Here is a 57,671-nt window from a genome sequence, read left to right as displayed (position 1 = left end):
CTGAAATGGACCGTGGCTACAATATAAATATCGAAACTTTTGATGGTCTACAGAATATAAAAGGGATCAATGAGATAAAAGCGATTATTGGGGGTGCATTTGGCTACCTTATTATGATGTTCATTATTATTTATGGTGGCTTTGTAATGCGAAGTGTTATCGAAGAAAAAACTAGTAGAATTATTGAGGTTATTATATCATCTGTAAAACCGTTTCATTTAATGATGGGTAAGATTATTGGTACATCACTTGCTGGTATAACCCAATTTGCAATTTGGATTGTATCAGGAGCTATTTTGTTATTTATCGGTTTGGCTATTTTTGATATAGATCCTGCTAGTTTAACAAAAGGCGGTGGGGTTGCACCTGGTATGGCTAATGCTACAAATGTTGATGTAGATGCTCTTACCCAAAACATTCAATTATATGCGCAAGAAATTTTTGAGTTACCCATTTTTGCTATGTTGTTTTTTTTCATTGTTTATTTTATTTTGGGTTATTTAATTTATAGTTCTATCTATGCTGCTATTGGGGCAGCTGTAGATAATGAGACAGATACACAGCAGTTTATTTTTCCGGTGATTTTACCATTGATGTTGGCCATATATGTAGGGTTCTTTTCTGTGTTCAGCAATCCTAACGGACCAATAGCTGTTGCATTTTCCCTTTTTCCACTAACATCACCTATTGTAATGTTAATGCGTTTGCCTTGGGGTATTGGTGAAGGTGGCGTACCAGTATGGCAGTTGATAACATCAATTGTAATATTAATAGGTACTTTTATAGGTATAGTATGGGTAGCAGCGAAAATATATCGTGTAGGTATACTTATGTACGGTAAAAAACCAAGTTATAAAGAATTGTATAAGTGGCTTAAATACTCATGATGATTCAAGAAAGTGCAGAAACGATTAAAGAGATAATCGAGGATGATATTTGGGGGACTATTAAGAAATTTTTAGACCTAGGTTATCATTTTGGGGAAGGTGATAAATCTATTAACATTACCATAGGTTTGTTATTATTACTTACCATAGCATTTTTACTTACAAGTACTGTTCTACAAGCGATACGTAGATTTTTTACAAGAAAAATGGAAGCTGATGATAAGCTGAAGTTTATCAGCATATTTAAGTTCATTAAGTACTTGGTATATGTTATTGTGATTCTTTTTACCATGAGTGCCGCAGGTATAAATATTACTATTTTGATTACGGCATCTGCAGCTTTATTCGTCGGACTTGGATTAGCCTTACAAGAGATTTTTCAAGATATTATTGGTGGAATTTTTATCATTGTAGATAAATCGTTGAGAGTAGGCGATATCATTGAAATTGATAATAAGGTCGGTAAGGTTTTTGAAATTAAGTTACGTACTACTAGGGCGATTACAAGAGATGATAAAGTGATTATAATACCGAATCATAAATTCATTAGTGACATCGTTTATAACTACACGCAAAATCATAAGACCACGAGAGAATTAGTTCGTATTGGTGTGGCTTATGGCAGTGATATTGAATTGGTTACCGAAATACTTCTAGATATAGTTAAATCTCAAAGAAGTATTTTAAAGAGCCCAAAACCATTTGTAATATTTGAAGACTTTGGTGATTCTGCTCTCGTATTTACAATTAATTTTTATTTGACAGATAGTTTTACAGATCCACGTGTAAAAAGTGAAGTACGATATAAGATTGATGCTGAATTTAGAAAGCATAAAATATCTATTCCTTTCCCTCAAAGAGATGTTCATATATTTCAACAGGGTCCATTTCAACATAGCAATGTATCAAATACAGAGAATAATGAGAAAGCATAGCTGGGTTGTTCTTTCCGTGTGCTTATTGTTTTCTGCTATTAATTCGGTAATAGCGCAAACACCAGATGTCTTTAGGTTAGAATACATGTTGATGCCAGAAAATAGTGGCGACGTTGAAACATCGCGTATTAAGTTGGTGTTGAACGTGCCTATTGCGGTGCGAGATAAGAAAGATTTTTTGGTTCTTGGTGCGGAGTATAATCGATACAATTTTGAGGTTCCAGATGATTTATTTCCTAATTCTGGTGATTTAAGTAAGTTTCATGTATTAGATGTAAACTTAGCATACATGTATAAACTGACGGAGAGCTGGCGCTTAATTGGTGTGGTTACCCCAAGATGGTCTACTAATTTTGTTCAAGAATTACAGAACGAAGATTTTAATATGAACTATACCTTAGGTGCATATAAAAATGTGAAAAATGTAGATAAACCATACATGTTGGTTTTGGGTATTTCATACAACGGTACATCGCCAATAGACATACCATTACCATTTGTGTATTTCGAGAAACGATTTCATCCAAATTGGGCATATACATTGGGTGCGCCAAAATCGGGTATGAAGTATTTTACCAAAAAGGGTCATTTCTTTCAGACCGAAATATTTTTAGATGGGTATTATGTAAATATTCAAAACGATATTTTGTTGCCTGGTAATAATTTATCTACAGATGTTTCTTCTACGGCATTGTTATTGACAATAGGTTACCAGTATAAGATAACGAAGGATATGTCCGTTTACTTTATAGGCGGTCGATCTATTTATCAAAATAGTGCGTTACGTAACGAAGAAAGAGATGATATTTTCACTCTAAACGATGCCTCGGGTCTATATTTTAGAACAGGAATAAGAATAGGAATTTAAAAAGCAGTTATGTCAAAAATATTAGTAATAGAAGATGAAGCAGCAATTAGAAGGGTATTAGTCAAAATTTTATCCGAAGAAAATGATACATATTCTGTTGAAGAAGCCGAAGACGGATTAAAAGGTATTGAAACTATTAAGAACAATGACTATGACTTGGTGCTTTGCGACATAAAAATGCCAAAAATGGATGGCGTAGAGGTACTTGAGGCTGCTAGAAAAATTAAACCTGAAATTCCTTTTATAATGATATCTGGTCACGGTGATCTTGATACTGCTGTAAATACAATGAGATTAGGTGCTTTTGATTATATCTCAAAACCACCAGATTTAAATAGATTACTTACTACTGTTAGAAATGCCTTAGATAGAAAAGTATTGGTCGTAGAGAACAAAAACTTGAAGAAGAAGGTGAGTAAGAATTATGAAATGATTGGTGAGAGTAGCGAATTAGATACGATCAAAGACATGATCGAAAAAGTTGCGCCTACCGATGCCCGTGTTTTAATTACCGGGTCTAATGGTACAGGTAAAGAGCTTGTTGCACATTGGTTACATGAAAAAAGTGCTAGAAGTTCAGGTTCATTTATTGAAGTAAACTGTGCTGCTATACCTTCAGAATTAATTGAAAGTGAATTATTCGGTCACGTTAAAGGTGCTTTTACGTCAGCAGTGAAAGATAGAGCTGGTAAATTTGAGGCAGCCAATAAAGGAACCATATTCTTAGATGAAATTGGTGATATGAGCCTTTCTGCACAGGCGAAAGTGTTACGGGCGCTTCAAGAAAGTAAAATATCGCGTGTAGGTACAGATAAAGATATTAAGGTCGACGTGCGTGTAATTGCAGCTACGAACAAAGATTTAAAGAAAGAAATACAAGAAGGTAATTTTAGAGAAGATTTGTACCACAGGTTGGCGGTTATTCTTATTGAAGTACCTAGTTTAAATGACCGACGTGATGATATACCGTTATTAATTGAGCATTTTTCTAAGAAAATTGCTGCTGAGCAAGGTATGGCAGGTAAAACCTTTTCAGTTACGGCAATCAAAATGTTGAAAGCATATGATTGGACAGGAAATATTCGTGAATTAAGAAACGTTGTCGAACGTTTAATTATACTTGGTGGTCAAGAAGTGTCAGAAGATGACGTAAAATTGTTTGCCAGTAAATAATCAATAAAGCTTATTTAGCCGCAGCGCAATCTCCAATTTTGGTTAGGGCTTCTGCGGTAATTTCTTTAGTACGTAGATTGTAATATTTACTACCTTCAGAAATATTCGGATTCAGCAGTTGTGCTTCGCATTCATTAAAGATTTTACTAGCGAACGCAGTTGCGTCTTTGCAATTTACACTTTCAACAACCTTATCTAACGAAATACGATATTTTTCTAATGATGTATCGATGGTTTTGAATAAATCTTTCTTATTAATACTCTTTGTAACGGGTGTTTTGTTTACTGAGGAATTGGTGTTAATAGAAAGCTCGTCGTTACCGTATGCACTTTCGTGAGTGTCGTGAGATTCTAATACAAGAATTGTTTTATTTGTTAGTTCAATAGATGCATGTAAATAGTTGATTGTACCTTCTAAAGTCGTAGATTTTGTTGCAAGTGAAAGTACCTCCATATTTTCTAACATGCTTTCTTTTGCATATTTACACCCGCAAACATTTAATTGTTTTTTAGATTTTTCTAAAGCGCTTAACGCTTTATAGGCATAAAAGCGTGCCTGATTAATATCTTGAGTACCTAAAGCAGCGTTTATTTGAGATTTTGCATAACCCATATTAGAGTTAACATATTCGCACTCTACATTCGTGCGGAACGAGGATAACGATAGAAGTGCAATAGCACAGAAAAAAAGAATGTTTTTCTTCATAAGTAGGTAATTTATGTGCAAGATTTGGGATCTTACACGGATAAATTTAGATGCTTTACCTTGTTGAAAATATTATTTTCGATACAATACACTTCAATCACGATAAACGGAATTTGTGAGAATAGTATTACTTATCTTTTAGTGCCGAATTAGTATTCATTAATATTAAATTTTATATTTCAGAATGGATAAAATAAAAGTAGACAATTATAGTACCAATAAAAACTTTAAAATCTCTGATTATGAGACTTTTGAAGATTTTGGTAAGTCAGATAAAGAACTTAAAAAAGAATTATCAAAAATTAGAAGAGAGTTAGGCGAGTTTCAAGATACTATTTATGCCCATGGAAAATATAGTATACTAGTATGTCTACAAGGTATGGATACCGCTGGTAAGGATAGTTTAATACGCGAGGTGTTTAAAGATTTCAATGTTAGTGGTGTTGAGGTTCATAGTTTTAAAGTGCCTACAGAATTAGAGCTCAGCCATAATTACCTGTGGCGTCATTATTTAGTTCTACCGGCGAAAGGTAAATTCGGCGTTTTTAATAGAACCCATTATGAAAATGTATTGGTTACTAGAGTTCACCCAGAATATATATTGAACGAACATATACCTGGTATACATACGGTAGAAGATATCGACCAAAAATTTTGGGATAAAAGATTTGAGCAGATCAATGACTTTGAGCGTCACCTTGCTGAAAATGGGACTTTAATTTTTAAATTCTTCCTTAACCTTTCAAAAGAAGAACAACGTCAACGTCTGTTAAGAAGACTTGCGTTGAAAGAGAAACATTGGAAATTTTCACCAGGAGACTTAAAGGAGCGTAAACTGTGGGATGAGTATCAACATTGCTATGAAGAAGCTATCTCAAATACCACTCATGAGCATGCGCCATGGTATGCGGTACCTGCAGATAATAAAAAGGCAACGCGTATAATAATAGCATCTATTCTGTTAGAAGCGTTAAAAAAATACAAAGATATCAAAGAGCCTATGTTGAGCGATAAAATAATGGCTAATTTAGACAGCTATGAAGAACAACTACAAGGTGAATAGTAAACTTGTTTTATTTTTTGTAATTGCTTTCACATATGTGGGACTTTCGCAAAATTCGGACGAAGAACAAATAAAGAAACTTTATGATACAGCGCTGACCGAAGGTACAGGTTATGATTGGTTGAATTATTTGTCTAATCAAATAGGCGGGCGACTTTCTGGGTCAATTCAGGCGCAGCAAGCTGTAGATTATACCAAAGCTCAATTAGATTCTCTAGGTATAGATAAAGTTTGGTTACAACCTGTAATGGTGCCTAAATGGGTGAGGGGAGTACCAGAATTTGCTTATTTTGAAACAAGCCCTGGTACAACCACTAATGTTGCCATTTGCGCAATAGGTGGTTCAGTGCCAACTCCTTCCAGAGGTATAAAGGCAAATATCATAGAGGTTGAGGGTATTGAGCAGTTAGCAACCTTAGGTAAAGATAAAATTCAGGGAAAAATAGTGTTCTATAATAAACCGATGGATGCTACTCAGATAAATACCTTCACTGCCTATTCTAATTGTGTAGACCAACGTTATGCTGGTGCCTTAGAAGCTTCTGAATATGGTGCTGTGGGTGTTATTGTGCGTTCAATGAACCTTCGTTTAGATGATTATCCTCATACAGGGTCCATGAGTTATGGCGAACAGGCAGAATCTGAAAGAATTCCTGCTGCGGCAATTAGTACAAATGCAGCTGAATTATTAAGTACTTCTTTAAAATTGAATCCTGATATCAACTTTTATTTCAAACAGAGTTGTAAGCAGTTCAATGATGTTGAATCATATAATGTTATCGGAGAAATTAGAGGATCTACAAAACCAGAAGAAGTAATTGTTGTTGGCGGACACTTAGATTCTTGGGATTTAGGCGATGGTTCTCATGACGATGGCGCTGGTTGTGTTCAGAGTATGGAGGTTTTAAACCTTTTTAAGAAAACAGGTTATAAGCCAAAACGTACCGTAAGAGTAGTACTATTTATGAACGAAGAAAATGGTCTCAGAGGTGGTAATAAATATGCTGAAATTGCTAATGCCAAAAATGAAAAACACATATTCGCATTAGAAAGTGATTCTGGAGGATTTTCTCCTCGCGGATTTACTTTTGATAGTTCTGATAAAGATTTCGAAAAAGTACTAGAATGGAAACCTCTTTTTGAACCCTACTTTGTACACTATTTTGAAAAAGGATATAGTGGGGCAGATATTGGTCCGTTGAAAAAAGAAGGATTAGTAATGGCAGGTTTACGACCAGATTCTCAACGCTATTTTGACCATCACCATGCAGAGAACGATACATTTGAACATGTTAATAGACGCGAACTGCAATTAGGTGCCGCATCTATGGCTAGCTTAATATACTTAGTAGATAAATACGGATTTTAATCTCAGTCACTGCATCAACAATAGTAAAGCAATCAATTTCTGGTTTTGGAGGTAACGAAATGTTCAAATCGTTAAATTTCTTTACCTTTGTCAGATATAAAAAAAACAATAATGGAAGACGGAATTTACGCCAAGTTCAATACAAATAAAGGCGAAATACTAGTAAAATTAACTCACGATAAAACTCCTGGTACAGTAGGTAATTTTGTAGCCTTAGCTGAAGGAGATAAAGAAAATAGCGCTAAAGGTAAAGGTGAGCCGTATTATAATGGTTTGAAATTTCATAGGGTTATTCCAGATTTTATGATTCAAGGTGGCTGTCCTAAAGGTCAAGGTACTGGTGACGCTGGTTATAAATTTGATGATGAATTTCATCCAGAATTAAAGCATGATGCACCTGGTGTACTTTCAATGGCTAATTCTGGTCCTGGTACTAATGGTAGTCAGTTTTTTATTACGCACGTACCAACGCCTTGGTTAGATAATAAACACACTATTTTTGGTAAAGTTGAGTCAGGTCAAGATGTTGTAGATGCTATTGCACAAGACGATGTTATAGAATCTTTAGAAATTGTAAGAGTTGGTGATGCAGCTAAGAAATGGGATGCATTAAAAGCTTACAAAGATTTCAATTCTTCTGGTGAAGCAAGATTAGCTGATGAAAAAGCAAAGCAAGATGCTGAGCTTGATAAAATAGCAGCAGGATTTGATGCTACGCCATCAGGACTTCGTTATAAGATGATTCAGAAAGGTGATGGAGCTAAAGCTGTAAAAGGTGAAAAAGTTTCTGTACACTACGAAGGTTCTCTTTTAGATGGTCAAGTTTTTGACTCATCTTACAAGCGTAATTCTCCTATAGATTTTCAATTAGGTATCGGTCAGGTTATACCAGGTTGGGATGAAGGTATTGCTTTACTTCAAGTAGGTGATAAAGCACGTTTTGTAATTCCTTCTGATCTAGCATATGGATCTGCAGGAGCAGGCGGAGTAATACCACCAAATGCTACACTGATCTTTGATGTAGAATTAATGAAGGTAGGTTAAGCAACCTAGATACTTTAAAATACCAATGAAACACCTATATCATTTGATATGGGTGTTTTTTTTGTGATTACTTTTTACGAGTAATGAAACTACCTAAAAGTAAAATGATATTTACTATCATTAAAACTAAAAATACGGTCAAAAATGTGGTCATAAATACATGGTATAAGGTCGGGGAACCGTTCTTGTTTAATCAATAGATATGTATTTGTATAAAAGGTTGCGTTTAAGTTGAACATTTTTTTTTAAAAATATAAGACACAAAAAAAACCCGAACCAATTGGTTCGGGTTTTATACTATAAAAAAGTTAAGTCGTTACCTAGTCAAGTACCTTCACATTAACGGCGTTTAATCCTTTTTTACCTTGTTGTAGTTCAAATTCTACAACATCACCTTCACGAACTTCATCGATTAAGCCAGAAATGTGTACAAAATGATCTTCGTTTGAACCATCTTCAGTGATAAATCCGTAACCTTTAGAATCATTGAAGAATTTTACTGTTCCTTTACTCATAATAGAAAAATTAAATATTAATTAAAGCACGAAGATAGTTTTTTTTTTGTTTAAAAACTTAAATTCTTGTATGTTATCTTAAGGTTAACAATTTTTATCTAATGTATTGAGTATGAACTCGTTTTTAGACCTATGCAGTAGGGTCTGGTGTCATTCTCAAATATGGTTTAACCTCTGTAACTCCCTTTGAAAAAATATTTTTTGCATCAGCGGTAGATATAGCCGGACTCACTACTACATCTTTGCCATGTTCCCAATTTGCTGGTGTTGCAACCTTATGGTTAGCTGTAAGTTGTAAAGAATCTATTACTCTTAACAGCTCATAGAAATTTCTACCTGTAGATGCTGGGTAGGTTAATGTTAGTTTCACAGATTTATCTGGTGCAATAATAAATACAGAACGAACCGTAAGATTATTATCTGCATTTGGGTGAATCATATCATATAAATGAGATACCTTCTTGTCTTCATCTGCAATAATCGGAAAATTAACGACCGTATTTTGCACTTCATTAATATCCTTGATCCATTCTGCATGCGAGGCTGCACCATCAACACTTAGTGCAATCATCTTCACATTTCTCTTGTCGAACTCATCTTTGAATTTCGCCGCCGTACCTAATTCAGTGGTACAAACAGGAGTGAAATCTGCTGGGTGAGAAAATAATATTCCCCAACTGTCACCTAGGTAATCGTACAAATTAATTGTGCCCATTGAGCTATCTGCTGTGAAATTTGGTGCTTTGTCACCTAAACGTATTGTTGCCATAATAATATGATTTTGTATGTTTATTTTAATATCCTATAAAATTAGTAGATTATATAATGTTGAGCATAGGTTTTAGGTTAAAAGTCTATTAAAATTTTCTACTTTTAGTTTATGAAAGATTTAGAAAAATTAAAGTATCCGATCGGGCATTTTGAATGTCCTGAAAATATTTCAAAAGATGATATTTCAAATTGGATAAATGTATTAGAAACATTACCTAAACGTTTGTCAAACCTTGTGCATAATTTTTCTGAAGAACAGCTAAATACTCCTTATCGAGAAGGCGGATGGACCGTTAGGCAAGTAATACACCATATGGCAGATAGTCATCACCATAGTTATACCCGTTTTAAATGGGCATTGACAGAGAATAGACCGCTCATTAAAGTTTATGAAGAAAAGTTGTGGAGTGAACTGATAGATGCCAAGACAGCACCAATTTCTTTATCGCTTTCTTATTTAACAGCATTACATGCCAAATTGGTTTATTTATTAAATCACCTTGAATCGGCAGATTTTGAAAAAAGTTATATACATCCAGTGGGGAGTGTTAATGTTTCTGTGGCAGAAAATATTGGTAAATATGCATGGCATAGTAACCACCATTTTGCGCACATAGAAAATTTGGCTTTAAGTAAAGGTTGGTAAAACTTTATAAATCTTTTCTAAGTAAATACATTGGTTTTTCTTCTTCAATAACATTGTTGAAGGGTACTTGCGTGTTTGCAGCAATAGAGAAAGAATGTGATAAATAGAAGGGTAGTGCCAATCCTTTTTGCATTGACTCTAGAAAAATTGCCTTTTTAGAATGGTCTGTAGCAATTTGTTTAACAAATTTTAGGGTTTTGGAACCTATGCCTTTGCCCGAAAATTCGTTAAGAATATAGATTTTATCGAGATATAAAGCATCAGCTTTGCTATAATCTTGTAGTTGTTTATGTAATGTAACTTTTAGTATACCTACGTAGTTAGAATTTAATTTTATCAGATATAAAGCGGTGTCTTCGTCTTTCTCTTCATATAAGAGTACTTCTTTAGTAAAACTATTTTCAAGATAGGTAGTTGTGTCACCATTAGGCCAAAGATGTCTGTAATGTTGATTATAAGCTTTTGTACCTATTTCAATATACGTGTTGTAATGTTCTGGCTTCAGTAGTATAAACTGAATGTTATTCTCCATAATCTAAAATAAAAAGAGACTATAATTAAACGTTAGATTTCCATTTAATATTACAACCGATACTAGGTTTTTGAACAGGATTAATTTCTTCTCCTTTTAAAATTTTTTCAATGGCACTTCTAAGATCTTTACCTGTTAACGGTAATCCGTTCCCCGGTCTAGAGTCGTCTAATTGACCTCTGTAAACCAATTTTAATCCTTCGTCAAAAAGAAAAAAATCTGGTGTACAAGCGGCATCATATTTTTTGGCTACCGATTGGTCTTCATCATATAAATAAGGGAATGTATAATTTTCGGCTTTTGCTTTTATTCTCATGAATTGTGGGTCATCTTCTGGGTACTTCTCTACATCATTACTAGATATAGCGATAAAGTGAACACCTTGTTTCTGATATTCTAAAGCCATTTTAGTAATTTCAGGATTTACATGAATAACAAATGGGCAATGGTTGCAAATGAACATAATCACCGTTCCTTTACTACCATTTAAAGAATGAAGATTCATGGTTTTTTTGCTAACCGTATCTAACAGACTAAATTCTGGAGCTACCGTACCCAACGCTAACATTTTACTTTCTGTTCTTGCCATATCAACTAATAATTTATGGTACTAAGTTAACGATTATATTAAGCTTGTCTTTTCTTTATGGAATTCATAAACCTATAAAAATTACTAATATGGAAAATTCATATATTTCTTTATCGATCGCAATTAAAGCATTACAAGAAGAAGGTTACACAGAAGATTTTAATTTGTGTGACGCTGGTGTAGAAAACAAAAGCAAGAAACATATTCATAATGCTACTGAATTAGATGTGGTAAAATTCTATCGTTTTGAAGGTATGAGCAACCCCGATGATAATACCATTTTATATGTCATTGAAACGAGTACCGGTGAAAAGGGACTATTAGTAGATGCTTACGGTATGTATGCGGGTAATGTACCTAAAGATTTGATAGAAAAGCTTAAATTGAGCTAATGGAAGAAACGATTACATGGCAAGATTTTAGTAAAATTGATATAAGAATAGGAACTATTGTAGCTGCTTTAGACTTCCCAGAGGCCCGAAACCCTTCGTACAAGTTACATGTAGATTTTGGTGATGAAATTGGGGTTAGAAAAACATCAGCTCAGATAACAGAAAAGTATAATAAAGAGGATCTTATTGGACTGCAAGTTACCGCTGTTGTTAATTTTCCTAAAAAACAAATTGCCAATTTTATGAGTGAATGTCTTATATTAGGTGCTGTAGACAATAGTTCTGTGGTGCTTCTTCAACCTCAAATGAAAGTGCCCAACGGATTAAAAATTTCCTAATTTTTTGACTGATAATATCTTAGATAACATTCATATTAATTTTGATTCAGGTTCATTATGGATTATGAACCTTGTTTTAAGTTTGGTCATGTTTGGCGTAGCCTTAGAAATATCAATATCAGATTTTAAGCCTTTATGGTCAAAACCAAAGGCATTATTAGTAGGTTTATGTAGTCAATTTCTTGTATTACCCGCATTGACTTTTTTATTGGTATTTGTTATCGAACCCCTACCAAGCATTGCTTTGGGTATGTTTATGGTAGCTGCGTGCCCTGGTGGTAATATTTCTAATTTTATATCTTATTTATCTAAAGCGAATACGGCATTATCTGTTAGCCTTACTGCCATCGCTACTATGTTAGCGGTTGTTATGACTCCCTTAAATTTTCATTTTTGGTCTATGTTTTATGAGCCAAGTGCGGGTCTTATTCAAAACATTTCTATAGCACCTATAGAAATGATAAAATTGGTTTTTCTATTATTAGGTTTGCCTTTGCTATTGGGTATGTATGTCAATTATAAAAAACCAAAAATCGCTTTGAAAATAGCTAAGAAGCTAAAAGTAGTATCCTTAGTGTTTTTTATCTGTCTGGTATTTATCGCATTATATAATAACCGCATCATCTTTATGGACTATATTTTTTATGTCTTTTGGATTGTTTTAATTCATAATCTAGTTGCATTTTCTACGGGATACAGCCTTGGACGAATTTTTAAATTACCAGAGGATAGCCTTCGGTCGATAACCATAGAGACAGGTATACAGAATTCTGGATTAGGTTTGCTATTGATTTTTACTTTTTTCGACGGATTAGGGGGTATGGCACTTATTGCTGCCTTTTGGGGTGTTTGGCATATTGTGTCTGGTTTAATTTTGGCTGCTTTTTGGAATAGAAAATCAGTTGCTAAAGAGACAATAGCGTGAGTGCAATCATATATTCATTAGTGAAATCTGTAGTAAAAACGGGACTCTACGGCTATCATAGGAAAATCCATATTTCAGGGCTAGAACATATACCTAAAGATAAACCGGTAATGTTTCTACCTAATCATCAAAGTGCATTGATTGATGTATTACTAATTGCTACAGACTGTAATAGAAAACCTTACTTTCTAACGCGTTCAGATGTTTTTAAAGGCAATTTATTGAAACGTGTGTTCTCTTACTTTCAAATGCTACCAATTTACAGAATGCGAGATGGTAGAGATACGCTTTCTAATAACGACGCCATTTTTAATTCATGCGCAGAAATTTTAAGTAGCGGAGAAGCATTGCTTTTGTTTCCCGAAGCCAATCATAGTCTTAAACGCAGCGTTAGACCATTGAGTAAGGGGTTTACCAGAATACTCTTTAGAACTTTTGAAATGTACCCAGCGTTAGATGTTCAGTTGATTCCTGTTGGGTTTAATTATAAGCATGCAGCTCATTTTCCAGATGAGGTGGCTATTTGTTATGGAAAGCCAATTTCGGCAAGAAGTTTATTTGATGAGAATGATTTGAATACATCTGTCATTACTATTAAAAATGAGATTTCTACGAGTTTAGAACATCTAACGACTCATATTCCAAGTAATGTTGATTATGATGCTATTTTAAATGGGTTGAAGTCAGAAAAGGTCGATTTTATCAATCCTACTGCAGTCAACGAAAAGATAAAGATGTTGACCCAGCAAGGTGTCGATAGTTCAATTGATCTTGCTTCAGAAAAGCAGGGTTTCAATATGTTCAAATGGATATTCGCATTGCTAAATTTCCCTATAGTATTAATTTGGAAATTATGGTTGAAGTCAAAAGTTCCAGAAGATGAGTTTATGGGTACGTTTAGGTTTGCATTTGCAATGATATCTTATCCTATTTATATGGTTTTATTGTTTGCGGTGATAGCAATATTCTTTACTTCTTATATCGCAGTAATAGATATATGTATGTTGGCTTTGATAAATTTAGGGTTGGTGAAGTATGGTTTGCGATAGAGTATCGCTTGGGTCAGGTCAAGCAGAGTCGTCATTTTATTACCCATTACTGGACTTAAAACCGGAGCTTATAAATCGTTATCCTTTAGTCAGATTGGTGTATCCAAGAAAGCTTCCCATTTCGATATGTTATAATTCCTCCACCTGCTTCTTCTTTCCCAACGTATATACTGGGTCTCTCCAAACTCACGGATTTTTCGCTAAGCAACTCACCATTTTCTACTAAAATTTCAAATGTCTTTTTATCAGATACAACGCACCATAAATTTACCCAACCAATTGCATTAGGAAGCCCTTTGTATTTATCTTTTCCACAGCCAATTGAAATTAAATCTTCTCCTTTTTCTTTGATTATTAGTTTAGGACAATCTTTGTTGTCAAAATATACTTTTTCTATTAACCCGTTTCCATTCAAATCAATGCTAATTGTATCTGCCATACAATACTCTTTATAGTTTTTGAATTCAAAAAACTCAGGATGAGCACAATTAGAACCTATCATATTTTTAAATTCTGACGAATCAGTATTTTTCTTAGTTAAATCTTCATTTCTTTTCTCAATAATTTGGGTTTCAATTTTCTCAATATTTGAATCACGATTATCTTTTTTGTCATTTTTACAACTTGATATTGCGGCTAGTATAAAAAAGTAAAAGAGATAAAATTTCATTTAATTAGTTTTCAATTTTTTTCGCTAGAGTCAAATACTCACAAAATAAAAACGACCCTTAAATAAGGGTCGTTAATTATTTAAAGAAAATTTTAAAGATTAGATGTCTTCGAAACTTACATCTGTAAAGCTAGAGGTATTTGTAGTCGTATTTTCTACAGGTACTTCAGCTTCAACTTCTACTTGAACTTCTTCTTTTTTAAAGTCTTTTTGGTGTCTTTCTGAAATTACTTCTGATCCTTTTTCGTTAATGATGAAATCCATCATTTCTTCAACATTCTCTTTAAAGGCATCGAAGTCTTCTTTGTATAAATAAATTTTATGCTTCTTGTAATGGAATGAACCATCGTCATGTGTAAATTTCTTACTTTCTGTAATCGTTAAATAATAGTCCCCAGCCTTTGTACTTCTTACATCGAAAAAGTACGTTCTTCTACCTGCGCGTAAAACTTTGGAGTGAATTTCTTCCTGATCTGATAAATCTCTTTCGCTCATTTCTAATGTTTAGTGTCGTTATGCTATCAAAAATGAAAAAAAAATCGTTATCCGACAACAATTTTCTAACTTTCTTTCTCTGAGAGCTGTTTGCTGTAGAGGTCTTTATAATACCCTTCTCGAGTATTTAATTCGTCGTGAGTACCTTCTTGAATGAGTCTACCGTCATCTAGAACCAGTATTTTATCGGCATTTTTAGCAGAAGAAACTCTATGACTTACAATTAATGTAGTTCTATTCTTAGATGCCTTTTTAAGATTATTTAAAATTTCTTCTTCCGTTTCTGTATCTACCGCAGAAAGACAATCATCGAATAAATAAATTTGTGGTTTCTTAATTAATGCTCTTGCGATAGAAACACGCTGCTTCTGTCCGCCACTTAATGTAATACCTCTTTCACCTAATACGGTGTCGTATTTTTTAGAGAAGCCCATTATATTTTCGTGAACCACGGCATCTTTGGCGATGTCCATTATTTCTTGATCCGTAGCGTCTTCTTTTCCGAATTTAATATTGTTCTTTATACTATCAGAAAATAGAAAAGCATCTTGTGGTACAGCACCAATAGATTCTCTTAAAGTGGTTATGTCAATATTTTTAATAGGCTCGTCATCTATTAAAATTTCGCCTGATGTAGTATCGTATAATCTAGCTACTAAATCTAGAATAGTAGATTTACCTGATCCCGTTTTACCTATAATAGCTGTAGTTTCCCCTTCGTTTATGGTAAATGATAAATGTTTTAAGGCATTGATGTTAGTATCTTGATACGTGAAATCAACATCTCTAAATTCAATTTTACCTTTTACCGTATGCTCGTGAGTGGGTGTGTTTTTAATTTCCGATTCTTGATTTAGAAATTCGTTGATACGTTCTTGACTGGCAGCAGCTCTTTGAACAATAGATGTAAGCCATCCTACAATTGCAACGGGCCACGTTAACATGTTTACATATAATATAAACTCCGCAATCAGACCAACTTCAATTTCACCGGCTAAGTATTGTTTTCCTCCTATATATATCACCAAAATATTACTGATACCTATTAGAAGAATCATTAAGGGGAAGAACCAAGCATTTACTTTTGCCAAACTAACACTCTTCTCTTTTCCTTCAATAGCAAGTTTTTCTAAGTCTTCATTAGTTTGTGGTTCTAGCGCATATGCTTTTATAACCGATACACCTGAAAATATTTCTTGTGTAAAAGTCGATAACGTAGATAAATACTGCTGTACTATTGTACTTCTCTTATGTATTACCTTACTTATTTGATATATTAAAACGGATAGAAAAGGTAATGGTAATAAGGTATAAGCTGCCAAGGTTGGTGCTTTAATAAACATTAGCGGTATTAAACAAGCAAATAAAGTTAGTGTCTGTATGCCGTACATAATAGCCGGACCCGCATACATACGTACTTCATTTACGTCTTCACTTATTCTGTTCATTAAATCGCCAGTTCTATTTTTCTTATAGAAGTTTAAGCTTAGTTTCTGGTAGTGATCGAATATTTCGTTTTTAAGGTCGAATTCTATATATCTAGAAATATTGATAATTAATTGACGCATTAAAAAAGTGAAGAATCCAGATAGTAAAGCAGCACCTACAATTATAAGAATGTATTCTAATAACAATTCTTGAGCTGTTGATTTTTCTATTTCTGCCTTTATATATTGCTCAACTACCGTTATAGAGTTATTCACGTAAGACGGCATGATCAATTGAAATAGCCTTGCGATTATGGTTATGATGATCCCGAAAAAAAGCTTAAGCCAGTATTTTTTAAAGTATTTATTTAGATGCTTAAGTTCTTTCATAAGTTGTAGAAAAGATAATAGTGTAAAATTCTAAACGCAAAGATAGTTTTTTGACCTAAAACGATATGTTATAAATAAGCTAAGATAAATACGATTGCTATTGTGACCCTTTAAATAGATACTTACCTTTGCGGCTTTATTTACTCGATAATCGAGATTTAAATGCTCCGAGGGCTTGCCCCGAGGTTATTTACTAATATATTAAATAAGTTCTTTCAAATGCTTACAAGAAGGCACATTAGGGTTAAGGTAATGCAGAGTATTTACGCTCTAATTCAGTCTAAGGACGATTCGTTACAGAAACAAGAGAAGTTTTTAAAGGTAAGCATAGAGAATACCTACACGCTATATTTATTATGGCTAAGTCTTTTTGTAGAAATACAGAAAAGAGCAGCAGATCAAATTTCCCTTTCTGCCAACAAATACATTGAGGACAAAAAGACAGCGTTCCCTAATCCGAATAAGTTTATTCAAAACAGATTGTTATTACAAATTGTTGAAAATAAGACCTTAGAAGAGGAACTTAATCATAGAAAGCTAGATAACTGGTATTTAGAAGAGGAGTATGTAAAACTTATCTATAAAGAAATTTTAGAGAGCGATACCTACAAAGAATACATGTCTAAACCAGAAAGCGATTATGCTGCTGATAAGGAGTTGGTAATAACTTTGTTTAAGAATATTATTGCACCTAACGAGAAAATTTACGATTACTTTGAAGATGATAAGTTAACCTGGGTAGATGATATACCTATTGTTAATACCTTTATTTTAAAGCATTTTAAGAAAGTAAAACAGGTACACCCAGAATCTTACTTTTTACCAAGTTTGTTGAAAGATGATGAGGATATGACTTTTGCCATGCAATTGCTATCGAGAACATTATTAAAGAACGATGCTTTAGAAAAGGAAATAGAAGGTAAAACACCAAATTGGGATAAAGATCGTATTGCTGGTATTGATAGCATCTTATTAAAAATGGCTATTTGCGAGTTATTACATTTCCCTTCTATACCAGAAAGGGTAACTATAAATGAGTATTTAGAAATAGCTAAAGAATACTCTACACCAAAAAGTAGCATATTTATAAACGGAATTCTCGATAAGCTTACTAAAGAATACAAGTCAGAAGGAAAGCTTAACAAGATGGGAAGAGGTCTATTATAAAAATATTTTATAATTTTGCAATTAATTGATAAATCTAAATAGTATGAAAAAATTAGTTCTAATTGTTGGTCTTGTATCAATGGTAGCTTTTACTTCTTGTAAAGACAACGCATCAAGTAAGATCAAAACAGATAATGTAGCAGAGGCTGCGGTAAGAGATGAGGCTGCTAAGGCTGTGCCTGTAATGGCTTTCGAGAAAGCAGAACATGATTTTGGTACAATTGAGCAAGGTACTCCACAAGAGACCGTATTTGTTTTTACCAATACGGGTAATGCCCCATTAATTATTACCGATGCAAAAAGTAGCTGTGGTTGTACAGTTCCTAATCCTCCAAAAGAGCCAATCGCACCAGGAGAAAAAGGTGAGTTGAAAGTTAATTTCAATGGATCTGGTCAAAATCAGATAACAAAAACGATTACTGTTACAGCAAATACAGAAAAAGGTTCTGAGCTTTTGAGAATTAAAGCTTTCGTTAACCCAAAAGGAGCAGCTCCATTAGGACCTGTTAAATAATTATAAATTACAGATATACCAAAGATGGGTGATATAGGGCAGTTTCTTCCGATGATTTTGATTTTTGTGGTCGCATATTTTTTTATGATCAGACCTCAAATGAAAAGACAAAAGGATGAAAAGAAATTTTCAGCAGAATTAAAACGTGGTGATCGTGTTATTACCAAAAGTGGTCTGCACGGTAAGGTAGTAGATATGAATGATAAAGATTCTTCTTGTGTATTGGAAACAATGGCAGGAAAATTAAAGTTTGATCGATCTGCCATATCTATGGAAATGAGCGCTAAATTAAACGCTCCAGAGAAAAAGTAAGTTTTTTCTAAATTCATATAAAAAACACCGATGGAAACATCGGTGTTTTTTTTGTTTTAAATTTTAAGATAATAGCTTACTTCTTGTACTGGTCATGTATTCCCCTACCTGCTAATATCAACGGAACTACCTTTTCTAATCTAGATAGTTTTGTTTTTTCTTGTTTTGCAGTTGCAATATACTCGGCGTAGTCTTTCTGTTTAGAATAAGTTAATTTGTTGAAAGCAGTTTTTATGTCGTCGATGTTTTCTAATGCAATGGATAAGTGAATGGGAATTACAATTTTGGTTTTAGGTTTTTTCTCAATCTTTAATTGTAGCCCCTTTTTTTGATTCTCAATAGCTTCGTTTATGTACGCTGTAACTTCTTTTTTATCAATGCCTTCAATTGTAGTAAATTTCCAGTGGCGCATCGCCATGGTTTTTCCTTCTTGTGCTTTTCTAAAACGTTTTTAGGGTCACTTAAAAAGACACCGTTAAAAAACCAGATTCCGAAGTGATTTTTAAATTTGTTTATTGCGATGATGTTTTTGTTATCTATCATGTAGGTAGGGAAACTCCATTTGTAGGTTTCCGTCATTCCACAAGCTAGGGCAAGAGTCCTTAATTCAGCTACCTCATTTTTAAAGTGATGCGCCTCATTATAGAATTCATCTAATTTCTCTTGCTTTTCCATCGTATCATTGATTAGCTGTCAGCTCGCAAATGCGCACAATAACTTCTACAGCTTTCTGCATGCTCTCTACCGGTACATATTCATACTTGCCATGAAAATTATGTCCGCCAGCAAATATGTTAGGGCAAGGTAAGCCCATATAACTTAATTGCGACCCATCTGTACCACCGCGTATTGGTTTAATAATAGGTTTTATGCCGATATCTTCCATTGCCTTTTTAGCAGTCTCTACAATATGAAAAACAGGTTCTACCTTTTCTTTCATATTAAAGTATTGATCGTTTAATTCTAGCTCAATACAATTGTCATATTCGTTATTAAATTTTTGTACAATGTCTTCTACTAATTTTTTACGTTGCTCAAAACGTTTTAAATCATGATCTCTAATAATCAGCTCTACAGTTGCATTTTCGATTTCTCCATCAAAGTGATGTACATGAAAAAAGCCTTCTCTACCAGAGGTTTCTTCGGGTGTTTCATGCTTGGGTAAATCGTTTATAATCTTATTGGCGATTAATAGGGCATTCACCATTTTTCCTTTTGCATAACCTGGGTGTACACTTTTGCCTTTAATAGTTATTTTGGCACCTGCTGCATTGAAATTTTCATATTCCAGTTCACCAATCTGGCTACCATCCATAGTATATGCCCATTCCGCTCCAAATTTTTCAACGTCGAATTTATGTGCTCCACGACCAATTTCTTCATCGGGTGTAAATCCGATTCTTATGGTACCATGTTTTATTTCTGGATTGTTTACCAAATACTCCATTGCAGTTACTATCTCTGTAATACCTGCTTTATCATCAGCACCTAACAGGGTAGTGCCATCTGTAGTTATAATGGTTTGACCGATATATTGTAATAAATCATCAAAATATGACGATGAAAGAATGATATCTTTTTCCTTATTAAGAACAATATCTTTACCATCGTAGTTTTTAATAATCTGCGGATTCACATTCGTACCAGAAAAATCAGGAGACGTATCAAAATGAGATATAAAACCAATGGTAGGTGCATCATGGTCAACATTTGAAGGTAAGGTGGCCATTATGTAAGCATTGTCGTCTATAGCGACGTCAGACAGACCTATAGCGCGTAATTCGTCAACTAATTTGTTGGCTAAATTCCACTGTTTTTCAGTACTTGGTGTGGCGTCAGATGATGAGTCGCTCTGCGTATCAATAGTAATATAACTTATGAAACGATCGATGATATGCTGCATGTAAAATGTGTTTTATCAAAAATAAGGTTATAAATTGTAAATTAGTAAACGTAAGATTCGATAAATTAAATGATGATGAAAATTAGATATGTAGTGACAATGGCTTTTCTTTTACTTTTCGCAAATGTAAATGCACAGGCAGATTGTATTCTTGGTGTTGGTGTTACGAACGATTCTATTATTTCTGATATTTTTCAATTGAACGAAATGCAAAAAGAGAAATTAGAAAGTTTTAGTGGAGAAGTTAAATTTCGAAATGATATTTTAAGTAACGAATTAGAGAATGTAAAGAGTAGGCATCCTCAAAGTAGTGTTACAGAACTACAACAATTAGCAGATAAATACAAAGTTGTAATGGACAGTATGGCAACAGTTCAAGAAGTGATGGATAAGAAAATGTTGGCGCTATTTAACTCAAATCAATACGAATTATACTTGTCTTTATGTAAAGATGCTTCTCGTTCAGCATACATTGTAGTGCCCGCTGTCTACACAGATAGTATACCTACTGAAAACAGATAAAGTATTGCTTAACTTTCTCATTTACAGTTTGTATTTTTGCGGCTTCTAAAATATATACATGTATAGGCTTTTCATTAGACCTCTTTTATTTCTTCTTGACCCCGAGAAAGTTCATCATATTAGTTTTTCAAGCATTAAGTTTTTCTCCAAAATAGGACTATCTGGTCTTATTAAATCTATGTTCGTAGTTGAAGATAAACGTTTAGAACGTGAGCTATTCGGACTGAAATTTAAGAATCCGGTTGGTTTAGCTGCTGGTTTTGATAAAAATGCTGTCTTATATAATGAATTATCAGATTTCGGATTCGGATTCGTAGAAATTGGTACCCTTACCCCAAAGCCTCAAGATGGAAATCCGAAGAAAAGATTATTTCGTTTAAAAGAAGATAAGGCTATCATAAATCGAATGGGGTTTAATAACCACGGGGTTTTCGAAGCTGTAGAGAATTTAAAGAAAAATCATAAGGTGCTTATTGGTGGTAATATAGGTAAGAACAAAGTGACACCGAATAACGAGGCTATTAAAGATTACTTAATCTGTTTTGATGCCTTATTCGATCACGTAGATTACTTTGTGGTGAATGTAAGTTCACCAAACACACCAGGGTTAAGAGAGTTGCAAGATAAAGAGCCCTTAACGGCTTTATTAAATGAGCTACAGTTAGAGAATTCAAAGCAAAGCGAACGTAAGTCGACAGTGCGTAAACCTATTTTATTGAAAATAGCGCCAGACCTTACCGACAGCCAATTATTAGATATTATTGATATTGTAAAAATTACTTCTATTGATGGTATTATAGCTACCAATACGACCATTTCTAGAGAGAATTTAAAATCTCATGCTTTGGTAACTGAAGAAGCTGGCGGACTAAGTGGTGCTCCATTAAAAGACAGGAGTACTGAGGTAATCAGATTTTTAGCGGAGAAGAGTAACAAGGCATTCCCTATTATTGGGGTAGGCGGTATAAACTCTGCAGAAGATGCTATCGAGAAATTAGAAGCTGGTGCAGATTTAATTCAATTATGGACGGGCTTTGTGTATGAAGGCCCGGCTTTGGTAAAAGAAATTAATAAAGCGCTTATAGAAAAAGCTACGGTTTAAGATTTTAACTATTCCTATAAAAAATAAATGCCCTTGTACAAATTGTGCAAGGGCATTTTATATATGTGAGATTTTGATTTACGATTTGGTCCAGTAATCAACAACAAAGACATCATCTAAAAACGGAGTCAATACAGCGCCAAATGCTTTGTGGTCTGGGTGAGGTAAGTAAATAGCACGATCTTCTTCACTTTCAAATGTTAGAAAAAAGGCATGTGTAAAACCTTTGTTCAAACCTTCTAGGCTATTGTTCAATCCCCATTCATACCCTTTAATTTGTTCAATTTTTGAAGGTAGTGCCCTAAAAGCATCTTCTACTTTTTTCATTTGTTCGGCGGTCGTGCCATCTTTGAACTTAAAAAAGACAGTATGCCTTAAAAGACTATCGCTTTGAATCATTTTTGTTTTGGTCATGTTTTCATCTGTCGTCGCAAAAGCGTTTGACATGAATGAAATACTAATTAGTAATAGAAGTACTTTAATTTTCATAGTCTGTGAATTTTATACAAGATATTAAAAATAGGTGTAATACATGGTTATTCGTACTTTTCGGGTAGAACTAATATCTTCTATATTGAATTACGATATTTTACTTGCCTTTTCTGTAGCCACCTTTGTTTTGTCACTGTCGCCCGGTCCTGATAATATTTTTGTTTTAATACAGAGTATAAGTAATGGCAAAAAACAAGGGTTAGCAGTTGTTGCAGGTTTAATGACCGGTTGTTTGGTGCATACCACTCTTTTGGCTTTTGGTGTGTCTGCAGTTATAAAGAATAACCCTGCCATATTTACATTTATAAAAGTGTTTGGGGCGGGCTATTTGCTGTATCTCGCAGTAATGGTTTATAGAGGAGGCGATGCTATAGCAATAGAAGGGGAGTCAAAGAACAAAAAAAGTTTAGGAGCCTTATACAAACAAGGCTTTATAATGAATGTATTCAACCCAAAGGTGATTATATTCTTTCTAGCCTTTTTTCCAGGGTTTCTATTTTCAGACACTTTAAGCAACGTTATACAATTCTATACACTTGGTTTTCTATTTATAGTGGTCTCATCATTTGTATTTAGTGGTATTGCTATATTATCTGGTCAGATTTCAACGTTTTTGAAAACTAAAAGACGAACAGGTTTAATATTGAAATGGGTTCAGATTATTGTCTTCATCGGTATTGCAGTTTATTTATTTTTTGGGTAGTTTATTTAAATTATTAATAGGAGATACTTATTTAGAGTTCGTATTTTTACGAAATGTCTAATTCAAAGATCAAATTAGTAGAATGCCCACGAGATGCTATGCAAGGCATTAAGCAATTTATACCTACCGATGAAAAAGTAAGGTATATACAATCATTGCTGGGTTGTGGTTTTGACAGCTTAGATTTCGGAAGCTTTGTTTCACCAAAAGCAATTCCGCAAATGGTAGATACTGCTGAAGTTTTATCAAAATTAGACTTATCAAAAACAAATACAAAGCTGCTTTCGATTGTTGCGAATGTACGAGGTGCAGAAGATGCAGTTTCGCATCCTGAAGTTGATTATTTAGGATTTCCTTTTTCTATTTCAGAGAACTTTCAAATGCGAAATACGCATAAAACTATTGCACAATCGGTAGAGACTTTACAAGAGATATTTAATTTAGCCGATGCCGCAAACAAAGAAGTGGTGACTTATATTTCGATGGGATTCGGTAACCCTTATGGTGACCCTTGGGATGTTGATATTGTAGGAGAGTGGACAGAGAAACTCGCAAAAATGGGAGCGAAAATATTATCACTTTCAGATACTGTAGGCTCTTCTGATCCCGAAACGATTTCATACTTGTTCTCGAATCTAATTCCTAAATATCCGAATATCGAATTCGGAGCTCATTTGCATACGACACCAACTAAGTGGCACGAGAAAGTAGCTGCTGCTTACGAATCTGGTTGCAGACGTTTCGATGGTGCTATACAAGGTTTTGGTGGTTGCCCAATGGCTAAAGATGATTTAACAGGTAACATGCCTACAGAGAAAATGCTATCTTATTTTACTGCAGAAAAAGTTGACTCAGGCGTTAACTGGATGGCTTTTGAAGCTTCTTACAACAAAGCTACTGAGCTGTTTACGGCATATCATTAAACTAGCCTATCTTCATTATGTTGGCAGCTTAATTAACGTTAAGTTTATTTAGATTTATTACAAATAAACTTTGCTAGTATGTTTTTAGGTCATAAATTTGCACTCCGTTAATAAAATGTTAACGATAATTCTAAGCAGATTTAAGAAGATGAAATACGTTTACCTATTAGTATTGCTACTTACTTTTACTTGTGTACAGGCACAAACCAAAACAGACTCGATCACTTTGGTACCACAAACTCAAATAAATGCGGCACAGCGATTACTTTCTGGCAACTACGCTTCTGCGGTTACAGTGGGTGCTTATGCTGAAATGTTATATAATCAACCAGAAGGTGATAATGGCGAATTAGATGTGCAACGAATGGTATTACTTTTTGGATATCGTTTTAATGATAAAACACAATTTGTTACAGAAGTTGAGCTTGAGCATGTAAATGAAGTTTTTGTTGAGCAGGCTTTTATAAATTACTCGGTTGGAAATAATATTAGCTTACGTGGTGGTCTAATGCTGGTACCAATGGGTATTGTAAATGAATTTCATGAACCAACCACTTTTAATGGAACAGAACGCCCAGGTATGGATAATGCCATTGTGCCAACGACATGGAGAGAGATTGGTGTAGGGGTTGCAGGTAGATTCAATGATATTAACTTAGGATACCAAGCTTATGTTTTTAACGGATTCAAATCTACCGAAGCTGATGGTGAAGGAGGTTTGTCGGGTTTTTTAGGTGGTTCTAGCGGATTAAGAGGTGGACGTCAAAAAGCAATTCAGTCAACTATCGATAGTCCTACTTTATCTACTAAAGTTGAATATTATGGTATTTCTGGTTTACGTTTAGGACTTTCTACTTATTTCGGAAAAACTCAAGCAGCAGATGATATAGAAACTTTAGCAGGTGCAAATATTGGTATCGCAATGGTAGGTTTAGATGCTCGTTACGCTTATGACCGTTTTACAGCACGTGGTCAATTTATAAATGCATCTTTATCAGATACAGAAGAATATAATACCGCTACCGGAAGAGATTTAGGGAGTGCACTTAGAGGCTTTTATGTAGAAGGGGCATACAATTTGTTACCTATGGGTAAAGAGCAAAAGCTTTTTGTTTTTACGCGTTACGAGCAGTATGATACGCATGCCGATACCGAAGGTCGTTTGGTTCGCAATGATGCTTATAACAGAACAGATGTTACTACAGGTTTAACTTATCACCTTGCACCAGGGGTGGTCTTGAAAGGAGATTATCAATTTAGAAGTAATGCCTCAGACGTTGGTGATGTAAAAGACAGGCTTAATTTTGGTATCGGTGTTTGGTTTTAATCAAATTATAATTGTCAGTAAATATGAATAATAAGGTTCTAAGATTAATAGTTTGCATACTAGCCATAGGTATAGTAATGGGTTTTGGTTTGCCAAAGAATATTCAGAAAAAGGTCGACAAAGAAATAGCCGGGTACTTTGAAATTGATTCTTTTACTATCGAGGCTATTGCGGTTGCAAAAAATGCTGAATTAGATTTACCAAGTAAAATTGATGCAGAAAATTTATTTCGTGTGCTTGACGGTCAAAGTCATATAGGATATTTATACGTAGAACAAGCCCCAAGTAAGACGGCAAACTTTGATTATATGGTTTTGCTTGATGCTAATTTTAAAATTCTGCATACTAAGGTGTTGATTTATCGCGAAGAATATGGTGGTGAAATAGGAAGCAAACGTTGGTTGAAACAATTTATCGGCAAGAAACCTGGCGATCGCTTAAATCACGAAACTAATATTGATGGTATTGCAGGTGCAACAATTTCTGTTCGCTCTATGACCAATGCAATTGATGACCTTTTGCAAACACTTACTATATTGCAAGAAAATAAAATGTTATAATGGAATTTAATGGTCTTTTACCAAAGCTGCCAAAACCAATTCGCTTATTTATAGGGGCTTTTGTAATTGTACTTTCTGTTGGGTATTTTACCGGTTTATTATTTGTCTCAGAGACCAGTACTGCCTCTGTAGCTGGTATCGAAGAGAATTACTTGGGTAATGAATCAGATGAAAATGCTGACGTCATGAAGTTTAAAAAGAGCGAACGGCAAATGCTAACTATTATACATACGCATATTCTATCAATGTCTTTTATCTTTTTCTTGCTAGGTATTTTGGTTTGGCTAACTCAACTACCTACAAAACTTAAGGTGCTTTTGACGGTAGAACCATTTTTATCAGTATTACTGACCTTTGGCGGAATCTACTTTTTATGGTCTGGTGTTACTTGGTTTAAATACATAGTAATAGTATCGGGTATTTTAATGACGGCGACATACACGGCATCCGCTATGATTGTGTTGTATCAATTAACATTTTCCAAACAATACGGTAATACTTTTAACCAATAATATTCACTATATTTGCACGCAATTAAATCCTTAATTGCTATGCAAGCCCACCAAAACAAAATTCTAGGAGAAGGTCTAACGTACGACGACGTATTATTAGTACCTGCATATTCTGAAGTGCTTCCAAGAGAAGTTAGTATTCAGACAAAATTCACAAGAAATATTACCATCAATGTACCTATTATATCGGCAGCGATGGATACGGTTACGGAGTCTAGAATGGCAATTGCCATGGCTCAAGAAGGTGGTATCGGCGTGTTGCACAAGAATATGAGTATTGAGCAGCAGGCAATGAAAGTGAGAAAGGTGAAAAGAGCTGAAAGCGGAATGATTTTGGATCCGGTTACACAACCACTAGATTCGAAAGTGAAAGATGCCAAAGCTAATATGAAAGAATATAGCATTGGTGGTATCCCTATCGTTGATGCCGATGGTAAACTTTTAGGTATCGTAACCAATAGAGATTTACGTTTCGAAAAAAATAATGAAAGACCAATTTCTGAGGTAATGACTTCTGAGAATTTGGTAACAGCTGCAGAAGGGACTTCACTTTCAGAAGCAGAAGATATTTTACAACAACACAAAATTGAAAAACTACCTGTTGTAGATAAAAACTACAAGTTGGTAGGTTTGATTACATTTCGTGATATTACAAAACTTACTCAAAAGCCTAGCGCTAATAAAGATCAATTCGGTAGACTTCGTGTTGCAGCAGCTTTAGGTGTTACAGAAGATGCTGTTGAAAGAGCAGAAGCATTGGTTAATGCAGGTGTAGATGCAGTAGTTATTGATACGGCACATGGTCATACAAAAGGTGTGGTTTCTGTATTACAAGCAGTAAAGAAGAAATTTCCTAACCTAGATGTTATCGTTGGTAACATTGCTACGGGTGAAGCAGCAAAATATTTGGTTGATGCTGGCGCAGATGCCGTTAAAGTTGGTATTGGTCCAGGTTCAATTTGTACGACTAGGGTAGTTGCAGGGGTTGGTTTTCCTCAGTTTTCTGCAGTATTAGAAGTGGCAGCAGCTATAAAAGGTTCTGGTGTTCCGGTAATTGCAGATGGTGGTATTCGTTATACAGGTGATATACCTAAAGCGATTGCAGCAGGTGCAGATACGGTAATGTTAGGATCACTTTTAGCAGGAACTAAAGAATCTCCGGGAGAAACAATTATCTATGAAGGTAGAAAGTTTAAATCGTACCGAGGTATGGGTTCTGTTGAAGCTATGAAACAAGGTAGTAAGGATCGTTATTTTCAAGATGTTGAAGATGATATTAAAAAATTAGTACCTGAAGGTATTGTAGGTCGTGTACCTTACAAAGGGGAATTGTATGAAAGTATTCATCAATTTGTAGGCGGATTAAAAGCTGGTATGGGATACTGTGGAGCAAAAGATATCGCAACACTACAAGACACTGGCAGGTTCGTTAAAATTACCGCTAGTGGTATTAACGAAAGTCACCCACATGATGTTACCATCACTAAAGAGAGTCCGAATTATAGTAGATAGAAAATATAGTAGTAAATAGAAAAGAGGTCTTTTAGACCTCTTTTTTTATGCCTTATAATTTAATCTAAAGAGATGTCAATCTGTTTTTGTAGAAGTTGAACTCTACGCAAGTCATCTGAAGCTTGTAGGACTTTTGATTTTAAGGATGAATTTAAATCAGGATTCTCATCTAGAAAACGCTGTAAAATTTCATAAGCTTCCGGTGAAGTGTAATTACCAATAGTACTACTTAGCCATCTTTTCGGGAAAAAGATATCTCCTGTTTTTTGTATTTCATCTACTAAATCAAGGCTTGCCCTTAGATACTGAATGGATTCTTTTTGATGTAAAGGGTGATTTAAATTATTCATTGCATTAACAACCCATGATTCTTTAGCTCGGTTTTCTTCTTGTTGAAGTGATTCAAAAAAGTCATTTCTAGTCTGCTGAACTTTTGATAAAGATGGTAGTAAGAAGGTAAAGCGATTTAATTTATCATTGTTGCTTATTGCTTGTTCAGCTGTTTTTAAAATGTTTTCACTTTCTGGGTGGCCGTACAAGGTTAAATCCATCGCCAATTCAGTAAAGTTGTCATCGTTAAGCTTTAGATTGTTAATCACTAATTCTTTGTTCCAAATTTTATATAAATGGTCTAATGAAATATCAGTGTAGCCAATTGATGTGTAGGCGGAGTATAAGGTCTTTTTAATATTAGCAGGTAACTCTTGTTGTAATTTTGACCATACTTGTACGCTAATTTCTTTCTGATAAAATAGGCGTTGTTCTGCGGTTAGGTATTTCCAAAATACAGAAGTGGTGTATCTAGAGATGAGATTAACCAATAATTCATTCTTTTCATTAATTAGCCCTTTAGAGTATAGTTTTATGGCAGCAGTTGGAGTAATACTGCCATTCAACATATTCTCATATACATTTATATAGGCGTAACCACGAGCCACTTGATCCTCTATCGTTGGTATAATATCTAGATCTTTTTCTTGAGTAGGAAATACTCCGTAACCTTCAGCATTTGAATTATATAGTATTGAAGTTGGTCTAGGTAAACCAATAGCCTTCTCTAAAACCAATTCGCTATCAATCATGTTGACGGTCAACGTTTTTGTTTTATCAGGATAAAGAAACAGTACTTCAAATGTCTGAGGCCACGAATGATTTGATTTGTCTTCTGCTTTTTGAGATAGTTTAAAAGATGTGATGTTGTTGTCACTATCATATTCGATAGCATCACTAAAAATAGGTCTGCTAGAATTATTGACCCAAACATCGCTCCATGCAACCATATCTGTAGCTGATTTTTTATCTAGAATATCAATTAACTCTCCCCATACAGCATTCTTAAAAGCAAAGGTTTTTATATATTCTTGAATACCTATTTGAAACGCCTCTTTACCTAAAACGGTTTCTAGTTGGCGCATCATTATTGGTGCCTTGTTGTAAATAATACTACCGTAAAGTGAACCTGCATTGTTGAGGTTTTCTAAATCTTGCCGAATAGGATTAGTACCTAATGTTCTGTCTTCTCCGTAAGCATTAGGGTAGTGGGTGATCATAAAAGCCAATTGATGGTCAATATCTGGGAAAGCGGGATTCATGATTTTATCTGCCATAAAATTAGCAAACACCTCTTTCATCCATACATCATTAAACCAATTCATCGTAACTAAATCGCCAAACCACATGTGCGATGTTTCGTGGGCAATCAATTTTGCACGGCTCAATTTATTATTTGCTGTTGCGCTTTCATCTAAAAAAAGCGAACTTTCTCGGTACTGAATGGCACCAACATGTTCCATACCGCCATATTGAAATCCGGGTATTGCGGCAAAATCCATTTTTTGAAAAGGGAAAGGATATGCGGTATACTTCTCTAAAAATGTTAGGGATTGCTGATGTAAATCAAAAATGGAGTCTAGGCTATACTTAATTTTGGTAGCATCGGTTTCTCGGTATAACATGGTCATATCCATATTTGCCGGTTTTTGAGTTACAGATTCAAATTTACCTGCTACAAATGAAAATAAATACGTACTCATTTGGTCAGAAGCACTAAAATTATGTTGTGTGTATTCCCCTTTCTGAGTTTGCTTTATTTCGTTTGCACCACATAAAACCTTCCAGTCGTTAGGTGCTGTTATATTTAGGGTATAAATACCTTTTATATTAGGTTGGTCAAAACAAGGGAAAAGTGTTCTTGCACGATCTGGCACTAATAGAGTATATAGGTAATCTTCATTTCTATTTAAAGAAAGTTCACCGGCATTAAAGGCAATGGTAACAGTATTATTCCCTTGTATTAAATATTTCTTGGGTAAAATAATATGTTCCTTTTCATGAAGAATAGCGACATCTGTTTCATTAATAGATACCGATTTTATGTTTGAAGTTTCTTCTTTAAAATCTAAGTAAACAGGTTCTTGAAGTTGTTCTAAATCAAAATTTAAAACTAGTTGAGAAGGTATAGGAGCTTCCTGTTCCTTAGGAATATCAAAACTTAAGTTGTAATGAACATTAGATATTTGTGAAGCCCTTTGGGTCGCCATAGCTTCTGACACTCCAGATTCAAGGGGCTTTACTGTGTCCTTTTCGTTAGCGCACGAAATAAAAAATACAACTAAAAAACTAGCGTAAAATAGGTACTTCATAAGTTAGAGTTATACGTTGTTGTGAAAGTACTTTAATGGAAATTGCTTTCCAATTTTTCAACAACGTATAACTCTAAATGAGAATAACTTTATAGATGAGTCATTAGAGATATGTAATGACTATAATAGACAAGTGTAAAGTCTAATAATTATTTACCAGCTTCGCCAGTATAGGCTTTCCAGTCTTTTTCTTTGTAAATGTCGCTACCAAAATAACGCGCTATTTCCAAAAATGGCTCTGGTTTTTGATAACCAGGTATAGGTGAAAGCATATTTAATTCTTCGTCTAAGAAAATAGTAGTTGGGTAACTTAAGCGACCTTGCATTAAGGCTGCTGCAAATTCATGATATCCTTTTTTACCAGATGGAACAAATTTGTACATCTTCCCTTTATATTCGATAGGATCTTTACCTTCACCATCAAACTTAACCATGTAGTAGTTCTCTGCCATATAAGCAGCTACCTCAGGATTTTGAAAAGTATCCTTGTCCATTTTCTTACACCATCCACACCAATCTGTGTACACATCAATAAAGACTTTCTTCGGGTTGTTGTCGGTTGCCGTTAATTCGGCAGCCTCTTCCCAAGAAATCCAATTAACCTCTTGTGCATAACTAGCAGCCGAAACAAAGAGTACGGCTAAAAATAAAAATGATTTGGAAAAAGATAAAGAATACGTATTCATGAGTTTTATTTGAGTGTTTAGTCCAACTATTGTACCAAAACTAACGTATTTTTAAATGCTTTATTTCACTTTGGCAGTTTGTTTAACACTGAATAAATCTTTTACATCTACCTGATTGCGAATTAAATCTTCAAAAGTTTCTCTTTCACGTATAAGAATTGCTTTCCCTTTATGCCAAAGAACTTCTGCGGGTCTAAATCTTGAGTTGTAGTTACTTGCCATGGTAAAGCAATATGCACCTGCATTTTTAAAGCAAAGAATATCGCCTTCGGTGATTTCGTTTATTCTTTTATTGCTGGCAAAAGTATCGGTTTCACAGATATACCCTACAACAGAATAATAGCGTTCTCTGCCTTTTGGATTAGAAATGTTATTGATGGTATGCGTAGCGCCGTAAAGCATTGGCCTAATTAAATGATTAAAACCAGAATCTACACTTGCAAATACTGTTGATGTCGTTTGTTTAACCACATTTACTTTTGCAAGAAAAACACCTGCCTCACTCACTAAAAATTTACCTGGCTCAAAAGCCAATGTCAAATCTTTACCATATTCTTTACAGAACTCATTAAAACGAGTACTTAGTTTTTTACCTAGTTCTTCAACATTAGTTTCAATATCACCTTCTTTATAAGGTACTTTAAAACCGCTACCGAAATCTATAAAATCAAGATTTTTGAAATTACGAGCAGTATCAAACAGAATTTCAGAAGCATATAAGAATACGTCAATATCTAAAATATCACTACCTGTATGCATGTGAATACCGTTGATATTCATTTTAGTTAATTCTACAATACGAAGTAAATGCGGAATCTGATGAATGCTGATTCCGAATTTAGAATCTATATGACCTACAGAAATATTAGAATTTCCACCTGCCATTACATGCGGATTGATACGTATACATACCGGAATATTTGGATGCTTACTACCAAATTGTTCTAGTATTGAAAGGTTGTCTATGTTAATGCGAACTCCTAATTTGGCAGCTTGCTCAATTTCTTCTAAAGAAACTCCGTTAGGTGTAAATATGATCGATTCTGGTTTAAAACCAGCTAACAAACCTAGTTGAACTTCTTGAATAGAAACAGTATCAAGACCACTACCAAGACTGTTCATTAATCTTAAAATAGTAATATTAGAAAGTGCCTTGGCTGCATAGTTAAGTTGCAATTTCTTTACTGAACCAAATGCTTTGGTCAATCTATTGAACTGTGAAACTATTTTTTCCGAGTCGTAAACATAAACCGGATCACCATAGGTTTTTGCGATTTGCAATAAATCCTCATTTCTCATACTATCTAATTTTAAGGCGAATTTACTTTTCTAATTTATTAAGAACAAAAATAATAACATAAAAACGATAAAAATAACAAATTGTGATATTTATAACATTAGAGAATTCTATTTATTTTGGTGCTATATAATCTGCTTTGTATTTTTAGCAAATGAAATTACCTTTATTTCCATTACAGTCTATATTCTTTCCGGGTGAAACCGTACCGCTTCATGTTTTTGAAGATCGCTACAAACAACTAATACAAGATTGTAGAGAAGAAGCCATCACTTTTGGTATTCCGGTCTTTATAAATAATAAGATGGAATATGGAGTTGAGGTTCAGCTTGTAGAAGTGGTGACAACCTATGAAACCGGAGAGATGGATGTGGTCTGTGTAGCGAGGCAAGTATTTAAATTACTCGCTTTTGATAATATCATGGAAAATAAGCTTTATTCCGGTGGTATTGTAAAGTTGTTGGAATACGATTATGAAGCATCCGAAGAAAAAAAACAAACTATAATTAATGGTATAGAACAGTTATATGCTATTATGGACGTGCCATATACCAAACTCAATATAAAAGAATTCAATAGTTTTACCCTAGCGCACAAGATCGGATTGTCTTTTGAGCAAGAGTATCAACTATTACAAATACCCACAGAAAATGATCGACTTAATTTTATAAGTCTACATTTAACTTCTACGATTACTGTGTTGTCAGAAGTAAATAGAACCAAGAAAACAATCGAACTTAATGGTCATTTCAAAAACTTTGATCCTTTAGATTTTAAAGATTTAGAGATTTAGGTCGTTTTTTAGCTACAAAATTCAATCGCATAATAAGGAATTTGTGTTTTTATCAGATTAATTATACTAGTTATTCTAATTAATCACCAGTATTTTTAGATTATTACTTACTGTTTCCTATTTTTGCTTAACAATTAAATTCACCATATATATGAACCTTCACGAATATCAAGGAAAAGAGATATTAGCAAGTTTTGGGGTGCGCATCCAAAGAGGAATAGTTGCCCAAAATGCAAAAGAGGCTGTTGAGGCTGCAAAGCAATTAACTGCTGAAACCGGAACTGGATGGCACGTTATTAAAGCGCAAGTACACGCAGGTGGTCGTGGTAAAGGTGGTGGTGTAAAATTAGCCAAGAACCTTAAAGAAGTAGAAGAGATAGCAAACCAGATTATTGGTATGAACTTAATTACACCGCAAACTTCTGCAGAGGGTAAAAAAGTACACCAAGTATTGGTTGCCGAAGATGTTTACTACCCAGGCGAAAGCGAAACTAGTGAATTCTATATGTCTGTTGTATTGAACAGAGCTACTGGTAAGAATATGATTATGTATTCTACAGAAGGTGGTATGGACATTGAAGAGGTTGCAGAAAGCACTCCGCACTTAATTTTTACAGAAGAAATTGATCCAGCTACAGGATTGTTAGGTTTTCAAGCAAGAAAAATTGCTTTTAACTTAGGTCTTTCAGGTACTGCGTTCAAAGAGATGACAAAATTCGTTGCATCATTATATAAGGCATATGTAGAAAGTGATTCTAATATGTTCGAAATTAACCCAGTATTAAAAACATCTGATGATTTGATCATGGCTGTTGATGCTAAGGTTTCTATCGATGATAATGCACTATACCGTAGAAAGAAGTATGCTGATATGCGTGATCTTAGAGAAGAGAATGCTATTGAAGTTGAAGCGAGAGAAGTTGGTCTTAACTATGTAGATCTTGACGGTAACGTTGGGTGTATGGTTAACGGTGCAGGTCTTGCAATGGCAACTATGGATTTAATTAAAATGGCAGGTGGTGAGCCAGCTAACTTCTTAGATGTTGGTGGTACTGCAGATGCTAAAAGAGTTGAAGAAGCATTTAGAATCATATTAAAAGACCCTAATGTAAAGGCAATTTTGGTCAATATATTCGGTGGTATCGTTCGTTGTGATCGTGTAGCACAAGGTATTGTTGATGCTTACAAGAATATGGGCGATTCAATAAAAGTGCCGATTATTGTAAGATTACAAGGTACTAATGCTGAAATAGCAAAAGAGATTATTGACAACTCTGGACTTGCAGTACAATCTGCTGTACAGTTTCAAGAGGCTGCAGATAAAGTAAAAGCTGTATTGGCTTAAACAAGTTTGCTTATCATATTATATAAAGACCATTCATTTTGAATGGTCTTTTTTTTGTTTAATAATTAAAGTCTGTATTTATTGTGTTTGTAGGTTTAAGTAATCGTAATCATAAAAGGAGCAAATCTATATTTTATGTTACTGAAATGAAATAATGGTTAAGCCTTTAAAAATGTGTTTTTTGCATGACTTGTATTTTTAATTTTGACATGAATAATTGAGGAATTAATATTAAAGAGATGTTAAAATATGCTCAAATTGTAACATTGTCATTTTTCAGTCGTCTTTTTAGTAATTCATCATCAATCAATTATTAATCATACTTCAGAAAAACTGGAGTGAAAAACAAAAAGTCATGAGAAAATTAAGTTTAGTAGTCGTAGCTACAATGCTACTTGCAACAGGTAATGTATTAGCTAACGATGTTAACGGAGAAAACCCTTCTAGAAATCTTTCAGCACAGATTTCAAAAATGTTAACCGAGAATAATTTCTCTGAAGAGCATAACGATTTAACAGCCCAGGTTCGTTTTACTTTGAATGCAGATGGGGAAATCGTAGTGCTATCTGTGAATTCTGAATTTGATAAAATGGAAAGTTTTGTCAAAGCCAAATTAAACTATCAAAAAGTCAATTTGACAGACATAGAGGAAGGTAAAGTATATACCATACCTGTACGAATAGAGGCATAATTCATTTAATTATGCCATAAAAAATCTTAATACACAGCCGTGTATTAAGATTTTTTCTTGTTTTTATACTTCACAGCGCTAACGGCAGTATCTACCTTGTTCATCTGCTTCGTTTTAAAGTCTTTTCTGTCATTGTCTTTTTCGGTAGGTCTTTTGGTGCTGGTTGCCATAGCCAATAAAACTTCTCCCGGTATTTTAGGGGCATCTTTTGTTCCGCGTAGTTGAAGTACCAATCCGTTTAAGAAATTACGTAGCACTTGATCTCCACATTCCATATAATTAGGATGGTCCTCATTTCTAAAGAAAGCACCTAATTCACTTTTAGAAATTTTAAAATCTACAAGCTGTAAAATCTCAACGATTTGGTCATCTCTGAATTTTAACGCTACTCTTAGTTTTTTAAATATATCATTATTAGTCATACCGCAAATTTAAGGACTGCAAGTTATTATAAAAATATGACCTGTTGGTTGCTGTACCTTATTAATAGGTTGGGTTAATTTGGGTATTCGATGTTTTCTGAAGATTATATTTTTAGAAAAATCTTATATGTCTGCCAAGTAGGCGATATTTTTTAGTAAAATAAACGTTCGACTATTCTGTTAAAGCTAAACTGAAGCTTAATCAATTAATTTTTTTATTTAAACCGATTTTTTGTGAAGCAAAACCCCCTAAATGAAATAAAACAGCTGACTTTTACGTTAAAAATATGTAGCAGCTGAATATCAATTTGTTACGTAAGAATATGCCTACTACTAAAGAAAAATTGAGTATTTTATCAGAAATGATTTCGTTTGCGAAAGTTAATAACGAGGTGAAAGAATCTGAGTATGATTTTCTTTTTTCGGTTGCCCAGCAATTAGAAATAAGTAAAAAGACTTTTGATAGTCTCTTTACTTCTAACGTTGAACATATAATTCCTAAATCACAATCAGAACGTTTATTGCAATTTCATAGGTTGATTTTGCTAATGAATGTCGATGATGATCAAGATTTTAATGAGGTCAAAAGAATTTATGATATCGGTTTAAACATGGGCTTACCACCAGGTGCAATTCAGCAGGTTCTTTCTATAATGCATAAGTACCCGAATAAAATAGTCCCACCAGAGGTATTAATTTCCATTTTCAAAGCTCATTATAATTAAGACCAAGATATAAAGTCGGCATCTAGTTTACCAAGATCTCTTTTGTTCTCGATATTGTTGTTGGCATCTGCTCTTAATTCATCTATTTCTGTCTCAATAACTTCTAATTGATCAGAATTTACCACGTGGGTAGTAAGTGTTTTTAGCATGTGCATCAATTTTCGCATTACCGTAATATCATGTTTGCAGTAAAGTCTATAGGTCGCCATTACATTAAATAAAACTTCAGAAAATTTCGCACATTTAATTCGTGTCCAATTTTCTTTTTCGTTATCGGTAATGTATTCAAAATCTGCCTTTTGCATTAAATTTAAAAAGAGCGAAGTTAGGTAGTCAATAGTGTTTAAAGCTGTACCGGGATCGTTTATGCCTGGTGACATTGCCTTTACGCCGATTTCAGAAATTTGTCTAAAACCATAAATGTAGTTTTCTCCGATAAGTTCTTCGTTACTAAAAAGTAGTGTGCTCGTTATCTTTTTCTTTAATTCGTTATTTAAAGGTTTTTCAGTTTTAAACCCGATGGTGCCATCTAAAATAAATTGCCCTTTATATAATTGAATGATAACTTTCATTGAGTTCTCTTTGCATAACTCCAGTAAATCATCGTTAAGTATTCCATAAAAATAACCGGTTTCGGTAATTTCATATTTTTTCCAATGCTCATGATTTGGAAACTCGAAGGTATTCATCTCTTGTTCTTCTATAATTGATGTTATTTCAGATTTTGTTCTAGAGTGAATTGCTGTTAGAATATTACCTACCTGTATTGCTTGTGAGATATGGTGAATGAAGTATATAAATGCAGCCAAACATACCACTACTAGTATAATACCCAATAACACCGAAAACCCGGGAGTTTGATAAGAATTCTCTGTCGGTTCAATAGAGATAAGAATGAATATGTTGTAAAGTATAGTAGCAATGTAAAGTCCTAATACTATTTGATGTTTTTGGTCAGATATAATGCCGGGCAATACTCTTGGCGAGAAGTTACTAGAAGCTTGATTTAATAACACCATAACCATAGAGAAACTAAATACTGTTAAGGAAATTAAACCACCTATGAGCGTGCTTAAAATGGTTTTAGCGGTGTCGGTATCATCGATTACTAATGCGGGTGCTACATCGATGAGATATGCAGAAATATTCTTTTGCTCTAGATAAATCATTAAAAATGCCAATAGTAATCCTGCTAAGGATATAATAGTTGGGTAAAAGGCAATTCTGGTTCGTATTTGGTGAAAAATGTTGATTAGTCTATCCATGCTATAAATTCTCTCCATAAAATTAGTGAATGAGAACGCAGATAACTGTCTGATATGCTAAAATTACAGGCTCTTATAGTTTAAAAGCGACAAAATGTCATTATTTGAAATGATAAAAGCGACATAATGGCGTATTTATTTGGTTGGTACATGATTTGTTTTATTCATATCGACTATTAAATTAATTTATTTAAAAAATAAGATTATGAGTTTAACAAAGAAAAATGACGTTTTGTTCCCAGCATTAATGAATGAGATTTTTAGACCAGATTGGTTTGGTGGAACTGAAAATTCACGTTCATCTTTACCAGCAGTAAACATAAAGGAAAATGAAAAAGATTTTGAATTAGAACTTTTTGTACCTGGTAGGGTGAAAGATGATTTTAAAATTGAAATTGATGATACGGTATTATCAATTTCTGCAGAAATTAAAGAAGAGCATAAAGAAGTGAAAGAAAATTTCACTCGTAAAGAGTTTAGTATTTCATCTTTTAAAAGAGCATTTACATTACCTGAGACAGTTGCGACAGATAAAATTGAAGCAACATATGAAGGCGGAGTTTTAAAATTTAATATTCCGAAAAAAGAAGAGGCTTTGCCAAAGCCAAAAAGAATGATTGAGTTAAAGTAAGTTTTGGTTAGTAAGTTTTTTTAGGTTGGTTTGAGTTGTTTAGTTAAGTGCTTTGAGAAATCAAAGCACTTTTTTTTGAGCCTATTTTTAATTGTTATTTTGGGCTATATTTTTGAATTGAAAATAATCATGAAAGATGATTTTAATAATTTTGGAATTACCTCATTTGAGATTTTTCCGTGTAGATTTTTGTGAGTTTATTTTTCTTATAATCTGTATTATTTATATTGAATTTTAGAATATGTTTTTTGCAAAATAGAGTAGGGAATTTGTTACTTTTTTATTTTCTGAAAAGCTGTTTTTGAAGTCTTGTAAGTAGATTTTTTTGCTATAAAAATCAGCTTTTTTTTGGAGTGTAAAATCGGTAATTTTATAGTTGTAAAAATTAACGTAAATTCGTAAAACTCGCCTAGTGGATTTCTTAGTTTATAAGCGTCTTTTCTTACTTTTAAATTTTATGAAATGAGAAACATAAGCTTATTGAGAATTGAAAAGAAATCAGCTTAGAAATACCTTTAAATTCTTTTTATACAGCAATATTACCTTTTTAGCCTTGTCTAAAAATTTAATTTAAATATTTAATATCCAGTATTTTATGTATATTTAAGTAAAGTTTAAATATACTCTATTTGTATTTCAGTCTAATTTATACATACTTGGCTTATTCTTGCTCCTGCAATGACTTTATTTCGTCTCTTAACTTCGCTGCTTGCATAAAATCTAATTCTTTTGCAGCTTTTTCCATCGCCTTTCTTTTGTCTTTTATGAGCTTCTCTATTTGCTCTTTGGTAAGATAATCCATGTCTGGTTCGGCAGCTCTCAACTCCTCTTTTATGAAGTGATATGTAGAGACTGAGTTCTTAGAAAGCACACTGTCCAAACTCTTGTTCAAAGCTTTCGGAGTAAGGTTGTGATCTGTGTTATATTGTATCTGTTTTTGTCTTCTATAATTTGTTTCGTCGATGGTTTTTTGCATACTTGCCGTTACCTTATCTGCGTACATAATTGCACGACCATTTAAGTTTCTTGCAGCTCTACCAACGGTCTGTGTTAACGATCTATTACTGCGTAAAAACCCTTCTTTGTCGGCATCTAAAATAACCACTAAAGAAACCTCTGGTAAGTCTAATCCTTCTCGTAATAAATTCACTCCGATAAGTACATCAAAAATACCTTTTCGCAAATCTTGCATGATTTCTACACGCTCTAAAGTGTCAACATCACTATGAATATATCTACATCGAATATTGATTCTGTCCATATATTTAGCCAACTCTTCTGCCATTCTTTTTGTCAAAGTGGTAACTAAAGTCCGTTCATCTTTTTCAACACGAATATGAATTTCTTCTACCAAATCATCAATTTGGTTAAGGCTTGGTCTTACTTCAATTATAGGGTCTAAAAGTCCGGTTGGTCTAATTACTTGCTCAACAAATACCCCTTGACTCAATTGCAATTCGTAATCTGCGGGTGTTGCACTTACATATAAAACCTGATTTTGTAACGCTTCAAACTCTTCAAACTTTAGAGGTCTGTTGTCCATGGCAGCAGGTAAACGAAAACCATAATCAACCAAATTTACTTTTCTAGAACGGTCACCGCCATACATGGCATGTACTTGGGGTATGGTAACATGACTTTCATCAATAACCATTAAATAATCATCGGGGAAATAATCTAACAAACAAAAAGGTCTTGTACCTGGCTCTCGACCATCTAAATATCTAGAGTAGTTTTCTATACCTGAGCAATACCCAAGTTCACGTATCATTTCTAAATCAAAATTGGTACGCTCTTCTAATCTTTTTGCTTCTAGTGGCTTTCCAATTTCTTTGAAGTAGTCTATCTGTTTTATCAAATCATTTTGTATGCTATGAATGGCATTCTGTAAAACATCTTTAGAGGTCACGAACATATTTGCTGGGTAAATAGTAAGTGTCTCGTAAACTTCTATAATATTATTATTAAATGGGTCGAAAGCTTCAATTTCTTCAATTTCATCGCCAAAAAAATGAATTCTATAGGCATGGTCAGCATAACTAGGAAAAACGTCTACAACGTCACCTTTCACCCTGAAATTACCGTTTTTAAACTCTGCCATTGTTCTAGAATAGAGCGATTGCACTAATAGGTGCATTAGCTTGGTTCTAGCAATAACTTGATCTTTTTTTATGGAGATGACATTTTTCTGAAATTCAACGGGGTTACCAATACCATATAAGCAAGAAACCGAAGCGATAACGATTACATCTCTTCTACCTGACAATAAAGAAGAGGTCGTACTAAGACGTAATTTCTCAATATCTTCATTAATCGAAAGATCTTTTTCAATGTAAACACCACTTGTGGGTATAAATGCCTCTGGCTGATAATAGTCGTAGTAGGATACAAAATACTCTACCGCATTATCTGGAAAAAACTGCTTGAACTCCGAATATAACTGGGCTGCCAAGGTTTTGTTGTGCGCTAATAAAAGTGTCGGTTTTTGAACTTCTTCAATAACATTGGCTACTGTAAATGTTTTACCAGAACCGGTTACACCTAATAATGTCTGATATTTTTCCTTGTCATTTATACCTTTTACCAATTCTTTAATGGCATTTGGTTGATCCCCAGTGGGTTTGAAGTCTGATACTACTTTGAATTTCATGCTATAAAATTACGAAAGAAGTGCCATTTAAAAGAGTGCAATAAAAAGAATAGTGGCTTCTATCGCTTTAAAGAAAAATGACCGGTAATTACTTCATTACTTTCTGCATTTTCAAATTGATACCAGTAATCTGATGATGGTAAAGGTTTACCGTTAAATGTGCCGTCCCAAGTGTTGTCTAAAGAGTTGGTCTGAAACAATAATTGACCATATCTGTTATGAATACTTAGCATTCCTTTAGGGGAACAAATATTAGTAATAGGAACATACCTATCATTTACTCCATCATTATTGGGAGTAAAGAAATTGGGGAAATCAACCGTACAAGATACCTCTGGTTCAGGCTCTGGTTCAGGTGTTTCTTCACATGATAAGGGGTCAATGGTTACAATGAAACTGCTTTCGTTGGAGCAAGATCCAGACTCATAGTATATGTAAACGGTTTGAGAAGTTTCTAAAATATCTCCTGAGAAAAGTCCGGTACCTGCTCCGTTGGGTTGGTCAAAGTAATTACCATTGGTAAGTTCTGGTAGTGTATAGCTTTCGCAAACAATAACATCATCTTGGTTATCTCCTAATAAAGAGTTCTCAATTTGAATTTCGAAATCATTCTCATTTGAGCAGCCGCTCACTCCCGCATACACATAAAGTGTTTGTGATGTTGTGATTATATCTCCTTCATTAAAAGGCGAACCTGTACCGTTAGGTTGATCAAAGTAGTTACCGTTTGTAAGTGCTGGTAGTGTATAGCTTTCGCAAACAATAACATCATCTGGGTTATCTGCTAATAAAGAGTTCTCAATTTGAATTTCGAAGTCATTCTCATTTGAGCAGCCACTCACTCCCGCATACACATAAAGTGTTTGTGATGTTGTTATGATATCTCCTTCATTAAATGGCGTACCTGCACCGTTGGGTTGATCAAAGTAATTACCGTTGGTCAGTGCTGGTAATGGATAACTACCGCACGCTATAACATCATCTGGGTCATCGGCTGGTGTAAGATTATTTATTTGAATTTCGAAATCATTCTCATTTGAGCAGCCGCTTATTCCGGCATACACATAAAGTGTTTGTGATGTTGTGATTATATCTCCTTCATTAAATGGCGTACCTGCACCGTTGGGTTCATCAAAGTAATTACCGTTGGTCAGTGCTGGTAATGGATAACTACCGCACGCTATAACATCATCTGGGTCATCGGCTAGTGCAAGATTGTTTATTTGAATTTCGAAATCATTCTCATTTGAGCAGCCGCTCACTCCCGCATACACATAAAGTGTTTGTGATGTTGTGATTATATCTCCTTCATTAAAAGGCGAACCTGTACCGTTGGGTTGATCAAAATAGTTACCGTTTGTAAGTGCTGGTAATGGATAGCTACCGCACGCTATAACATCATCTGGGTCATCGGCTGGTGTAAGGTTATTTATTTGAATTTCGAAATCATTCTCATTTGAGCAGCCGCTTACACCAGCATACACATAAAGTGTTTGTGATGTTGTGATTATATCCCCTTCATTAAAAGGCGAACCTGTACCGTTGGGTTGATCAAAGTAGTTACCGTTTGTAAGTGCTGGTAATGGATAGCTACCGCACGCTATAACATCTTCTGGGTCATCTACCATTGGCATAACACAACCAATAATTACGGTAATATCGTTTCTTACCAAAGTTAGGTCGGTTACAATATCACTTGTAATTTCTGCATGATATACACCAGCATCGGTGGCTTGTATATTGGTTAATATTAGTGTAGGACTATCGGGCGCACCTGTAATTGGCAGACCATTTTTAAACCATTCATAATGATTTTGTGTTCCACTAACCGTTGTAGTCAGGGTAACGTTATCACCAGTATTCTCATTTAAAGTTAAAATATCATTGACCTTAGCTTGTGGATTATCACGAAAACCAGAAAAATTTGCGTCGTAAAACGGGAATTCATTTTCAAAATCACCAAATTGAAAACGGTTATTTTCTATATTAAGATTTTGTGTGTAGCCAGGAATTATAGTAAAGTCGGGTACAGTACCTTCTAGTTGGTTGTTGTTTACATTAAAATTTATGAGATTGTTCCATTGGTTATAGGTAGCCGGAATAGTTCCGGAAAAAGCGTTATTAAATGCATTAAAGACCGCGAGGTTGGTCCATTGGTCATATGATTGAAGAAAACTTCCACTAAAATCATTATTATAAATATTAAAAGATTCGAGACTTGCCCACTGCGAAAAACTTGGGGATAAGGTGCCGGATAGTCTATTGTCGTTAACTGAAAAATATTCCATTTGGGTAAAACTCGAATAGCTATCTGGTATAGTACCTTCTAAATCATTGTTGAATACTTCGAATCTTATAATATTCGTCCAACTAGAATAACTTGCTGGTAACGTGCCTGATATTAGATTGTTTGCAATACTAAAATATTCAATATCTACCCAGTTAGAAAGTGATTCTGGCAATGTACCTGTTAGTGCATTACCCCAAAGATCTAAAGTCCTTAAATTGACTAGGTTTCCATACGAATCTGGAATCGAACCAGTGAGCCCTCCATTAATGGCGCTGCTGTAAGAACTTAAATCGAGAATTTGTAAGGTTGTTAATTCGGAATACTCCTCAGGTAAATTTCCATCTATATAAGTAGCTTGTATGGAAAGTTCTATCAAGTTAGATAAGTTTCTCAATGAGATGGGTAGATTACCTGTTAACGTGTTATTTCCTAACCGTAGCGTTCTTAATTCAGTTAAGTTTCCTAAGCTTGTTGGTATAATACCTGTAAGATTGTTTTCAGTGAGATTAAGATATGTCAGGTTTATCAAATCACCATATTCTGGATAAATGGTGCCATCGAACTCATTACCACCTAAATGTAACACCGATAATTGAGTCATATCTGTGACTTCTATAGGAATAATACCTGTAAGATCATTATACCAAACATTTAAGGAAGTTAAAATAGGTAGTGTTGTAATACTAACAGGAAGAGGACCTGTTAGTCCGCTAGCCGATATATCTAGTAGTGTTAGAAATTGCAAATCACCTAATTCATTAGGTATAAAGCCTGACTGAATATTGCTAGTATTTGCATAATTAGTAGGATTCATATCCATGGCAACTACATGACCTCCTGCTACATCAACTGTTAATCCGTACCAGTCGCTAGTAACATCACCTGAAAAATCCCAATCGTTAAGTAGGTTACCATCATTTTGGCTGGTCCATGTATCGCCATTTGTTGCGTTATAAAAAGCTAAAAGTGCAGCTTCTTCAGCGGGTGTCACCTGGGCTGATAGCATTCCGAATATTCCGAAAAAGGCAAAAAGACTTAATAATTTTGTCATTAATCTATAATTATGAGACTCAAAATAGCATTCACTTATATAAAAGTTGTGGTAATACTATTTGAATACGAAAACCTTCTATTAAGTAAAAACTCAAGATATAGACTTTACATGAGAAAATATTGATTTCAATCGTATAATTGATTAAAGGTATAAAGTAGCTAAATCTTGGTTTAATATTATCGAATTAGTGAAAAATGACCCATTATAGGTTGCTGATTAAGAAAGCTAGCTTTATACCAATAGTCAGATTGTGGCATTTGTTTAGTATTAAAAGTACCGTCCCATCCAATACTATTTGGGTTGATTTGTTGTATTAAACTTCCATATTGGTTGAATATATGTATCACTTCTATAACAGCTTCAAAATTTTCGACTGGTGGTATATACTGCCAATGATCATTTATTCCATCGCCATTAGGTGAAAAAAATGAAGGAAAGTCTTTTTTGGAAATATCTCTGTCTACCAATCTTTCTGTTGTTCCGCAACCGTTTTTATCTCGAACATATGCAGTGTAATTACGAGTTGACATTTCTATGAACATTGAGGAATCTTGAAAAGGACCATCTCGGCTGGTCAATGAATACTCATATTGTCCACCACCGGTTACGGAAATTAAAATTGTTTTTCCCAAGGGTAAGTTGGTGACATTTATTGCTGTAATTATAGCTTCTTCTGATGCTACTACGTCTATAAGTTTAGAACTTATACATTCAATATCGCCTGCATCGGTAGTAATATTATTATATGCTTCAAACCGATATTTACCTGGTGCAGAAATAGCTACACTTTGTGTTTCTGATAGCAAGGTTTCTTCGCTACCACTATTTGTTAAATACCATCTAAAACCATCGGCATTATCGTTCGATGAAATGGTGTAGGGTAGTTCGTCACTGCATATACCTACTATGTTGGGTAAATTGATAATTGGAGCCCTATAAATTAACTCGCCGGTAGTTTCAGAAATATAGGGGTCACAGACATAAACGGCAAAACTAGTAGTGAATATTTCTTCAGTACAAGATGTTGCAATTCCGATATCATTATAGGGTTCGATTTTTACATAAATATTTGAGTTTTGTGGTAAATCTTCCGGCGGGTCGTAACTCAGTTCATTTTTAATGTCTAGATTATTTACTATTTCATGACCATTCGGTGTCGTGCCAATAGATAAATAGTAACCAATCGCTGTAGGTGTATATTCCCATTCAATATCTGTAATGATGGTTACACTTCCCGCATTATTATCTGGTGTAATCAATACAGAGCAAGTAGGGGCTGTGGTAACTTCAGCCGTTGTAAAAACAAGTTCGTCACAGCTGATTGGCGGACCGTCATATGGAACTAAACTTAATGTCGCGTACATGGTGGTGTCGTCTGGTAAACCTAACGGTGGAGTGTAGAAAGGGTTGATGCCAATAGGTTTTCTATCTAAAATGTCAGTGCCTTGCGGAGTGGTGCCAATAGAAAGAATATAGCCGTTATAACCTAATACTTCGGTCCAAGTTAGTGTTGTGTTTACTTCAATGTTATCTGTACCGTTGTTCGGGAAAGTAAATTCTGTACAATCTTGCCCATAAAAAAATGAACTTGTCAAAAAGAGGCATAATAACCTCAAGAATAAAGACATTTTTTTAATATTCATATTGTATAAATTAATTTATCGCTTTAAACTAAAATGACCTTTAATAATTTTATTATTGGTGGCTATTGCTTTAAACCAATAATTTGATTCTGGAAGCGCTTTGCCATTTAAATTTCCGTTCCAACCAGTCGTATTTGGTGCTATTTGGGCTAGTAGTGCACCGAATTTATCAAATATATAAATTACCGATACATTGGTTATGCCAGTTTCAACTGGTGGTATAAACTGCCAATAATCATTAATACCATCTCCATTGGGAGTAAAGAAATTTGGAAAGCCGTTTACCGTTAAATCTTGCTCAACTAAACGTTCGGCGATTCCGCATCCGGCTTTATCACGAACAAATACGGTGTGGTTTTGTAGCGAGATGTTGGTAAAGCGATTCGAATTTTGATATGGTCCGTTTTCATTATCTAACGCATATTCAAAATTTCCATTTGTAGTAGTGGATATCTCATAATTGAGAGAGTTTGCACTTATTTGTACGCTTACATCTTCTATTTTTGGTGCTTGTGATATTTCTACCTGAAATGTTTTTGATGAAGCACATTCAAAAGTTCTATCAGAGTCCTCAATATTTACATAGGCTTCATAAATATATTCACCTTCTTCATCTATTGAAACTTCTACAGTATTTGACAGTAATGTTTCATTTCCTCTATCATCTAATTTGTACCATCTGTAGCCGTCCGCTTCATCAGTTGCCCTAATTATATCAAGTTCGTTTTCTGAGCATATGGTAATGGTATCTGGAAAGGTCAAAATAGGATTCAACACCAACAATTCTCCACTTAAAGGGTCAAAATATGGCCCGCAACCTATTGCTGTAGAAAAAGTTTCTTGTGTACAACCGATCGCTTCACCCGCTTCATTAAACGGAAATATGGAGATAAAGAAGGTTCGGTTGGGTTCAAAATCTATGATTACTGTAGATGTTTTAAAAAAGATGGCGTCTTCTAAAATATTTGTCTCAAAAGGTGATGTACCTATAGATACTCTGTAACCTGTTGCATTGGGTACTGCGTTCCATTCAAGTGTAGGACTCAAGGGTACATTGGTTTCACCATCAAAAGGGGAAATCATACTTGTGCATAAAGGTAATACTGCAGCTGCAGCTGTTGTAAAAACCGAAGAGCTACAATTATCAGCTAAACCTATTCTATTGTAGGGTGTGATCGTTATATAAATGTCAGTTTCTGAAGGTAAATCTGCAGGTGGATTATAATTTAATGTATTTTCTACGTCTGTTCGTGCAAGAATTTCATCGCCATTTTCTGTGGTGCCGAGCGATATAAAATACCCTGTTGCACTTGGTGCTGCAATCCATGAAATGTTAGTTGCCGTATTTATAGCTATCTCATTATTTTCGGGGCTCGTAGACGGTACACATTGTGGAACTTCACTTAAGGCAGCCGTTGTAAAACTTTGACTTTCACAAGTTATATTGGGTTGATTGAAAAAGAAAAGTGTAATGGTAACGAATATTTCGGTACTCTCTGGTAAGCCTGTAGTTGGGGTGAAACTTATCGCAGAGCCAACATTTCTGTTATTTAAAATGTCATTACCGCCTTCTGTAGTGCCTAATGAGATAATATAACCCGGTACACCCGTAATAGCTTCCCAACTAATAGTAGCATCTACAGGAACCAGAGTAGTACCATTAACGGGATTTAAAAGCGCGGGACATTCTTGTGCCGATGTTTTTAAAACAGCAAATAACAGGACTATGAAAAATATTGGCGCAGCCAATATTTTGGGTATTCTCATGTCCCATTTCTTTTTCATAGCATTTTCGTAAACAATACAATATACTACAAAATGAAAATCTATTCTTTTAGCGTGCTGTTATTTAGGTTTAATTACCTGATTGCACAGACGATTTAGAGGTCTCGTCTTTTCAAAATTGCATAAGAGCCGTAAATGAAAATTGCTATCCATGCCATGACAATTACAATTTCATACCATTGTATATAATAGTCTAATGCAAGTGTTTCTCCCATTTGATTTACTACAGATTGTACGGCACCTAATCTAGAGAATGGTTCTTTGATAAGATTGAACATTGCCTGTAATGGAAAAAAGCCCATGATAACATCTGTGGTTTCGCCATCAAAAAACTTCCATCGAATAATACCTCTGAAAATACCTTCGAATACTTGCCATAGAATTAAAAAGCCAAGTGCAAAGGCTGACCTTTTTACTAAAACACCTAAGAAAAGACAGAAAGAAAAGAAACCAGTTAGTTTAATGAAAAACGCAAAAAGGAACTCTAAATCGCTTAGAATGATAGAAATTTCGGTAAAATCGGAATAAATCAGCCCTAAAACTAATGATACTAGAAATACAAAAATTGTAGAGACTAGTGCGAAAGTAATCACAGTCAAGAATTTAGAAAGTATAAATTCCTTTTTTGAGAGTCCGTCAATCAAATTCTGTTTTATCGTTTTATTGCTATACTCATTAGACATCATTGAAACAATGACAATAGCTAAAAATAGTTTGAAGAACGCTGTAATAAATGTATTGAAATGCCAGATATAAGGGAAGTTAAAAATACCCTGATCGGCTAAATTGAACTTTATGGGGCCGATATCGAATTTTATAGCTGCTACCAATGCGATAGAGGTTAAAAGCGCGAAGTATGAAATAATCAACACCTTGCTAGCCCTGTTGTTCCAAAGTTTTATGAATTCTATTTGAAGTAATCGTATCATGATGGTGGTTGTTAGGCGTTAGCATTTTTAGTTAAGGCAAGAAACTGTTCTTCTAAACTTTCTTTTCGTTTTACTAAATGAGATACGATAATGCCTTTTTCAAAAAGTAGTTTGTTTAATGATTGTGCATCTAGTTCTGAAGTTAAGATTGCCGTAACCAAACCATTTTCTTGTTTTATACTACCAAAGTGTTCATTAGTGCTCAAGTACGATGTTAGTTTTTCTAAGTCGTCAGATTTTAATTCGAAGAAGCCAAAACTAGCTTGCAAGCTATCTACTCTGCCAGCGTACAATTTTTCTCCTTTTCTTAAAATAACAACATGAGAACATACTTTTTCAACCTCATCTAATAGATGTGATGCCAACAAAATTGTAGTGCCTTTTGCAGCAATGGTTTTTATAATTTCTCGAATCTGATGAATACCTTGAGGATCTAGACCGTTGGTAGGTTCATCTAAAATTAATATTTCTGGGTCATTCAATAGGGCAGAGGCAATAGCTAGGCGCTGCTTCATCCCAAGGGAAAAAGTCCTGAATTTGCTGTTTTTTCTATCTAGGAGTCCGACTAGATCTAGCTTTTCTTCAATTTTATTTTCTGATACATCTTTGATTTTACAAACTAATTTCAAGTTTTGCAAAGCCGTCATGTATGGGTAGAAGTTTGGGCGTTCGATAATGGCGCCCACTTTTTTGAGTGCTTCGTGCGTTGAAGATTCACCGCCAAACCAAGCGAAGTCTCCGCTGGTTTTATTAACGACGTTTAATACAATGCCCAGGGTAGTTGATTTGCCGCTACCGTTAGGACCTAAAATTCCGTAAACATTACCTTTTTCTATAGTAAACGATAAATCTTTTACAGCGGTAAGGTGTCCGAATTTTTTGGTAAGATGATTGACTGTTAGAATAGTACTCACGTCAAGTGTTTTTTGATTGGTTACGTATACTTGACGATAAACTAAGCGGAATGTTACAAGAATAAATTAAAAACTTGTCGCCCTAATGGTAATTCTTCTATTAGTGATTACTGTTGTTGGGGTATTAAAATTGACAGTCACCGTTTCTGATGGGTCATCAGTAGTAATATTAGTATCTGTTTGATCTTGAGAATTACTGATATTATTGATGTACGTTGCAGTTGAGGTATTAACATCGGGTAAGGTAATGCGTGTTACCAATGTCAAAGTTTCTAATTCTCCACTATTCATACCACCAACAGACCAGTTGGGGTAGGTGAAACTACCTTTAGAGACAGAAGATGATACTAATGAAATACCGTCTGGTAAAATGTCTGTAAGTACGAGATTAGAAATGGAATTGATACCAAAACTTTCTACGGTAATGGTAAAGGTTACCGTTTCGCCATCGCTAACCGTATTTTTGTCTGCCACTTTTTTGATGACCACATCTGGGTCACAATAATATGCTGTTAAGGGTTGAGAATCATAAGTACAACCACCTTTTGTAACTCTTACATAGTAATCGCCAGCTTGTGTTGGTGTATACCTAGCACTATCTGCACCTGCAATTAATACTCCGTTTTCAAACCATTGGTAATTATCAAAATTAGGGTCCACAACTTCTACTTCGGCTGTTGGTAGGCAACCACCTCCAGTAACTTGAAGATCCACTTCTGGTACCGTATCAAAACCTGAAAAGTAACCGGCAATACCTCTTGCGCCACTAAAACCTATAAAACCTACTGCTATCGGTCCTGTAGAATTTACGGTTACATCACCTGTTAAATTTGCAACATAGTAAGTTTTCCAAAGTGTAGTTCCTGCCACTGCAGAAGGGGCGGGTAGGGCTACTGGTCCGCTACCATCCTCTACGGTAATATTGGCATCTGGTGTTGTGGTAGAAGCAATCAGTGTTACGCCACCGGTCATGGTAACCCCAGCTGCATCTTCGATATGTGTAATATTATCTACCGTATCTGGTAACAAACAGTTTACGGGAGCAATAAAGTTTAAGCCTTGCGTGTAAATTGCACTTGCGCCTGCCATTAATTGATAGGCGTAGGCATCTTTTGAGGTGGTTACATACATATTTCCTCCTGCGGAAGAAACTGAATAATTACTTTCAGGAATCTCAAAATAGTCACCATTGTTAATTGTAGCTATAGGTGTACCAGAACCATTTACATAAATAGCTGTTCCGTTTTGTGTTCCAATGATAATGGGTATTTCTGTTTCACTCGTACCATTTCCTCTTATAAAAACATATTCTTTACCAATTTTATTTTGAGGTACAGGTTGGTCAATTGCAGCATCTCTACCAGCGTAACCTACTCTGGCGCCAGTATTAAGTCCACCATTACTAATAACTATAGGATTATTCGAAATGACATCTGCACCTAACCAACCGTCTGCATTAGCGGGAGTTTCAGCAACATATGCTTCGAATACAAAAGACTCATTTGCATCTAAATTTATGGTATAGGTATCTGCTAATATTCCGTCTCGATCAGCTCCCAGTCTAAATTCACAATCTGGGTCATAACCAGAGAGTGTTACTGTAGTGCCATCAGCGGTAGCCATTATGCCTAAAGAGTTTGTCAAACTTGCCTGAGTACCTTTATTCGGAGCTCCGCCCCATTTAAAATGAGTACCGATAGCTTGTCTTCCTTTACTTGTAAGGGAAGTTGCCTGTGAACCAGAACGACCTCTATAATTTACATAGAATTTTTCGCCGCCTGGAGATTCTAATCGTAAACCACCACTAGTAAGAACAATTCCAGTATTGGCGTTGCTCATCATAGTGATGTTGTTATCACCATTACCCAAAGTTATTTCTTGAGGTGTAGTCTTAGATAATGATGCAGTAGCATATAGGGTAGTCGATGTACCTTGATAAATATTTACAGTAAATGCTGTAGTTTCTGGAGTTGATAAATATAGACTCTGTTGAGTAACAGCTTGGTTGTTACCGCCTTGTTTTAAGGGTGGTAAATAGTGAAGATCACTCAACTGGGAAAAACCAGCTGCGGAAACCATCATGAATACTATAAATAAAATTAACTTTTGCTTCATTATAAGCTTATCGGGGTCATAGCAGCAAAGAAAATTAAAACGCCTTGCAATCGCAATTATTAGTTGTATAACACTAGTAATAAGTGGTGATTGCCTATATAATAGAGGTAGCTGAATTAGCTACCTCTGTTAATTTACTTATCTATAAAGTGTGAAATTACCTACAAATTCTCTAGTGTCGGCAGCACCATTTAATTTAATGATGTACCAGTAATCTCCTGTTGGCAACTCATTTTCCTGATAGAATCCATCCCATCCGTCTTCATTGTCCTGGAAGGTGAAGACTGAACGACCGTATCTATCATAGATGCTGATGAAAATCTCTGGATAAACTTCTATATTATCTGGCATCCAAAAATCGTTTTGACCATCACCATTCGGAGTAAAGAAATTAGGAATTTCTATATCTATGAATTCAATGAACAGACTCGCTGTTACTTCACATCCATTTTCATCTACCACAGTAATTGCATACGTACCAGTCTCGGTAATGTAGAACACATTTTCAGAGCCTCTGTTTTCATCTTCAAAATAGAAGGTGTAGTTTTCTCTACCACCAGTTACCGTAGCGGTAATCTGATTGATATTACTTTCTACTACAGTAATCTCAAGAGGTTCAAATGCCAATATTTCAACATCATAAGTGGTTAGACATCCATTAGCATGAGAAATACTGATATAATGAGTACCCGGAGTCAAATCTCTGAAAATAGGAGTTAACTGCATTTCTAATGGATCTACAGTATCTAAACCAAATAGCACATCATTTTCTATACTTGGGTCATTAAGAACAATATTTACATAGTTGCTAGGGATATTACCATCACATTCATAGACTGGTTCAACAACGGCACCTAAATCAACACCGGCATCTATAGTAACGATTATTGTTTCTTCACAACCTTGAGCATCTTCTATGTAAATGATATAATCACCAGCAGCTAAGTTGGTAAAACTCATTCTGTCTTGAACGAAATCTGTTTCAGCTTCTAAACGAGTGCTGTATGGAGCGGTACCACCGATTATGGTTAAATCAATGGTTCCGTCTTCTTCACCTACGCAAATTTCTGGTGTACTTTCTGTTATAATTTCTAACACGTCTGGCTCTTCAATTGTAGCTTCAACTAGTTCAAAACAACCATTAGCATCTTGTGCTATAATAATATAATCACCAGGTGCCAATTCGTCAAACGTATTGTCATCACTAAAGCGATCTAAGTTCGGTGAGATTGCATATTGATATGTACCTGACCCACCTAACATGTTCACCGTAATAACACCATCTTCTTGTCCATTACAAGTAACATCATTAATTGTAGTGTTAGCCGTGTCAATAAGAAGTTCATCTGGTTCGGTGATAGAAATCAATAGAGAAGATATTTCACAATCATCGCTCTGAATTCTTACATAATAAGATCCTGCCAATAAATCTGTAAATAGACCTGTTGGTTGATTTACACGAACTTCATTCGTTAATCCTGCATCAGAGAATAGGGCATATTGATAGTTACCTAATCCGCCTTGAGCTTCTGCATTTATGACTCCGCTATTATCACCATTACAGCTAATAGTTGGGTTATCATTATCTAGCGTAACCGTTAAAGGTATGATCGGATTAATTGTAACACTATTACTTAATACTGATACACAACCAAAGCTATCTTGAATATAGTACTGATATGTATTTGGCAGAACACCTGTGAATAGATGAGTGTTCGGTCCGTTAGTTTCGTTCATAGCGTTGAATGCCGATGTACCATCGGTATTCCACATATATGGTCCTGTACCGCCAGAAGCAGTTAATAAAAGTTGTGCATCATCTAAACACGTTGCTCTTTGCTCAGTTATTAGTTGACCTTTAACCTCAACAGGTTCAGCAATTTCAACGATACTAGTTTCATCAGAACAGTTCAAATCATCAAGAATAGTTACACTGTAATAACCTGATCTCAAATTCATGAATGTTGCTGTAGTCTGAGAACTAGATGTCTGTAAAAGATTAGCACTTGGTCCATCACCATCATACGTTTTAAGAATATATCTGTAATTTGTAGATACTACTCTTGGCGTAAACGCTGCAGTAATTATTCCGTCTGTATCACCTTCACATTCTAAACCTACAACAGATTGAATATTTGCAACAATCGGTTCTGGCGGAGTTAAGGTAAACGCATTGGTAAAGGTTTCTGTACAACCTAAACTATCAGTTACTTCTACCGTATATTGACCATCACTTAAACCTGTAAACAAATTACTGTTTACTTGATTTGCAGTATAAGTTATAGTCGAACTTACATGTGTTAAAATAATATTGAATGGTGCTTCACCACCATTAGGTGTGATGTTTGCACTACCCATATCATTACTACAGCCAACATCTTTTGTTTCTATTGTCGCTAAAGTTATTGCAGCACTAGGTGATGTAATCGTAAATGATCTTTCTTGAATACATTCAGGAGTTCCAACTTGTGAAGCTCTCAAAATATAACTACCCGCAGCTACCGGAATAGAAGCTGTTGTACCTGTTCCTGTAAAAGTATCAGCATCATCTGTACGTGTAGTAGCGGTTCCATCGGCATTTACAACTTCCCAGTTGAAATCACCTGTATACGTAGCATCTGTAAATGTTACTTCAATAGCCCCATCGGTTCCAAAACATACTACATCAGAAAGTTTATTTACCTCAATACTAAATGTATTTGGGTCTTCTACGATATGAGTTCGTGTTATTTCACAACCAGTAGTTACATTTTTAATACCAATAGTATAGGTGCCAATTGCCAAGTTCGAAAATACGTTATCACCTGTTTGGTATGTTGCAGATGGTAATATTCTAAACTCATAATTAGCAAGATTTGCAGTCGTATTGGTAACTGTACTATTTACATTAATAGTAATGTTTTCTCCACTATTTACACAATCTAAATCTCTATCTACATTTACAGTTGCATCAATAAATGTATCATAAGGGTCTATGGTAACTATGTGTTCTGCAGAACAACCTTCGTCATCATATACACGAACAATAATATCACCACCAGCCGCATCTGTGTGTGTATAGGTTAAATTACTGCTGTTTTGAAGTACGGTAGAAGTTGCATCATCAATGAATTCAAAACGATCATATGTTCCGCTACCACCATTGATTAAACTTGCGTCTATTGTTATTGTGGCATTATCACCATCATTTCCGTTAGCACAACCAAATTGTACTGGAACCGGAGCAGTAAATGTTACGGCTGTATTTTCATCTACAACCACAGTTTTTAATGTCGGACAGTTATTCGGACCTCTTGCCGTTACATCATATGAACCACCAGGTAAACCAATAAATGATTGTGTAGCTGCATCCCATGAAGCACTTGCCGGCATTGGGTCTAAAACATAAGTTAATGGATTATTTCCGTTATTCACTTGTACTAACTCTATACTACCATCATTAGCACCAGAACAACTTACCTCAATAGGGGTAGCCGTAAAATCTGGAAGAATAGCCGCAGGTATGGTTACCGTAAAAGTTCTAAAACAATTTGGAGAAGCGGTACCAATATCATAAACATTGACCGTATAATCTGTATCTATAGTATTATCCGGAACGCCTACTGGTACGTTCATTGCTCCACCTGTAAGAGTTTGTCTTGTTTCAACATTTGCTGATGAGCTGTCAAGAATTTCGAACTCATAATTTCCAGAACCTGAAATACCTTCAATAGCTATTTCTGCTTCAAAAGTTGCATCACAACCTAATTGTTTGTCTAAACTAGCTGATGCCTGTAGGGTAGGGTGTACAACTATATTTGTGTCTTCCGTACAACCGGTAGCATCTTTTATAAATACAGTATAGTTGCCTGCTGGTACAGTGTTGTAAATACCATTATTATTTTGATAGGTACTACCACCATCTATTGAATAAAGAATAGTTCCTGTACCTGTAGCATCTATTGTAACCGACGCATTAGTATCACAATTTGCAATGACCACATCATCAATAGTTGGTGCGGTCGTAAAAACCATATTAACATTATTAAGAGGATACGAACAACCAAATTGATCCTCTACATTCACCGTATAAGTTCCTGCAGGAGAACCAGCTGGTATTTCTATAGGGTTATCACCTGTTGCTGTTATAGTAACAAAAGTTGCAGGACCTGTAATCGTGTAGAAGTAATTACCTCCACCGCCTTGTACATTCTCGATTAAAATTAATCCAGGGTTTTCACATGAAATATCTTGATCAGATTTTGCGATTCCTGTAATGATTTCTAATTCATCTAAAATAGCGTTTTCACTGGCGCTGATACATTGTTGATTATCAGTATCGTCGATTTGCGTTACCTGAATATAATATTCATTAGCAGAAAGTCCACTTACAGTAATAGTATTGCTATAGGTCACAAAACCTGCACTTTGATCGATAATGTTATTATCGGTATCAAATAAGGTCCATTCCATTCTATTTTCGGTCAGTCCATCTTCATCAACTATCGTGTATGTGATTTCACCGTTGTTTGCTAAATTACAAGAAGGATTAATTTCTGGTGTAATGGTCATTGGTAGACCACCAGCAATTTCGTTTACATTAACTGTACTTTGTCTAATACAAGTGCTAGGAGTGTTATTATCTCTAACATAAAATACATAAGTTCTACCAGGTACTAAGTTGGTAAATTCATAACTACCATGACCAGCAGGTACAGGATTGTCATCAAGGTCTAAATTTGTACCAGGATACCATGTAGCGGTAGTTTCATCAAAATTTGATGGGTCGCTAGAAAAAGTATATTCATAACCAGGTACGCCTTCCCCACCTTGTACTTTCACTTTTAATTCATCACAGTTCTCTACAACCGATGATGTTGTAATATCTAAATCATCTAATGGATAAGGTATTATTTCTCTTGGTAAATCTGTCTGGCAGATTAAATTGTTACTACCATCTTTTGTACGTATAGAAGGGAAAACTTCATCACCTGAAGTATACCCTCTAAATACTGTTGATGGTTGCCATGTTGCGCCTCCATCAGCACTATATTCAAGCGTACCCGCAAGACCTGTAGTTACATTGGTAAAGTCAAAGCCAAACTCTGTAGCTCCACCTGAACAATCACTTGCATATGCTAAAAGGATATCAGATGTAAGTTCTGCCGGTGCCGTAATGGTTACCGTTTCTGTTTCTGAACATCCAGCTTCGTCTGTAATTACAACGTCATATTCACCTGCTGCCAGGTTATAATATGTTTTAGTAATACCCACAACATTTGTTTGTACTTGATCAGGTGAACCATTGGTTTTATCTACCAACCTATAATCGAAAGGAGAAAGTCCGTCGTTAATTGTAACTTCAATATTACCAGTGCCATCATGACAATCTGGGTCTGTGGCTACTGCTGAGATATCCAATTCTGGGTTTGCCGAAATAGTTTCGGTAACCATAGTCTGGCAAGCATCAGTACCATTTGCT

The 57,671-nt window shown here is 34.8% G+C and carries 53 protein-coding genes (2 of these 53 only partly in view); 28 read left to right on the top strand and 25 right to left on the bottom strand.

The window, feature by feature from the left end:
• The 4 genes in view from QSV08_RS10920 to QSV08_RS10905 are tightly spaced (at most 9 nt apart) and all read left to right on the top strand, a layout consistent with a single transcriptional unit that may run on beyond the window.
• On the top strand, positions 1-887 hold the 3' portion of the coding sequence (locus tag QSV08_RS10920; protein ID WP_324023276.1) for an ABC transporter permease. The gene continues 457 nt to the left of window position 1, outside the view; 887 of the gene's 1,344 nt are visible here — the last part of the coding sequence; its start codon lies off the left edge, out of view; it ends in the stop codon at positions 885-887.
• Entirely contained in the window at positions 887-1,822 is a 936-nt protein-coding gene (locus QSV08_RS10915; protein ID WP_324028368.1) for a mechanosensitive ion channel family protein, read from the top strand. Before QSV08_RS10920 ends, QSV08_RS10915 begins: the two co-directional genes overlap by 1 nt.
• Positions 1,809-2,690 (top strand): DUF6268 family outer membrane beta-barrel protein, encoded by an 882-nt coding sequence (locus QSV08_RS10910; protein WP_324023274.1) that lies wholly within the window; start codon positions 1,809-1,811, stop codon positions 2,688-2,690. The genes QSV08_RS10915 and QSV08_RS10910 overlap by 14 nt, the downstream gene beginning before the upstream one ends.
• A gap of 9 nt (positions 2,691-2,699) precedes the next feature.
• Entirely contained in the window at positions 2,700-3,863 is a 1,164-nt protein-coding gene (locus QSV08_RS10905) for a sigma-54-dependent transcriptional regulator (protein WP_324023273.1), read from the top strand.
• 10 nt (positions 3,864-3,873) lie between these two features.
• Here the strand turns inward: QSV08_RS10905 and QSV08_RS10900 are convergent, their stop codons facing one another.
• Positions 3,874-4,569: a hypothetical protein gene (locus QSV08_RS10900; protein ID WP_324023271.1), complete on the bottom strand. Its 696-nt coding sequence runs from the start codon at positions 4,567-4,569 to the stop codon at positions 3,874-3,876.
• 184 nt (positions 4,570-4,753) lie between these two features.
• Here QSV08_RS10900 and QSV08_RS10895 point away from each other — a divergent pair, with 184 nt between their 5' ends.
• The 3 genes from QSV08_RS10895 (at position 4,754) to QSV08_RS10885 (ending at position 8,045) form a co-directional block, all read left to right on the top strand.
• The gene (locus QSV08_RS10895) at positions 4,754-5,632 is read left to right on the top strand and encodes a PPK2 family polyphosphate kinase (protein WP_324023270.1); all 879 of its coding nucleotides are present in this window, start codon (positions 4,754-4,756) and stop codon (positions 5,630-5,632) included.
• On the top strand, positions 5,607-7,001 hold the full coding sequence (locus QSV08_RS10890; protein ID WP_324023269.1) for a M20/M25/M40 family metallo-hydrolase: 1,395 nt from the start codon (positions 5,607-5,609) through the stop codon (positions 6,999-7,001). The genes QSV08_RS10895 and QSV08_RS10890 overlap by 26 nt, the downstream gene beginning before the upstream one ends.
• Positions 7,002-7,112: 111 nt before the next feature.
• Entirely contained in the window at positions 7,113-8,045 is a 933-nt protein-coding gene (locus QSV08_RS10885) for a peptidylprolyl isomerase (RefSeq protein WP_324023267.1), read from the top strand.
• A 320-nt stretch (positions 8,046-8,365) separates the two neighbouring features.
• Here QSV08_RS10885 and QSV08_RS10880 read toward each other — a convergent pair whose 3' ends face one another.
• Both QSV08_RS10880 and QSV08_RS10875 read right to left on the bottom strand, forming a co-directional pair.
• Positions 8,366-8,560 (bottom strand): cold-shock protein, encoded by a 195-nt coding sequence (locus tag QSV08_RS10880; protein ID WP_068486174.1) that lies wholly within the window; start codon positions 8,558-8,560, stop codon positions 8,366-8,368.
• A 130-nt stretch (positions 8,561-8,690) separates the two neighbouring features.
• The gene (locus tag QSV08_RS10875) at positions 8,691-9,329 is read right to left on the bottom strand and encodes a peroxiredoxin (protein WP_324023266.1); all 639 of its coding nucleotides are present in this window, start codon (positions 9,327-9,329) and stop codon (positions 8,691-8,693) included.
• A 111-nt stretch (positions 9,330-9,440) separates the two neighbouring features.
• On the opposite strand from QSV08_RS10875, the gene QSV08_RS10870 reads away from it, so the two are divergent.
• Positions 9,441-9,977, top strand: a complete 537-nt coding sequence (locus tag QSV08_RS10870) for a YfiT family bacillithiol transferase (protein WP_324023264.1) — start codon at positions 9,441-9,443, stop codon at positions 9,975-9,977.
• Between the two features lie 4 nt (positions 9,978-9,981).
• Here the strand turns inward: QSV08_RS10870 and QSV08_RS10865 are convergent, their stop codons facing one another.
• Both QSV08_RS10865 and QSV08_RS10860 read right to left on the bottom strand, forming a co-directional pair.
• Positions 9,982-10,509, bottom strand: coding sequence for a GNAT family N-acetyltransferase (locus tag QSV08_RS10865; RefSeq protein WP_324023263.1), 528 nt, complete (start codon positions 10,507-10,509; stop codon positions 9,982-9,984).
• A gap of 25 nt (positions 10,510-10,534) precedes the next feature.
• The gene (locus QSV08_RS10860) at positions 10,535-11,098 is read right to left on the bottom strand and encodes a thioredoxin family protein (protein WP_324023262.1); all 564 of its coding nucleotides are present in this window, start codon (positions 11,096-11,098) and stop codon (positions 10,535-10,537) included.
• 89 nt (positions 11,099-11,187) lie between these two features.
• On the opposite strand from QSV08_RS10860, the gene QSV08_RS10855 reads away from it, so the two are divergent.
• The 4 genes from QSV08_RS10855 to QSV08_RS10840 are packed head-to-tail and all read left to right on the top strand — an operon-like array spanning position 11,188 to position 13,802.
• On the top strand, positions 11,188-11,490 hold the full coding sequence (locus tag QSV08_RS10855) for a phosphoribosylpyrophosphate synthetase (RefSeq protein WP_324023260.1): 303 nt from the start codon (positions 11,188-11,190) through the stop codon (positions 11,488-11,490).
• Positions 11,490-11,828: a tRNA-binding protein gene (locus QSV08_RS10850; protein WP_324023258.1), complete on the top strand. Its 339-nt coding sequence runs from the start codon at positions 11,490-11,492 to the stop codon at positions 11,826-11,828. The genes QSV08_RS10855 and QSV08_RS10850 overlap by 1 nt, the downstream gene beginning before the upstream one ends.
• A 4-nt stretch (positions 11,829-11,832) precedes the next feature.
• Positions 11,833-12,753 carry a bile acid:sodium symporter family protein gene (locus QSV08_RS10845; protein WP_324023257.1) on the top strand — a complete coding sequence of 307 codons (921 nt, stop codon included), beginning with the start codon at positions 11,833-11,835 and terminating at the stop codon, positions 12,751-12,753.
• On the top strand, positions 12,750-13,802 hold the full coding sequence (locus QSV08_RS10840; RefSeq protein WP_324023255.1) for a lysophospholipid acyltransferase family protein: 1,053 nt from the start codon (positions 12,750-12,752) through the stop codon (positions 13,800-13,802). The genes QSV08_RS10845 and QSV08_RS10840 overlap by 4 nt, the downstream gene beginning before the upstream one ends.
• 85 nt (positions 13,803-13,887) lie before the next feature.
• Here QSV08_RS10840 and QSV08_RS10835 read toward each other — a convergent pair whose 3' ends face one another.
• The 3 genes from QSV08_RS10835 to QSV08_RS10825 all read right to left on the bottom strand — a co-directional run bounded on the left by QSV08_RS10835 (position 13,888) and on the right by QSV08_RS10825 (position 16,784).
• The gene (locus QSV08_RS10835; RefSeq protein WP_324023253.1) at positions 13,888-14,472 is read right to left on the bottom strand and encodes a hypothetical protein; all 585 of its coding nucleotides are present in this window, start codon (positions 14,470-14,472) and stop codon (positions 13,888-13,890) included.
• 99 nt (positions 14,473-14,571) lie between these two features.
• Positions 14,572-14,967, bottom strand: coding sequence for a PUR family DNA/RNA-binding protein (locus QSV08_RS10830; RefSeq protein ID WP_324023251.1), 396 nt, complete (start codon positions 14,965-14,967; stop codon positions 14,572-14,574).
• 65 nt (positions 14,968-15,032) lie between these two features.
• Positions 15,033-16,784: an ABC transporter ATP-binding protein gene (locus QSV08_RS10825; protein WP_324023249.1), complete on the bottom strand. Its 1,752-nt coding sequence runs from the start codon at positions 16,782-16,784 to the stop codon at positions 15,033-15,035.
• Between the two features lie 219 nt (positions 16,785-17,003).
• Between QSV08_RS10825 and nusB the strand changes: the two genes are divergently transcribed.
• From nusB to yajC, 3 genes are read left to right on the top strand one after another with little or no spacing between them, the layout of a single operon-like run.
• The gene (gene nusB / locus QSV08_RS10820) at positions 17,004-17,951 is read left to right on the top strand and encodes a transcription antitermination factor NusB (RefSeq protein WP_416381994.1); all 948 of its coding nucleotides are present in this window, start codon (positions 17,004-17,006) and stop codon (positions 17,949-17,951) included.
• 43 nt (positions 17,952-17,994) lie between these two features.
• Positions 17,995-18,465: a DUF1573 domain-containing protein gene (locus tag QSV08_RS10815; RefSeq protein WP_324023245.1), complete on the top strand. Its 471-nt coding sequence runs from the start codon at positions 17,995-17,997 to the stop codon at positions 18,463-18,465.
• Positions 18,466-18,489: 24 nt separating this feature from the next.
• Positions 18,490-18,777: a preprotein translocase subunit YajC gene (gene yajC / locus QSV08_RS10810; protein ID WP_324023243.1), complete on the top strand. Its 288-nt coding sequence runs from the start codon at positions 18,490-18,492 to the stop codon at positions 18,775-18,777.
• 76 nt (positions 18,778-18,853) lie between these two features.
• Here yajC and QSV08_RS10805 read toward each other — a convergent pair whose 3' ends face one another.
• The 3 genes from QSV08_RS10805 to pepT are packed head-to-tail and all read right to left on the bottom strand — an operon-like array spanning position 18,854 to position 20,680.
• Positions 18,854-19,189, bottom strand: coding sequence for a YdeI/OmpD-associated family protein (locus QSV08_RS10805; RefSeq protein ID WP_324023241.1), 336 nt, complete (start codon positions 19,187-19,189; stop codon positions 18,854-18,856).
• Positions 19,126-19,452, bottom strand: a complete 327-nt coding sequence (locus tag QSV08_RS10800) for a DUF1801 domain-containing protein (protein WP_324023239.1) — start codon at positions 19,450-19,452, stop codon at positions 19,126-19,128. Before QSV08_RS10800 ends, QSV08_RS10805 begins: the two co-directional genes overlap by 64 nt.
• A 4-nt stretch (positions 19,453-19,456) precedes the next feature.
• Positions 19,457-20,680: a peptidase T gene (pepT, locus tag QSV08_RS10795; protein WP_324023237.1), complete on the bottom strand. Its 1,224-nt coding sequence runs from the start codon at positions 20,678-20,680 to the stop codon at positions 19,457-19,459.
• 69 nt (positions 20,681-20,749) lie between these two features.
• Here pepT and QSV08_RS10790 point away from each other — a divergent pair, with 69 nt between their 5' ends.
• Together QSV08_RS10790 and QSV08_RS10785 are read left to right on the top strand one after the other, a co-directional pair.
• On the top strand, positions 20,750-21,202 hold the full coding sequence (locus tag QSV08_RS10790) for a hypothetical protein (RefSeq protein ID WP_324023235.1): 453 nt from the start codon (positions 20,750-20,752) through the stop codon (positions 21,200-21,202).
• A gap of 58 nt (positions 21,203-21,260) precedes the next feature.
• Positions 21,261-22,304 carry a quinone-dependent dihydroorotate dehydrogenase gene (locus QSV08_RS10785; RefSeq protein ID WP_324023233.1) on the top strand — a complete coding sequence of 348 codons (1,044 nt, stop codon included), beginning with the start codon at positions 21,261-21,263 and terminating at the stop codon, positions 22,302-22,304.
• 78 nt (positions 22,305-22,382) lie between these two features.
• Here the strand turns inward: QSV08_RS10785 and QSV08_RS10780 are convergent, their stop codons facing one another.
• Entirely contained in the window at positions 22,383-22,793 is a 411-nt protein-coding gene (locus QSV08_RS10780) for a Dabb family protein (RefSeq protein WP_324023232.1), read from the bottom strand.
• Positions 22,794-22,878: 85 nt separating this feature from the next.
• On the opposite strand from QSV08_RS10780, the gene QSV08_RS10775 reads away from it, so the two are divergent.
• From QSV08_RS10775 to guaB, 6 genes are all read left to right on the top strand, one after another.
• Positions 22,879-23,499 (top strand): LysE family translocator, encoded by a 621-nt coding sequence (locus QSV08_RS10775; RefSeq protein ID WP_324023231.1) that lies wholly within the window; start codon positions 22,879-22,881, stop codon positions 23,497-23,499.
• Between the two features lie 53 nt (positions 23,500-23,552).
• Complete coding sequence (locus QSV08_RS10770; RefSeq protein ID WP_324023229.1) at positions 23,553-24,422, top strand: hydroxymethylglutaryl-CoA lyase; 870 nt, start codon at positions 23,553-23,555, stop codon at positions 24,420-24,422.
• A gap of 148 nt (positions 24,423-24,570) precedes the next feature.
• Positions 24,571-25,749 (top strand): hypothetical protein, encoded by a 1,179-nt coding sequence (locus QSV08_RS10765; protein WP_324023227.1) that lies wholly within the window; start codon positions 24,571-24,573, stop codon positions 25,747-25,749.
• A 23-nt stretch (positions 25,750-25,772) separates the two neighbouring features.
• Positions 25,773-26,309 (top strand): FMN-binding protein, encoded by a 537-nt coding sequence (locus QSV08_RS10760; RefSeq protein WP_324023226.1) that lies wholly within the window; start codon positions 25,773-25,775, stop codon positions 26,307-26,309.
• Positions 26,309-26,821, top strand: a complete 513-nt coding sequence (locus QSV08_RS10755) for a hypothetical protein (RefSeq protein WP_324023224.1) — start codon at positions 26,309-26,311, stop codon at positions 26,819-26,821. Before QSV08_RS10760 ends, QSV08_RS10755 begins: the two co-directional genes overlap by 1 nt.
• A 39-nt stretch (positions 26,822-26,860) precedes the next feature.
• Positions 26,861-28,333, top strand: coding sequence for an IMP dehydrogenase (gene guaB, locus QSV08_RS10750; protein ID WP_324023223.1), 1,473 nt, complete (start codon positions 26,861-26,863; stop codon positions 28,331-28,333).
• Positions 28,334-28,392: 59 nt separating this feature from the next.
• Here the strand turns inward: guaB and QSV08_RS10745 are convergent, their stop codons facing one another.
• From QSV08_RS10745 to lysA, 3 genes are all read right to left on the bottom strand, one after another.
• Positions 28,393-30,975, bottom strand: coding sequence for a M1 family metallopeptidase (locus QSV08_RS10745; protein WP_324023221.1), 2,583 nt, complete (start codon positions 30,973-30,975; stop codon positions 28,393-28,395).
• Positions 30,976-31,124: 149 nt separating this feature from the next.
• Positions 31,125-31,661: a thioredoxin family protein gene (locus QSV08_RS10740; RefSeq protein WP_324023219.1), complete on the bottom strand. Its 537-nt coding sequence runs from the start codon at positions 31,659-31,661 to the stop codon at positions 31,125-31,127.
• 60 nt (positions 31,662-31,721) lie between these two features.
• Positions 31,722-32,960: a diaminopimelate decarboxylase gene (gene lysA / locus QSV08_RS10735; RefSeq protein ID WP_324023217.1), complete on the bottom strand. Its 1,239-nt coding sequence runs from the start codon at positions 32,958-32,960 to the stop codon at positions 31,722-31,724.
• Between the two features lie 152 nt (positions 32,961-33,112).
• Here lysA and QSV08_RS10730 point away from each other — a divergent pair, with 152 nt between their 5' ends.
• The 3 genes from QSV08_RS10730 (at position 33,113) to QSV08_RS10720 (ending at position 35,787) form a co-directional block, all read left to right on the top strand.
• Entirely contained in the window at positions 33,113-33,751 is a 639-nt protein-coding gene (locus QSV08_RS10730; RefSeq protein ID WP_324023215.1) for an LON peptidase substrate-binding domain-containing protein, read from the top strand.
• A gap of 151 nt (positions 33,752-33,902) precedes the next feature.
• Positions 33,903-35,096: an ADP-forming succinate--CoA ligase subunit beta gene (sucC, locus tag QSV08_RS10725; RefSeq protein WP_073243319.1), complete on the top strand. Its 1,194-nt coding sequence runs from the start codon at positions 33,903-33,905 to the stop codon at positions 35,094-35,096.
• Positions 35,097-35,451: 355 nt separating this feature from the next.
• Positions 35,452-35,787 (top strand): hypothetical protein, encoded by a 336-nt coding sequence (locus QSV08_RS10720; RefSeq protein WP_324023213.1) that lies wholly within the window; start codon positions 35,452-35,454, stop codon positions 35,785-35,787.
• Between the two features lie 44 nt (positions 35,788-35,831).
• Here the strand turns inward: QSV08_RS10720 and QSV08_RS10715 are convergent, their stop codons facing one another.
• Complete coding sequence (locus QSV08_RS10715) at positions 35,832-36,209, bottom strand: DUF1456 family protein (protein WP_324023211.1); 378 nt, start codon at positions 36,207-36,209, stop codon at positions 35,832-35,834.
• Positions 36,210-36,532: 323 nt separating this feature from the next.
• Here QSV08_RS10715 and QSV08_RS10710 point away from each other — a divergent pair, with 323 nt between their 5' ends.
• Positions 36,533-36,934, top strand: coding sequence for a TerB family tellurite resistance protein (locus tag QSV08_RS10710; RefSeq protein WP_324023209.1), 402 nt, complete (start codon positions 36,533-36,535; stop codon positions 36,932-36,934).
• Here the strand turns inward: QSV08_RS10710 and QSV08_RS10705 are convergent.
• On the bottom strand, positions 36,931-38,199 hold the full coding sequence (locus QSV08_RS10705) for a DUF2254 domain-containing protein (RefSeq protein ID WP_324023208.1): 1,269 nt from the start codon (positions 38,197-38,199) through the stop codon (positions 36,931-36,933). The two genes, QSV08_RS10710 and QSV08_RS10705, sit on opposite strands and share 4 nt — an antisense overlap.
• A 205-nt stretch (positions 38,200-38,404) precedes the next feature.
• Here QSV08_RS10705 and QSV08_RS10700 point away from each other — a divergent pair, with 205 nt between their 5' ends.
• A complete protein-coding gene (locus QSV08_RS10700) occupies positions 38,405-38,830 on the top strand; it encodes an Hsp20/alpha crystallin family protein (RefSeq protein ID WP_324023206.1) in 426 nt (141 codons plus the stop codon).
• Positions 38,831-39,491: 661 nt separating this feature from the next.
• Here the strand turns inward: QSV08_RS10700 and uvrB are convergent.
• The 8 genes from uvrB to QSV08_RS10660 form a co-directional block, all read right to left on the bottom strand.
• Positions 39,492-41,480, bottom strand: a complete 1,989-nt coding sequence (uvrB, locus tag QSV08_RS10695) for an excinuclease ABC subunit UvrB (RefSeq protein WP_324023204.1) — start codon at positions 41,478-41,480, stop codon at positions 39,492-39,494.
• Between the two features lie 59 nt (positions 41,481-41,539).
• Positions 41,540-44,821, bottom strand: coding sequence for a T9SS type B sorting domain-containing protein (locus tag QSV08_RS10690; protein ID WP_324023202.1), 3,282 nt, complete (start codon positions 44,819-44,821; stop codon positions 41,540-41,542).
• 179 nt (positions 44,822-45,000) lie between these two features.
• Positions 45,001-46,467, bottom strand: coding sequence for a T9SS type B sorting domain-containing protein (locus QSV08_RS10685; RefSeq protein WP_324023200.1), 1,467 nt, complete (start codon positions 46,465-46,467; stop codon positions 45,001-45,003).
• A gap of 15 nt (positions 46,468-46,482) precedes the next feature.
• Entirely contained in the window at positions 46,483-48,252 is a 1,770-nt protein-coding gene (locus QSV08_RS10680) for a T9SS type B sorting domain-containing protein (protein ID WP_324023199.1), read from the bottom strand.
• Positions 48,253-48,347: 95 nt separating this feature from the next.
• On the bottom strand, positions 48,348-49,181 hold the full coding sequence (locus QSV08_RS10675; protein ID WP_324023198.1) for an ABC transporter permease: 834 nt from the start codon (positions 49,179-49,181) through the stop codon (positions 48,348-48,350).
• An 11-nt stretch (positions 49,182-49,192) separates the two neighbouring features.
• Entirely contained in the window at positions 49,193-50,095 is a 903-nt protein-coding gene (locus tag QSV08_RS10670) for an ABC transporter ATP-binding protein (protein ID WP_324023196.1), read from the bottom strand.
• A 66-nt stretch (positions 50,096-50,161) separates the two neighbouring features.
• Entirely contained in the window at positions 50,162-52,210 is a 2,049-nt protein-coding gene (locus QSV08_RS10665) for a DUF11 domain-containing protein (protein ID WP_324023195.1), read from the bottom strand.
• A gap of 138 nt (positions 52,211-52,348) precedes the next feature.
• Positions 52,349-57,671 carry the end of a T9SS type B sorting domain-containing protein gene (locus tag QSV08_RS10660; protein WP_324023193.1) on the bottom strand. The gene runs 7,508 nt beyond the window's last position, so 5,323 of the gene's 12,831 nt are visible here — the last part of the coding sequence; its start codon lies beyond the right edge, outside the window; it ends in the stop codon at positions 52,349-52,351.

This window comes from Maribacter sp. BPC-D8 (assembly GCF_035207705.1).
Taxonomy (GTDB): domain Bacteria; phylum Bacteroidota; class Bacteroidia; order Flavobacteriales; family Flavobacteriaceae; genus Maribacter.
This window is presented reverse-complemented; position numbering and strand designations above follow the sequence as displayed.

Bases quoted from the DNA above. Each gene is read 5' to 3' on its own strand.
- QSV08_RS10915 (WP_324028368.1), top strand. From the start codon at position 887: ATGATTCAAGAAAGTGCAGAAACGATTAAAGAGATAATCGAGGATGAT.
- QSV08_RS10910 (WP_324023274.1), top strand. From the start codon at position 1,809: ATGAGAAAGCATAGCTGGGTTGTTCTTTCCGTGTGCTTATTGTTTTCT.
- QSV08_RS10905 (WP_324023273.1), top strand. From the start codon at position 2,700: ATGTCAAAAATATTAGTAATAGAAGATGAAGCAGCAATTAGAAGGGTA.
- QSV08_RS10900 (WP_324023271.1), bottom strand. From the start codon at position 4,569: ATGAAGAAAAACATTCTTTTTTTCTGTGCTATTGCACTTCTATCGTTA.
- QSV08_RS10895 (WP_324023270.1), top strand. From the start codon at position 4,754: ATGGATAAAATAAAAGTAGACAATTATAGTACCAATAAAAACTTTAAA.
- QSV08_RS10890 (WP_324023269.1), top strand. From the start codon at position 5,607: ATGAAGAACAACTACAAGGTGAATAGTAAACTTGTTTTATTTTTTGTA.
- QSV08_RS10885 (WP_324023267.1), top strand. From the start codon at position 7,113: ATGGAAGACGGAATTTACGCCAAGTTCAATACAAATAAAGGCGAAATA.
- QSV08_RS10880 (WP_068486174.1), bottom strand. From the start codon at position 8,560: ATGAGTAAAGGAACAGTAAAATTCTTCAATGATTCTAAAGGTTACGGA.
- QSV08_RS10875 (WP_324023266.1), bottom strand. From the start codon at position 9,329: ATGGCAACAATACGTTTAGGTGACAAAGCACCAAATTTCACAGCAGAT.
- QSV08_RS10870 (WP_324023264.1), top strand. From the start codon at position 9,441: ATGAAAGATTTAGAAAAATTAAAGTATCCGATCGGGCATTTTGAATGT.
- QSV08_RS10865 (WP_324023263.1), bottom strand. From the start codon at position 10,509: ATGGAGAATAACATTCAGTTTATACTACTGAAGCCAGAACATTACAAC.
- QSV08_RS10860 (WP_324023262.1), bottom strand. From the start codon at position 11,098: ATGGCAAGAACAGAAAGTAAAATGTTAGCGTTGGGTACGGTAGCTCCA.
- QSV08_RS10855 (WP_324023260.1), top strand. From the start codon at position 11,188: ATGGAAAATTCATATATTTCTTTATCGATCGCAATTAAAGCATTACAA.
- QSV08_RS10850 (WP_324023258.1), top strand. From the start codon at position 11,490: ATGGAAGAAACGATTACATGGCAAGATTTTAGTAAAATTGATATAAGA.
- QSV08_RS10835 (WP_324023253.1), bottom strand. From the start codon at position 14,472: ATGAAATTTTATCTCTTTTACTTTTTTATACTAGCCGCAATATCAAGT.
- QSV08_RS10830 (WP_324023251.1), bottom strand. From the start codon at position 14,967: ATGAGCGAAAGAGATTTATCAGATCAGGAAGAAATTCACTCCAAAGTT.
- QSV08_RS10825 (WP_324023249.1), bottom strand. From the start codon at position 16,784: ATGAAAGAACTTAAGCATCTAAATAAATACTTTAAAAAATACTGGCTT.
- nusB (WP_416381994.1), top strand. From the start codon at position 17,004: ATGCTTACAAGAAGGCACATTAGGGTTAAGGTAATGCAGAGTATTTAC.
- QSV08_RS10815 (WP_324023245.1), top strand. From the start codon at position 17,995: ATGAAAAAATTAGTTCTAATTGTTGGTCTTGTATCAATGGTAGCTTTT.
- yajC (WP_324023243.1), top strand. From the start codon at position 18,490: ATGGGTGATATAGGGCAGTTTCTTCCGATGATTTTGATTTTTGTGGTC.
- QSV08_RS10805 (WP_324023241.1), bottom strand. From the start codon at position 19,189: ATGCGCCACTGGAAATTTACTACAATTGAAGGCATTGATAAAAAAGAA.
- QSV08_RS10800 (WP_324023239.1), bottom strand. From the start codon at position 19,452: ATGGAAAAGCAAGAGAAATTAGATGAATTCTATAATGAGGCGCATCAC.
- pepT (WP_324023237.1), bottom strand. From the start codon at position 20,680: ATGCAGCATATCATCGATCGTTTCATAAGTTATATTACTATTGATACG.
- QSV08_RS10790 (WP_324023235.1), top strand. From the start codon at position 20,750: ATGATGATGAAAATTAGATATGTAGTGACAATGGCTTTTCTTTTACTT.
- QSV08_RS10785 (WP_324023233.1), top strand. From the start codon at position 21,261: ATGTATAGGCTTTTCATTAGACCTCTTTTATTTCTTCTTGACCCCGAG.
- QSV08_RS10780 (WP_324023232.1), bottom strand. From the start codon at position 22,793: ATGAAAATTAAAGTACTTCTATTACTAATTAGTATTTCATTCATGTCA.
- QSV08_RS10770 (WP_324023229.1), top strand. From the start codon at position 23,553: ATGTCTAATTCAAAGATCAAATTAGTAGAATGCCCACGAGATGCTATG.
- QSV08_RS10765 (WP_324023227.1), top strand. From the start codon at position 24,571: ATGAAATACGTTTACCTATTAGTATTGCTACTTACTTTTACTTGTGTA.
- QSV08_RS10760 (WP_324023226.1), top strand. From the start codon at position 25,773: ATGAATAATAAGGTTCTAAGATTAATAGTTTGCATACTAGCCATAGGT.
- QSV08_RS10755 (WP_324023224.1), top strand. From the start codon at position 26,309: ATGGAATTTAATGGTCTTTTACCAAAGCTGCCAAAACCAATTCGCTTA.
- guaB (WP_324023223.1), top strand. From the start codon at position 26,861: ATGCAAGCCCACCAAAACAAAATTCTAGGAGAAGGTCTAACGTACGAC.
- QSV08_RS10745 (WP_324023221.1), bottom strand. From the start codon at position 30,975: ATGAAGTACCTATTTTACGCTAGTTTTTTAGTTGTATTTTTTATTTCG.
- QSV08_RS10740 (WP_324023219.1), bottom strand. From the start codon at position 31,661: ATGAATACGTATTCTTTATCTTTTTCCAAATCATTTTTATTTTTAGCC.
- lysA (WP_324023217.1), bottom strand. From the start codon at position 32,960: ATGAGAAATGAGGATTTATTGCAAATCGCAAAAACCTATGGTGATCCG.
- QSV08_RS10730 (WP_324023215.1), top strand. From the start codon at position 33,113: ATGAAATTACCTTTATTTCCATTACAGTCTATATTCTTTCCGGGTGAA.
- sucC (WP_073243319.1), top strand. From the start codon at position 33,903: ATGAACCTTCACGAATATCAAGGAAAAGAGATATTAGCAAGTTTTGGG.
- QSV08_RS10720 (WP_324023213.1), top strand. From the start codon at position 35,452: ATGAGAAAATTAAGTTTAGTAGTCGTAGCTACAATGCTACTTGCAACA.
- QSV08_RS10715 (WP_324023211.1), bottom strand. From the start codon at position 36,209: ATGACTAATAATGATATATTTAAAAAACTAAGAGTAGCGTTAAAATTC.
- QSV08_RS10710 (WP_324023209.1), top strand. From the start codon at position 36,533: ATGCCTACTACTAAAGAAAAATTGAGTATTTTATCAGAAATGATTTCG.
- QSV08_RS10705 (WP_324023208.1), bottom strand. From the start codon at position 38,199: ATGGATAGACTAATCAACATTTTTCACCAAATACGAACCAGAATTGCC.
- QSV08_RS10700 (WP_324023206.1), top strand. From the start codon at position 38,405: ATGAGTTTAACAAAGAAAAATGACGTTTTGTTCCCAGCATTAATGAAT.
- uvrB (WP_324023204.1), bottom strand. From the start codon at position 41,480: ATGAAATTCAAAGTAGTATCAGACTTCAAACCCACTGGGGATCAACCA.
- QSV08_RS10690 (WP_324023202.1), bottom strand. From the start codon at position 44,821: ATGACAAAATTATTAAGTCTTTTTGCCTTTTTCGGAATATTCGGAATG.
- QSV08_RS10685 (WP_324023200.1), bottom strand. From the start codon at position 46,467: ATGAATATTAAAAAAATGTCTTTATTCTTGAGGTTATTATGCCTCTTT.
- QSV08_RS10680 (WP_324023199.1), bottom strand. From the start codon at position 48,252: ATGAAAAAGAAATGGGACATGAGAATACCCAAAATATTGGCTGCGCCA.
- QSV08_RS10675 (WP_324023198.1), bottom strand. From the start codon at position 49,181: ATGATACGATTACTTCAAATAGAATTCATAAAACTTTGGAACAACAGG.
- QSV08_RS10665 (WP_324023195.1), bottom strand. From the start codon at position 52,210: ATGAAGCAAAAGTTAATTTTATTTATAGTATTCATGATGGTTTCCGCA.